Below are 54,322 nucleotides of genomic sequence, written 5' to 3'. Positions count from 1 at the left end.
ACCACGTCGATGACCGCCAGGTCGGTGACGATGCGGTGTACCACCCGTTCGCCGGTCAACGGCAGGGTGCACTGATCGACGATCTTCGGATTGCCCTGCCGGTCAGTGTGTTCCATCAACACGATGACCCGTGATGCGCCATGCACCAGGTCCATGGCGCCGCCCATGCCCTTGACCATCTTGCCGGGCACCATCCAGTTCGCCAGATCGCCGTAGCGGGACACCTCCATACCGCCCAGCACGGCGACGTCGATGTGCCCGCCGCGGATCATTCCGAACGACAGCGACGAGTCGAAATACGAGGCGCCGGGCAGCACCGTGACGGTTTCCTTGCCGGCGTTGATCAGGTTTGCATCGACCTCGTCCTCGGTCGGGTACGGCCCGGTGCCCAGGATGCCGTTCTCCGAATGCAGCGTGACCCGCACCGAGGGGTCGAGGAATCCGGGCACCAGCGTCGGCAACCCGATGCCGAGGTTGACGTATTCGCCGTCCTTCAGTTCCCCGGCCACCCGGGCGGCCATCTGCGGCCTGCTCCATCCGCGGCCGGTCTGCGAAGTGGTCATGCTGATGCCTCCCGGGTGGTGCGCTTCTCGATGCGGACGGTCTGCGGCCCGGTCTCGACGATCCGCTGGACGAACACCCCGGGCAGGTGCACCTGGTCGGGGTCGAGTTCGCCGGGCTGGACCAGTTTTTCGACCTCGGCGATGGTGATGCGCCCGGCCATCGCCGCCAGTGGGTTGAAGTTCTTGGCGGTCTTGTCGAACACCAGGTTGCCCTGGGTATCCCCGACGGCTGCGTGCACGAGCGCGAAATCGGCCTGGATCCCGGTCTCCAGCACGTACCGCTTGCCGTCGAATTCCCGTGTCTCCTTCGGCGGCGAGGCGACGGCGACGGAGCCGTCCGCGGCGTAACGCCACGGCAGACCGCCGTCGGCCACCGGGGTGCCGACACCGGCCGGCGTGTAGAAGGCCGGGATACCGGACCCGCCGGCCCGAAGCCGTTCGGCCAGCGTGCCTTGCGGGGTCAGCTCGACCTCGAGTTCACCGGCCAGGTACTGCCGGGCGAATTCCTTGTTCTCCCCCACGTATGAGGCCGTCACTCGGCTGATCCGGCCGAGGCCGAGCAGCACGCCCAAGCCCACACCGTCGACACCGCAGTTGTTGGAGTAGACCTCCAGCGCGTCGACGCCCGCTTCGGCGAGCGCATCGATCAGGGCGTCGGGGATACCGCACAGGCCGAATCCGCCGACCGCCAGCGACGCTCCGCTGGGTATGTCGGCGACCGCCTCGCGGACGTCTTTGAGTACTTTTCCGGACAACGGCGTGACAACTTTCACCTCGGGGCGTTCGCTGGACGAACGCGCGGAACTCGGTAACCAGGACACCATCAATGGACTACGGCCACAAGATTCCGTTCGCTTGACGGGACACGGGGCGGGCCCGGTGTCCACTGAGTGGACGCTAGGCTGCGGACATGACCGATCCCGGCGTCATCACCCGGGTCGCCGCGATCCTGCGTGCCGTGGGATCCGCCGGTGACGGCGTGACGACCACCGCACTGGCGCGCGCCACGGGCATCCCGCGCGCCACGGCGCATCGCATGCTCACCGCACTGGCCGAGCAGGGACTTATCGACCGGGCACCCGGCACCGGCATGTGGTTCCTCGGACCGGAGATCTACCTGCTCGGGTCGGTGGCCAGCAGCCGGTACGACGCCGCGCCCGTCGCCGATGACATCCTGCGCGCCCTGGCCCGCGACACCGGAGAGAGTGCCTTCCTCTCGGCGCGCCGGGGCGACGAGTCGGTGTGCGTGTCGGCCGCCGAGGGCAGTTTCCCGCTGCGCTCGCACGTGCTCTACCCGGGCAAGCGGTTTCCCCTGGGCGTCGCCTCCGCGGGCCTCGTCATGCTCGCGCACCTCTCCGATGCCGAGGAGCGCGAGTATCTCGACCGCACCGACCTGGAAAAGACCTGGGGCAGTGCGCATTCCCGCGCAGCCATCGAAAGGCGGATCCAGCAGACCAGGATCACCGGCTATTCGGTGAATCCCGGCCTGGTGGTGGAGGGCAGCTGGGGCATCGGTGCGGCGGTCTTCAATGCGCTCGATCAGCCGCAGTGGGCGTTGAGCCTGACCGGTGTCGCGGCCCGCCTCGCGCAGGACCGGACCGAACCGCTCGGTGAGACGCTGTTGCGTGCGGCGCATGCGCTGACTCAACGGCTCCGGCGCCGGGCCTGAGCGCTCATCGCGCGCTCCATCCGCCGTCCATGGCGTAGGACGCCCCGGTCACCATGCCCGCGTTCGGCGAGGCCAGCCAGCCCACCAGATCGGCCACCTCGGCCGGCTCCACCAGGCGTTTGATGGCGCTCTCCTTCAGCAGGACCTGTTCGAGCACCTGCTGCTCGTCGACCCCGTGGGTACGGGCCTGGTCGGCGATCTGCTTGTGCACCAACGGGGTTCGGACATATCCGGGATTGACGCAGTTGCTGGTGACGCCGTGCGGTCCACCCTCCAGCGCGGTCACCTTGGACAGTCCTTCCAGGGCGTGCTTGGCCGTCACATAGGCCACCTTGTACTCCGAAGCACGCAGCCCGTGCACCGACGACACGTTGATCACCCGGCCGAAGCGATTGGCGTACATATGCGGCAGCGCGGCGCGGATGAGCAGGAACGGCACCTCGGCCATCAGCGTGAGCAGCATGCGGAAGTCGGTCGGCGCGAAGTCGGTGATCGGCGCGATCCGCTGCACCCCGGCATTGTTCACCAGGACATCGGTCTGCAGGCGCAGCCCTTCCAGGGCGGAAACGTCCAGCAGATCCACCTGCCAGGCGGTCCCACCGATATCGCGGGCCAGCTCCGCGGCACCGTCACCGTCCCGGTCGGCGACGGTGACATGCGCACCGCGCGCCGCGAGCTCGCGGGCACAGGCCGCGCCGATACCGCTCGCACCGCCGGTGACCAGTGCGGTTCGCCCGGCCAGATCGCTCATGCGGCAACCGCTTTCGCATCGGCTCGATCCACGTCGGCCAGGTCGATGCCCTTGGTCTCCCTGGCGAAGTAGACGGCGATCAGGGTGATGACCGAGGCGCCCGCCAGATAGATCGCGATGGGCACCGACGAGCCGAACTCTTCGAGCAACGTGACGGCGATGATCGGCGCCAGTGAGCCGGCCACGATCGCGGTGACCTGGTAGCCCAGCGACACACCGGAATAGCGCATTCTGGTGGGGAACATCTCGGCCATCATCGCCGGCTGCGGGGCGTACATGAACGCGTGGAACACCAGGCCGATGACCACCGCCGACATGATCACCATGGAGTTCTTGCTGTCCATCATCGGGAAGGCGAAGAACCCCCACGTCCCGGTGGCCAGGGTGCCCACCAGGTACACCGGGCGCCTACCGACCCGGTCGGACAGCCTGCCCACCAACGGGATCGCGACGAAATGCACCGCATGGGCGACCAGCAGCCAGCGCAGGATGGATCCGGTGTCGGCGTGCGCATGCACCTTCAGATAGGTGATGGAGAAGGTGACCACCAGGTAGTACATGATGTTCTCCGCGAAGCGCAGGCCCATTGCGGTCAGCACGCCGCGCGGATAGCGCCGCAGCACCTCGATGGCGTTGAACGACGATTCCTTGAGCCGCTGCGCTTCCTGTTGTGCGGCAACGAAGATGGGCGCGTCGGTGACCTTGGTGCGGATGTAGTAGCCGATCAGCACCACCACGGCCGACAACCAGAACGCGACCCGCCACCCCCAGGACAGGAACGCCGCGTCGGGCAGCGTCGAGGTCAGCACCAGCAGCACGACGGTGGCCAGCATGTTGCCGACCGGCACCCCGGCCTGTGGCCAGCTCGCCCAGAAACCCCGGCTGCGGTCGGGGCTGTGCTCGGCCACCAGCAGCACCGCACCGCCCCACTCGCCGCCGACGGCGAAGCCCTGCACGAACCGCAACACCACCAGCAGAGCCGGTGCCCAGTAGCCGATCTGCCCGTAGGTGGGCAGACAGCCCATCAGAAAAGTCGCGGCGCCCACCAGCAGCAGCGAGAACTGCAGCAGCTTCTTGCGGCCGTACTTGTCGCCGTAGTGGCCGAACACGATGCCGCCCAGCGGCCGCGCCGCGAAGCCGACCGCATAGGTGACGAACGCCGCCAGGATCGCGTCCAGGTCACTACCGGACTGGGCGAAGAACACCTTGCTGAACACCAGCGTGGCGGCCGTGCCGTAGAGAAAGAACTCGTACCACTCCACGACGGTGCCGGCCATGGATGCGGCGACGACCCGTTTCAGACCGGACGGGGTGAAGTCATTGTGATCAGCAGCACACATAGGGCTGAGTATTCATGCACGCCCAGGCGTCCACAATGCCTAGACATGCACCTATTGTCTGCGAAAATGCAGATGTGGCTGTGCCTGGTGCCGATGATCTGCTGGTCCTGCTCGCCGTCGGCCGCACCGGCCGCTACGTCACCGCCGCCGAGCAGCTCGGCATCAACCACACCACCATCTCGCGCCGCATCGCCGCGCTGGAGCGGGCGATCGGCGCCCGCGTACTGACCCGGGTCGGCAGCAGCTGGGAGCTCACCGACCGCGGCCGCGAGGCGCTCGCCGCCGCCGAAGCCGTCGAAGCCGCGGTGCACTCTCTGAACAGGGCGCCGGGTCAGTCGCCCGCGCTGGCGGGTGTCGTCCGGATCTCGGCGACCGACGGATTCAGCGCCTACATCGCCGCCCCGGCCGCCGCGCAGGTTCAGCGCCGCCACCCGAAAGTGGCCGTCGAGATCGTCGCCGCGACCAGGCGCGCCAGCCAGTATCGCTCCAGTGTCGACATCGAGATCGTGGTCGGCGAACCCACCGTGCGCCGGGCGCTGGCGATCCGCCTCGGCGACTACCGCCTGGGCCTGTACGGCTCGCGCTCCTATCTCGCCGAACAGGGCACCCCCGCATCCGTCGACGAGGTGGCCCACCATCCGCTGGTCTATTTCATCGACTCGATGCTGCAGGTCGACGATCTCGATCTGGCCGCAAATTTCGCACCGGCCATGCGGGAATCGATCACCTCCACCAACGTCTTCGTCCACGTCGAGGCCACCCGCGCCGCGGCCGGGCTGGGCCTACTGCCCTGCTTCATGGCCGACCGCTGGCCCGACCTGATTCGCGTGCTGCCCGACGCGGTCTCCGCCCGGCTGACCTACTGGCTGGTCACCCGCGCCGAAACGCTGCGCAGGCCCGAGGTTTCGGCCGTCGTCGAGGCGATCCGCCGGCAGGTGGCCGACCTGCACGACATCCTGCTGGGTGCGCCGTGAGCGAAACGCTTGTCGCGGGCGGCCCCAGCTGATCCAGTGGTGCCATGCCCTTCCTGCGCTCCGGCGACACCCGTGCCTACTACCGGCATTGGGCCGCAACCGATCCCCGCGCCGCCGTCGTCTTCCTGCACGGTTTCGGTGAGCACACCGGCCTGTACCACCGGTACGGCTTCGCGCTGAACGCTGCCGGGATCGATCTGTGGGCGGTGGATCAGCACGGCCACGGGCTTAGCCCGGGCCCGCGCGGGAACTTCGGCACACTGGCCGACAGTTCGGCGCTCGGTGAGGCGCTGACCGCGATCGCCGAACGGGAACGTCCCGGTGTCCCCCTGATAGCCGCCGGCCACTCGTTCGGTGCGGTGGTCACCCTGTTGCGGCTGCTGGAGCAACCCGACCGCTACCGCGCGGCGGTCATCTCCGGCGCGCCACTGATCCCGGTCCCCGAATTGCTGGACACCGACTCCGAATTCGACCTCGACCCCGGCTGGCTGTCCGGCGACCCGTTCTACCTGGATGCCCTGGAGAACGATCCGCTGGCGTTCACCGACGCCGACGGCGCCCCGCTGGCCCGTGCCCTCGATCAAGCCTGGGACCGGTTCGGCACCGAGCTGCCTGCGCTGACGGTGCCCACCCTGGCGGTACACGGCACGGCGGACCCGATCGCGCCGGTCGGCGCGGTACGCAGCTACGCCGAACAAATAGCCGCGCTGAGCATCGCGGAATTCGCCGGCGCCCACCACGACGTGCTCAACGAGACGGCGCATCGAGCGGTCGCCGACACCGTGATCGACTTCGTAGGTACACATACCGCCAACTGAGCGCTCGCCGGGATGGCATCCTGTAGCGCGATGGCACTCGGGTTGAGCAAGGGCGCGCAGCGCACCTTGGTGAAGTTGTTGGCTGCGGCGGCCCTGATCGCCACCGTGCTCGGCGGATTCGCCGCGTGCCTGTTCACGCTCGGCATGCCCGGCAAGGGTGACGAAGCGCCCAAGACCGGTCCGGTGCTGAACGGCTCGTTCAAGGTGGACATCGGCCCCATCGCCACCCCGGACGGCAAGCCGGTCGCGGGAACCGCACGCACCGAGACCTGGGTGGCACGCTCCGCCTGCCACGACGGCGGCGGCTGCGTGGCCACCGTGGCGATCATCGACCCGCGCAAGCCCGACGCCCCCGCCCAGGACAACCTGGTCTTCGACTACGTCGACGGGGACTGGATGATGGTTCGCGAGGCCCCGGACAAGTGCAAGGTCGGCGACGTCGACGTCGATGCCCAGGGCTGGACCATCATGAAACTGCGATCCCTGATCGACGGTTCGTTCAACGGCGAATACACCTGGGCCACCGCACCGGCGTTGTGCGCCAACAAACGTGCCATCAGCGTGGTGCCCACCCGGGCCATGGACAACAGCACCCAGCCGCCGGATCCAGCGGCCGAGCCACCGCTGAAAAGCGCGCCCGGCGCGGCGTTACGGGGTACCTACGTCTACACCCAGACCTACACCGAGACCGGCGAGGTGTTCCCGTCCCACACCTATCAGGCGACGACCTACTGCCTGCGCACCGGGGAGCGCTGCATCTCGCTGATGACCAGCGCGGACACCCACAACCTGTTCGTGATGATCTACGGCGACGGGCACTTCACCGCCAACTTCCCGGACGGGGACGCGCACTGCACAGACGGAGTCGGCAAGGTGCGCCAATCCTCGCGGGATGACCTGCCCCTGCCGCAGGGTCCGCAGGACCCCCTGCTTGGGTTGGCCGGGAAGTCCTACCAGGACTACACCGGGGACTGCCCGGCGAAGGTCGAACTGGACGTGAAACTGGAACGTAAGGGGGACTAGGGGACGTGCGCAGACTCTCGATCGTGGCACTCGGCGGCGTGGCCGCGGCGCTGCTGGCCGCCGCTCCCGCCCTGGCCGACCCGGACAACCCGTGCGACCTCGCGGTCAACTTCCTGTGCCGGATGGTGCCGATCGCGCCGGACCTGGACCACGACATCGATCTGACGGTGCAATCCCCCGTCGCTTCGCTCGCCCCTGGAGATCAGCCGCCGGTGGACCCGGCCGCCCCACTACCGGAAACGCTGCCTCCGGCGCCGCTACAGCCAGGTGTCTGACGTGGTGGCGGTCAGGAACGCTTCCAGGTCGTCGCGCCACTGCGCCGGGGTGTTCTTGTCCGGTTCGATGCCGGTGTACTCCCCGCGGTAGAACAGCAGCGGCCGAGGTTTCATCGCCTGGGGTTCCGACATCGAGTGCACCGCACCGAACACCACGAAGTGGTCGCCGCCATCGACGACAGAGTGCACCGTGCAGTCGATGTGAGCCAGCGTGCCGTCGATCACCGGTGAGCCGAGTTCGGAAGGCCGCCAGTCGATTCCGGCGAACTTGTCGGGCGCCTTGGAACCGAACTGAGCCGACACGTGCTGCTGGTTCTCATGCAGCATGTTGACGCAGAACCGGCCACTGGCCTCGATGGCCTGCCAGGCCCGGGACTGTTTGGTCGGACAGAACAGCACCAGCGGCGGGTCGAGCGACAGGGCCGCGAACGACTGGCACGCGAAACCGATCGGCACCGAGTCGTGCAGTGTGGTGATCACGGTGACGCCGGTACAGAACTGGCCGAGCACATTACGGAATGTGCGTGCATCGATCGGCTGGGCCGGCACCGGACTACTACTTGAAGCCGACACTGAAGTCGTGACCCCACAACGAGACCGCGGTACTTTCCCGCGCCACCCAGCTGTGATCCTCGACTTCAAGTCCCTCACAACCGAATTCGATGTCGAACCCGCCGGGGGTCTTCATGTAGAAGGACAGCATCTTGTCGTTGACGTGCCTGCCGAGAGTGGCCGACATCTTGACCTTGCGCCGCAACGCGCGATCCAGACACAACCCGACGTCGTCGGCGCTGCCCACCTCCACCATCAGATGGACGATGCCGCTGGGGGTTTCACCGGGCATGAACGCCAGGCTGTGGTGCCGGGGATTCACCCCGAGGAAGCGCAGCCAAGCCGGCGGGCCGTCGGCCGGCCGGCCGACCAGTTGCGGTGGCAGCCGCATCGAATCGCGGAGGATGAAGCCCAGCACATCGCGGTAGAAGCGCAGCGTCTCGGCGTCGTCGCGGGTGGTCAGCACGACGTGGCCCAGGCCCTGCTCTTCGGTGACGAACTTGTGCCCGTAGGGGCTGACCACACGGCGGTGCTCAAGCGCGACGCCGTGGAACACCTCAAGACTGTTGCCCGACGGATCCTCGAACGCGATCATCTCGTCGACGCGGCGGTCGGCCAGTTCGGTGGCCGTCGCCTCCTTGTATGGAGTGCCACTGCCCTCCAGGCGGCTGCGGATGTCCTGCAGCTGTGCCGCATTCGCGGTCTCCCAGCCGGATACCAGCAGCCGGTCGTGCTCACCGGGCACGATCACCAGACGGGCCGGGAACTCGTCCATCCGCAGGTACAGCGCCCCCTCGGTGGAACCACTGCCCTCCACCATGCCGAGGACCTTGAGCCCGTATTCGCGCCAGGCGCCGATATCGGTGGTTTCGATGCGCAGATAACCCAACGATTTGATCGTCACGACTCACCTCCAAGAAAGTCGAGCGTCAGCTTGTTGAACTCGTCGAACTTCTCCAGCTGGGCCCAGTGCCCGCACTGGCCGAAGACGTGCAATTGCACCCGCGGGATCTGCTTGAGCGCCACCAAGGCCCCGTCGAGGGGATTCACCCGGTCTTCGCGACCCCAGATGAGCAATACCCGCTGCCGCAGCTTGTACACGTCGCGCCACATCATGCCGAGCTCGAAGTCCGCACCCGCGAAGGACTTTCCCATCGCTTTGGTGGCGGCCAGCGACTCCGGCGTACTGGCGATCCGGAAACGCTCCTCGACCAACTCGGGGGTGATCAGGCTCTGGTCGAAGACCATGATGCGCAGGAACTTCTCGATGTTCTCCCGCGTCGGGTTGCCGGCGAATCTGCCGAGCAGCTTCACGCCCTCGGTCGGGTCGGGGGCGAACAGGTTGACACTCAGCCCGCCCGGACCCATCAGGACCAGCCGGCCGGCCCGCTTGGGGTTGTCCAGGGCGAACCGCACGGCGGTGCCGCCACCGAGCGAATTACCGACCAGCGCAGCGCGTTCGATGCCCAGGTGGTCGAACAGGTTGAGCAGCGCGGTCGAGCTGTAGCGGTTGTACTGCTCATGCTCGGTGTGCTTGTCGGAGTGCCCGTACCCAGGCTGGTCGACGGCCAGCACATGGAACTTCTGGGCCAGCACCGGGATGTTCTTCGAGAAGTTCGACCAGCTGGACGCACCCGGGCCGCCCCCGTGCAGCAGCACCACCGTCTCGGCGGCCGGATCACCCGCCTCGTGGTAGTGCAGCCGCATGTCATCTCTGACCTGTGCGTACCGCGAGGTCGATTCGAACGTGAACGCTTGCTGCTGGGCGGTTTCGGCGGCGAAGGAAGTCATCAGACCGTCCGATCAGACCATCGTGTCCGCGGGCGGCAGACCGAACTCGTTGTTACCGAATATCAGGTAGGCGCGCTCGGGTTCGTTGGCGGCGTGCACCCGGCCGGCATGGGCGTCACGCCAGAACCGTTGCAGCGGAGCACTGGTCACCAGGGCGGTGGCACCGGCCGACTCGAACAACAGATCGATCGAGGCGATGGACCGGGCCGTGGCACGCACCTGGTCGCGGCGGGCGCGGGTGCGCAGTTCGAACGGAATCTCCTTGCCCGCCTGCAGAAGTGCGTACTCGTCACCGACATTGCCGATCAGCTGGCGCCACGCGGCGTCGATATCGCTGGCGGCCTCGGCGATGCGGACCTTGGCGAACGGATCGTCCTTGGATTTCTCGCCGGCGAACGCCGCGCGCACCCGCTTGCCCTGGTGTTCGACGTGGGCGGCGTACGCACCGTAGGCCATGCCCACGATCGGAGCCGAGATGGTGGTCGGATGCATGGTGCCCCACGGCATCTTGTACACCGGCGCGGTGTTGTTCTGATATCCGCCGGCGGTGCCGTCGTTCATCGCCTTGTAGGACAGGAACCGGTGCGTGGGCACGAACACGTCCTTGACGACGACGGTGTTGCTGCCGGTGCCCTTCAAGCCGACGACATGCCACACGTCGTCGATCTCGTACTCGGTGCGCGGGATCAGGAAGCTGCCGAAGTCGACGGGGCGGCCGTCCTTGATGACCGGGCCGCCCAGGAATGCCCAGGTGGCGTGTTCGGAACCGGACGACCACTGCCAGGCGCCGCTGACCAGGTAACCACCGTCGACGACGGTGCCCGCACCCATCGGCGCGTACGAAGACGACACCCGGACCGTCGGATCGTCGCCCCACACCTCGTCCTGGGCCTTCTGGTCGAACAGCGCCAGATGCCAGTTGTGCACACCGATGATCGAGCTGATCCAGCCGGTGGAACCGCATGCGCTGGCCAGTCGCCGGACCGCCTCGTAGAAGTAGGTCGGGTCGGCCTGCAGGCCACCCCACTGCTCGGGCTGCAGCAGTTTGAAGAAGCCGATCTCGTCGAGCTCGTTGACGGTCTCGTACGGCACCTGACGCTGGTCCTCGGCGGTCTGCGCGCGTTCCCGCAGCTTCGGCAGCAGATCATCGATGCCGGCGAGGACCGCCTGCACGTCACGCTGTTCAATGGACGTCACTGAATTGCCTCCCGGATCGAGATCAAGCACTGGACAAAGATTAGAACACGTTACGATTTGTGTCGAGCAGGGCATTCATTCCGCGGCTGGACCTGCGCATGTACGTTTTTGTAACATGTTCTAGTTATTGGCGAGGAGAGGGGCCACCGTGCCTGATGAGCCGTTCGACGGCGCGACCGATGAGCCGCTCGGCAGCCACGTGCTGGAACTGCAGGTGGCGCGGGTCATCGAGGAGAGCGCGGATGCGCGCTCGCTGGTCTTCGAGATACCCGAGGGCAGCACCATCCCGGCCGACCGATTGCGGTATGCGCCGGGGCAGTTCCTGACCCTGCGCGTCCCCAGCGACCGCACCGGGTCGGTGGCCCGCTGCTACTCGCTGTCCAGCTCCCCGTTCACCGGTGACCAGCTGACCGTCACCGTCAAACGCACCGCGCAGGGCTATGCGTCGAACTGGTTGTGCGATAACGCCCACGCCGGCATGCGGATGCATGTGCTGGCCCCGTCGGGCACCTTTGTCCCCAAGACCCTGGACACCGATTTCCTGCTGCTGGCGGCAGGCAGCGGTATCACCCCGATGCTGGCGATCTGCAAGTCCGCCCTGTCCGAAGGCAGCGGCCGGGTGGTGCTGGTGTACGCCAACCGGGACGAGAACTCGGTGATCTTCGGTGCCGCGCTGCGCGAATTGTCGGAGAAGTATCCCGACCGACTGACGGTGATCCACTGGCTGGAAACCGTGCAGGGCCTGCCCAGCGCTGTCACGCTGGCCGGGCTGGTGAGCCCGTATGCCGGCCATGATGCCTACATCTGCGGGCCGGGCCCGTTCATGGCCGCCGCCGAAGAAGCGCTCAAAGCGGCCGGGGCGCAGCGGATCCACATCGAGGTGTTCAAGTCGCTGGACTCCGACCCGTTCGCCGCCGTCGTGATCGAGGAAGATGACAGCGATACGGGTCCGGCCACCGCGGTGGTGACCCTGGACGGCACCACCCACGAAGTGACCTGGCCGCGCCGGGCAAAGCTGCTCGACGTGCTGCTGGACAAGGGGCTGGACGCGCCGTTCTCCTGCCGGGAAGGCCATTGCGGGGCCTGCGCGGTGCTCAAGAAGTCCGGGGACGTCGAGATGGAGATCAACGATGTGCTGGAACCGTCCGATCTGGAGGAGGGGCTGATCCTGGCGTGCCAGGCGTTGCCCGCCTCGGATTCGGTGGAAGTCACCTACGACGAATAGCGCCCGGGCTAACATTCGCCGACGAGAGGGAGAGCCGTGAAGAAGTTTCTCGGAGTGTTCGCGGCCGCATGTTCGGTCGCCGCGCTCAACAGCCCGATGGCCGCCGCCGGGGTGAACACCGCGACGACGTCGATACCCACACCGAACGGCACCGTCGAGATGCACGTCACGGCCAACTGCACCGGCGGGGACGGTCGGTGCTTCTTCAACACCCAGGCCAACCTGCTCACCCCGGACGGGCCGATCGGTCTGCCCGGCGACACGTGGGCCCGGCAGACCATCACGATTCGCAGCACCGACCGCGACGTCTATCAGAACGCCTGGTACAGCGCCCCGGCCGGGATGCCGCGCGAACTCAAAGGCGCCAACCACGACAACGTGCTGTCCAAGGGCTACAAGTCGATCACCGACTACCAGGTGTCGGTCACCTATTTCGGTGGCGGTCCGATGGAACGGTTCGCGGTGGACGGCGATTCGGTGCAGACCGACTGGCGGTCCGGCCAACCCAACCTGAAAGCCGGCTTCATCGCGTGTTCGGATATTCAGGTGGTGTTCGGCGGGGTGAACGTCACCACCCCCAGCGCCTGCGCGCAGACCACCTTCAACTGACCCGCTGCGGGGTCAGGTGCCTGGCCACCAGCAGGTGCCAGCGCCGCTGCCGGTAGCGGTAGATCCCGCGCGCGATGCACGCCACCACGGGGGTCAGCGCACCTGCGTCGATGTCGACGGAATCGCTGTAGCGGCAGGACTTTTCGGTCACCGGCTGCACTCGCAGCGTGTGATCCCACCGGCTGATCACGCCGCCGTGTTCATGGGTGGTGATGGTGCGGCTGCCATGGTCCACGCCCACCACCTCCAAGGTGTGCCGATAGGCGGGGAACACATGGAAGGCGAACAACCATCCGGTTCCGCGTTCGCCCTGGCGCAGCGGCGCGCTACGACCGGCCAGCGCCGGCAGACCGAACAGGCCCCGGCACACGTAGAGGAAGGTCACCGGATATTGCATGGCCTGCCACACCGAATCGGCATCGGTGGGCAGAATGGTCTCGACGTGTACGCGTTGCATGGTTACCATTCTCCGAATATCTTGCAGCGCAAGACTACTCGCTTTCGCCGGGGAGGTGACGGTGGCACCGAACGACCGTTTCCGGGCGCGTAAGCAGCCCCGACAGGCCCGCGGTGACCCCGGGTTGCACCGGGTGTTGTTCGAGGAGGCACCCCGCTCCCCGGCCCTGCTGGCCCGGCTGCGCGAGGCCGAGGCGCGCGCGGTGGCCGGCGCCGCCGAGCTGCTACGTGCCCATCCCGAAGTGACCGTTGCCGATCCGGTGCTCGCCGCCCGGATGACCGTCGCGACGATCGAGTCCCTCGTGCACCGGTTGATCACCCAGCCGGTCGACGCGCAGCATCTGGAGGACGAGATCGTCGCGATGCTGGCCGGCTATCTGCGGTCTACCGCGGCAGACCCAGCAGCCGCTCCCCCGCCAGCGTGAGCAGGATCTGTTCGGTGCCACCGGCGATGGACAGGCAACGGGTGTTCAGGAAGTACCGCACATCGGCGGTCTCGACGATGCCCGCCCCGTCCAGGGAATCCATGATGGTCTCCGACAGGCCCTGCCGGTACCGCACTCCGATCAGCTTGCGCACACTCGACGGCGCGCCGGGATCGCCTCCGCCGACCGCCAGCCGGGCGATCAGCTGATCCAGTAGCGCGCCCACCTGCGCGCCGATGATCAACTCGCCCAACCGATCCGCTTCGGCGCCGTCGAGTTCGCGGTCGCCGACCACCTCCAGCAGGTGCTCCATGCCCTTGTCCAGCGCACCGCCGGTGGCGATCGCGACCCGCTCATTGGCCAGCGTGGTGCGCGCCAGCGGCCATCCGCCGTCGACCGCACCGACCACCTGCTCGTCGGGCACGAACAGGTCGTCGAAGAACACCTCGTTGAACAGCGCCTCCCCGGTGATCTCCCGGAGCGGGCGGATATCGATACCCGGAGCGCTCATCTCGACCAGAAAGTAGGTGATGCCCTTGTGCTTGGGCACATCCGGGTTCGTCCTGGCCAGGCAGATGCCCCAGTTCGAACGGTGCGCGTTGGACGTCCACACCTTCTGCCCGGTGAGTTTCCAGCCGGACCTACCGTCGACCTCGGCGCGAACGGCTTTCGTCCGCAGCGCGGCCAGATCTGAACCGGCACCCGGCTCGGAGAACAGCTGGCACCAGTAGATATCGCCGGTCAGCGTGCCCGGGATGAACTTCTCGATCTGTTCGGGCGTGCCGTGCGCCAGGATCGTCGGCGCCGCCCACCATCCGATGGAGATGTCGGGCCGCGCCACCCGCGCCGCGGCGAGTTCCTGATCGATGACCAGTTGCTCTGCGGGGGTGGCGTTGCGGCCGTACGGCTTCGGCCAGTGCGGGGCGAGCAGACCGGACTCGGCCAGCGCGCGTTGCCGGTCACTTTCCGGCAATGCCGCGATATCGGCTGCGGCGGAAGCGATCTCGGCACGGAAAGATCGGGCCTGGGCCGAATCTTCCTCGATGTCCACATGCAGCTGGCGTCGCACCCCGGCCCTGGTCAGCTCGGCAGTGCGGCGCAGCCAGCGGGACCGGCCGCCCAGGAACTGGGACAGCGAATAGGCACGGCGCAGGTAGAGGTGCGCGTCGTGCTCCCAAGTGATGCCGATACCGCCGAGCACCTGGATGCAGTCGCGGCCGTTCTCCTTGGCCGCGTCGATCCCGACCGCAGCGGCCACGGCGGCCGCGATGGACAGCTGGTCGGCGTCCGGGTCGGCCGCCGCGGACGCGGCGTCACCAGCCGTGACCGCAGCCTGCTGACTGCGCAGCAGCATTTCGGCGCACATGTGCTTGACGGCCTGGAAGCTGCCGATCGGCTTACCGAACTGCTCACGCACCTTGGCGTATTCGGTCGCGGTGTCCAGCAGCCAGCGGGCCAGGCCGGCGGCCTCGGCGGCCAGCACGGAGGCCACCAGATCGCGCACCCGCCGCGCCGGCACGGCCAGCTGCTGAGCGGGTGTTGACGTCAGCGTGACCCGCGCCAGCGGGCGGGAGAAATCGGTGGCCTGCAGCGGTTCGATGCCGACCCCGTCCGCGGCCGCGTCGACCAGGATCCAGCCGTCACCGGCAGGCAGCACGAGAACCCCCGCGGCATCGGCACCGAGAACCCATTTCGCCGAACCGGATGCGGTCCCGGCCGAGAAGGTGATGCCGGATTCCAGCGCCAGGCCCGCGCTGCGCTCCCCCGCGGCCAGCCCCGCCAGCACGGCCGGGTCGTCGACCACCAGGGTGGCCAGCGCCGTCGTCGCCACCGGTCCCGGCACCAGGGCCGCGGCCGCCTCTTCGATCATGCCGAGCAGATCCTCGATGGTGCTGCCCGCACCACCGTGCTCCTCGGGGACGGCCACACCGAACGCCCCTAGTTGGGCGAAGCCGTCGTACGGGGCCCGCCAGGCATCGGGGTCACCGAGTTCCACGTTGCGCACCGCGGCGATCGAGTTCGAGCTGGCGGCCCAGCTCCGGACCAGTTCACGGGCGGCAAACTGTTCGGACGCGGCGGTCCTCGACGACAGCACGGACACCGGCAACTCCTCGCATTGGTTGAGAAGGCCACGCTTCTCACTAGAACGTGTTCTAATAGTGCCAGCGTTCGAACGTCAAGTCGACCGCCATCACAGCAGGACACGCCGCTTGTGCCGGGTGCTCGGAGGTGGGAAATTAGCTGTCGACCTGCGTATCTTTTTGGTCAGGATCGCACTACTAAGGAGCAGCCCACCCAATGTCGTCACCAGCACAGCCCGGATCGGGTTCTGACTCACCCCGTCAGGTGACGACGGTGGCCGTCCTCGCCGAATCCGAACTGGGGTCAGAAGCGCAGCGCGAACGCCGCAAGCGCATCCTCGACGCGACCCTGGCGATCGCCTCCAAGGGCGGTTACGAGGCCGTGCAGATGCGCGCCGTGGCCGAGCGCGCCGACGTCGCCGTGGGCACCCTGTACCGCTATTTCCCGTCCAAGGTGCACCTGCTGGTCTCCGCACTGGGCCGCGAGTTCGAGCGCATCGACGCCAAGACCGACCGGGCCACGCTCACCGGCGGCACGCCATACCAGCGGCTGAACATGATGGTGGGCCGGCTCAACCGGTCGATGCAGCGAAACCCCTTGCTCACCGAGGCCATGACGCGGGCGTTCGTGTTCGCCGACGCGTCCGCCGCGGGTGAGGTCGATCACGTCGGCAAGCTGATGGACTCCATGTTCGCGCGCGCCATGAGCGACGGCGAACCGACCGAGGACCAGTACCACATCGCCCGGGTCATCTCGGATGTGTGGTTGTCGAACCTGCTGGCGTGGCTCACCCGGCGGGCCTCGGCCACCGACGTCAGCAAACGTCTGGATCTGGCTGTGCGGCTGCTCATCGGCGACGGGGAACAACCTAAGGTGTGACCCGTGAGTGATCTGCAGCGTGCGCTGGCCGCGATAGCCAGCACGCCCCGACTCCTCGTCACCTCCGATTTCGACGGCACCATGGCGCCGATCGTGAACAATCCCGCCGACGCCCGCCCGCTGCCCGCCGCGGCGGAAGCGTTGGTCGCACTCTCCGAATTGCCGGACACCACCGCGGCGCTGATCTCCGGTCGCGCCCTTGCGGTGCTGCGCGAGTTGTCCGGGATGCCCGACACGGTGACCCTGGTCGGCAGTCACGGCGCGGAGTTCGACACCGGTTTCGTCCGCGAGATCGACACCGCGCTGCTCGCCACGATGGTGGCCACGCTGCGTGACATCGCCGGCACGCGCCCAGGCGTGACCGTCGAGACCAAACCAGCCAGTGTGGCGCTGCATGTGCGCAATGCCAGTGCTGAGGACGGCGAGGCGGCGCTGGCGGCGGCCCGGGCGGCCGCACAGTCCTGGCCCGCGCATGTCACCGCGGGTAAGGCGGTGCTGGAGTTCGCGGTGATCGTCACCGACAAGGGCGAGGCGGTCGACACCCTGCGCGCCCGCCACCACGCCACCGCGACGGTATTCCTCGGCGACGATGTCACCGACGAGTTCGCCTTCAAACGGTTGGGCGACACCGATATCGGCGTGAAGGTGGGGCCGGGCGACACCCTGGCCCGTTTCCGCGTGCCGGCACCGGAGGATGTCGCCGAGATACTGCGCACCCTGGTCCGGGCCCGCTCCTGATCAGGCCGGCGGTCCCGCGGTGCGGCCCCGGATCAGTTCGGTGGCCAGGATGTCGATGACCGGCAGCCCCGACCGCGGCGGATTGTGCAGCAATCGGCCGGCCCGGCGGCCCTTTTCCAGGCTGGGCTGAACCACCGTCGTCAGCCCGCGCCGCAGCGCTTCGGGCACCCCGTCGAACCCGGTCACCGTCATCTGCCCGGGCACGTAGATGCCCCTGGCACGAAGCGAATCCATCGCCGACAGCGCCAGCACGTCGGCGGTACAGACCAGCGCCGTGATGCGCGGATTGCGCGCCAGCGCGACGTCGGCGGCCAGCCCGCCCGAGGTGGGCAGGTGGTCATAACTCTCGACCACCGTCACCGACGCCGGGTCCAGCCCGGCCGCGGACATCGCGTCGAACAGGCCGTGCGCACGTTCACGCTGCACATGGAAATGTGGTGAGTTCAGCCGTTGCTGGTCTGCGACGGCGGGCACCGGATCCCGGTGCGGCCAGTCTCGGCCCAACCGCATGGTCAGCAGCCCGATCTCGCGGTGTCCAAGGCCCACAACATGTTCGGCGAGTTGCCGCATGGCCGCTCGGTCGTCGATACAGACCCGGGAACTGCCCGGCACATCCTTGGGTTGATCGACGACGACGACGGGAAGATGGCGCTGCAACACCACCGGAAGGTACGGGTCGTCATCAGAGGCCGAGTAGATGACGAAACCGTCGACGCCGGCCGACAACACCGCGGCCGTTCCGTCGACAACGCTGCGGTTGGGGCCCGCCGCGACCAGCAACAGTCCCTGCCCGGCCTCCTCGCATGATTCGGCAAGCCCGGCAACGAAATCCAGGGCCGCCGGATCACTGAACGAGAAGTCCAGCGGTTCGGTGAGCATCAATCCGACCGCACCCGCCCTACGGGTACGCAGCGACCGCGCCACCGGATCCGGTCCCGGGTAACCCATCTCCTTGGCCGCGGCCAGCACCCGCTCGCGCAGTTCGGTGGAAAGCTGGTCGGGACGGTTGTACGCATTGGAGATGGTGGTCCGCGAAACCTTGAGCTCGGCGGCCAATGAGGCCAGTGTCGCCCGTCGCCTCGGCGCCGGACTTCTGGACATGCTCTCCGAGGTTAGTGGACGTGCAGCCCGGAAGGGCCATGTGGCGGCGCGATTCGCCGATCCGTTCCGGTTCGCTGCGCGACCGCCCACACCACCAGCCAGATTCCGCTGACGATCGTGACGATGACGAAACTCGGCGGAACGTTGAACATCGCGGACAGCGCCAGTCCCGTCCACACCGAAACCACCGCCAGCAGTGTCGAGACCAGCATGGCCAGCCCGGGCCGCGCCACCAGCATGATCGCCGTGGCGGCCGGCGTGACCACCAGGGCGAACAACAGCAGGGTGCCCACCGCCTGGACCGCCATCGTCACCGCCAGCCCGAGCAGCGCCATGAACACCACCGACAGCACCCGCACCGGGACGCCCTTGGCCTCGGCGACGTCGGGATTTATGGACGCGAACAGCAATGGCCGGTAGACGAACCCGACCACCGCGGCGAGCACCAGCACCGCAACCCCGAAGGACACCAGTTGCTCATGGGTCACCGCGAGCAGATTCCCGAACAGCACGTTGGTGACGGTGCTGCTGCTCTTGGTGGCCTGCGAGCTGAAGAACAGGCCGAGCCCGGTGGCGGCCGCCAGCACCGTCCCGGTCGCCACTTCCCGCTCGTCGGCGCGTTTACCCAGCGCACCGATGACAAGGGCACCACCGATGCAGAATGCGGCCAGGCCGACGGTGACGGGCAGCCCGAGCAGCACCGCGCCCGTTGCGCCGGGAAAACCGATGTGCGCCAACGCGTGCGCCGCAAAGGCACTGTTGCGGACCACGATGAAGTAGCCGATCAGCCCGGCGGCCAGCGCCACCAGGGTGCCGCCGAGCAGCGCATTGCGCATGAAGGCCGACATCAGGATCTGCCACCAGTTGTCCTGGTAACCGATGGCCAGCACGGTGGTGTGCATCAGATGCTCCGTACGTACATGTCGCCCTGCGGGGTGTGCACCACCTGGACCGAGGTGCCGTAGAGATGGCTCAGCAGGTCCTCGTCGACCACTTCGTCGGTGGTGTCGAAATGGGCGTGGCCGTCCAGCAGATAGATCGCCCCGTCCAGCACCGCCAGCAATGGGTTCAGATCGTGGGCCACCACCAGGATCGTCACCGCGAGCTCGTCGCGGATCTTGGCCAGCAGCCGCACGATATCGCGCTGGTTGCGGACATCCAGGGCGGTCAGCGGCTCATCGAGGATGAGCAACTGGGGCCGGGCCACCAGGGCCTCGGCGATGGCGATGCGTTGACGCTGCCCGCCCGACAGCTGGGACAGCCTGCGATGCGCGAAATCCGTTGCGTCCACGGCCGCCAGCACCTGGGTGACGCGCTCCCGTTCGGCGGCGCTGGCCCGCCCGAATCCCCACCGGTTGCCGGTGAGTCCGAGCAGGACCGCGTCGCAGGCCCGGATGGCATTGCCCGCGGCCACCGCGTAGTTCTGCGGCACGTAGCCGATCAGCCCGGTGGCCGCGCCCGGTGGCCGGCCCAGCACCCGGATGGTGCCCGAGCCCACCGGGATGGTGCCGAGAACGGCATGCAGCAGGGTGGTCTTGCCCGAGCCGCTCGAGCCGATGACGGCCACGATCCCGCCGGCTGGCACATCGAACGTGCCTTCCGACCAAATCAGCTGGCCGCCGCGAACGACGCTGACGTCTTCGAAGGACAGGGCGGGGGGCTCAGGCTGGGACACCGAGCGCCTTGGCAAGGGCAGTGAGCTGGTCCACCTGCCAAGCCTCGAACGATTTGGCGCCCGGCGCCACCGTTTCGGTCACGTTCACCACCGGAACGCCGGCATTCTGCGCGGCGGTGCGGATCTGTTCGGGCACCGACCCCTCCGTCTGGGTGTTGTAGATGAGCACGTCGACACCCTTTGCATTCAACAGCTTCAGAAAGGCATCCAGGTCGGCCGGGGACGGATCGGTCTCGTTACTGGTGGCGGCGGCAAAGCCGGCGGGTGTCTTGTTCTGCAGGCCCACGGCCGCGGCCATGTCGTCGAAGACGGATTCGGTGGCGCCGTAGGTCTTGCCCGTCGCTGCCGCCTTGATCTTGGCGATCAGCTGGTCATAGGGCTGCAGCGAGGTGGTGAATGCGCTGCGCCGGCCTGTGAAGTAGTCCTTGGCCTGCGGAGCCAGCTCATCGAGCTTGGCGGTGACCGCGTCGGCGACGGCGGTCACCGCGGCGGGGCTGTACCAGGCGTGCGGATTGACGCCGTCGCCGTGATCGTGGTCATCGTGGCCGCCGTGCGGTTCATCGTGTTCGATGCCGCTGATCTCGAGCGCGTTCACCACCGGAGCATTGGGCGCCGAACTCGCGGCCAACTTGCTGGCCCATTCGTCGTAGTGGCCGCCGTTGACGACGACGAGCTGCGCACCGGTGAAGGTGGCAGCGTCCGAGGGCGACGGTTCGAAGTCGTGTGGGTCGACCGAGGATCCGGCCAGGATCGTGGTCACCTTCGCGCAGGCTCCGCCGAGGCTGTTGGCGATCTGGCCCCACTGGTCGACGCTCACCACGACGTTGACCGGGGTGGTGGGACAGTCACCGGCCGGCGTCGTCGGCGTCGACGCGGTGTCCCCGCCGGAGCAGGCGGCCAGCGCGAGTGGGGTGGTGAGCGCGAGGCAGGCGGCCAGGGCGCGGAGGGGGAACGACACGATCATGGCGATAACGATAACCGTTTGCATTAACGCGCGCACCACCGGATCATCCTTATTGGAAATCATTCTCAATAAGGAGACTTCATGCCGTCCACTGCTCCCCTGCCGGTGACCGTGCTGTCCGGCTTCCTCGGCGCCGGGAAGACCACCCTGCTCAACCACATCCTGGCCAACCGGGACGGCCGCCGGGTCGCGGTGATCGTCAACGACATGAGCGAGGTGAACATCGACGCCGCGCTCATCGCCGACCAGGGCCACCTGGACAGGACCGAGGAGAAACTCGTCGAACTCACCAACGGCTGCATCTGCTGCACGCTGCGGGAAGACCTGATCGATGCGGTGGCCGTGCTGGCCCGCCAGGGCCGGTTCGACCAGCTGGTCATCGAATCGACCGGCATCTCCGAACCCATGCCGGTGGCCGCAACGTTCGACTGGGAGTTCGAGGACGGTTTCAGCCTGGGCCGACTCGCCCGGCTGGACACCATGGTGACCGTCGTCGACGCGTCCACCTTCCTGACCGAACTGATCCGCGGCCAGGCGCTGACCGACCGGGACATGGCCCTGCCCGACGTCGACGGCGAGCGCGACGCCCGCAATATCGCCGATCTGCTGACCGACCAGGTGGAGTTCGCCGACGTCATCCTGCTCAACAAGACCGACCTGGTGAGTGCGCAGCAGCTGGGCGCGGTCGAAGCCGTGGTGCGCCGGCTCAATCCCACCGCGCGGCTGCTGCACACCGATCACGGTGTGGTCGCACTCGCCGAGGTGCTCGGCACCGGCCGCTACGACCCGGACGCGGCCGCCAAGATGCCCGGCTGGGACGAGGAGCTCGCCAACGGGCACACGCCGGAGACCGACGAGTACGGCATCGGGTCGATGACGTTTCGCGCCGACCGTCCGTTCCACCCCGACCGGTTGTCGACGTCGCTTAAGCAGATGCGAGGGCTGTTGCGCAGCAAGGGTTTCTGCTGGATCGCCAGCCGACCGTCGATCGCGGCCATCTGGTCCCAGGCCGGTCCCAATCTGGTGATCGAACCGGCTCAGTACTGGTCGTCCACCGATATCGCCCCCGGACAGGAGATCGTCTTCATCGGGGTGCGCATCGACCGCGACTGGATCGGCACGCTGCTGGAGTCGGCACTGCTCACCGATGACGAACTGGCCGGCGGCCAAGCGGCGTGGGCAACCTTTCCCGACCCGCTACCGGCCTGGGGTGTCACCCACACCCATTAGGTCACTCCCCGGTGGCCACCGGCAGCGTGCCATCGGCACTCCACTGCGACCACGAACCCGGGAACAGCGCCGCATCGATACCCGCGGCGGCCAGCGCCGCGACGAGCACCGCGGCCGTCACCCCGGAGCCGCAGTATGCCCCGACCGGCCCCGCGGGTGCGGGCAGCCGCTCGAGCGCGAAGGTGCCGTCGGCGTTCAGCAGCTCCGTGCTCGGCAGATTGCGCGCTCCCGGGATGTGCCCGGCGACCGGATCGACCGGCTCGACCTCACCGCGGAACCGTTCCGGCGCGCGTGCGTCGAGCAGCACCGGCGCGTGCGCGGCCTGTTCGGCCGTGAGGGTCGGCAGGGCACCGGCGTACAGGTCGTCATGCGCCACCGTCACATCACCCGGTTCGGCGACCGACGGCCCGTCGGCCAGCGCTCCGGGCCAGCCGGCCAGCCCACCGTCCAGGATGCGGACACCACCGATTCCGGCTGCGGTCAACACCCACCACGCCCGCGCCGAACCCGCCCGGTTCCAGTCGTCGTAGACGACCACCGGCACGCCGGCACGCACGCCCCAGCGGCGTGCCGCGGCCTGCACGGCCGCGCCGGAGGGCAGCGGATGCCGTCCCCGGCCCTCGACCGAGTGGTCGGACAATTCATCCTCCAGCGACACGTACACCGCGCCGGGTAGATGACCGCGCTCGAAGGCCGCCCGGCCGTCGGGCTCGGCCAGTTGCCAGCGCACGTCCAGAATCACCACAGGGGAACCGGATTCAAGCCATTCGGTTAGTTCTGCCGCGGATATCAGAACCGGCGCACGCGTGCTCACCCGACCAGCCTAGGCTGCGGTGGTGACCGATCACGCGTTCAGCGACACCGAACGTCAGGCCGTGTACCGGGCCATCGCGCAGCGCCGCGACATGCGCCGGTTCGTGCCGGGCAAGGAGGTGACCGCCGAGGTATTGGGGCGGCTGCTGGCCGCGGCGCACGCCGCACCGAGCGTCGGACTGATGCAGCCCTGGCGGTTCATCAGGATCACCGATCCTGCCTTGCGCGTGCAGATCCACGATCTGGTGGACGACGAGCGGGCGGAGACGGCGGCGGCATTGGGCACCCGCGGTGCGGAGTTCCTCGAACTGAAGGTCGAGGGCATCCTGGAATGCGCCGAGCTGTTCGTGGTGGCCCTCGGTGACGGCCGCCAGGCCCACGTGTTCGGCCGCCGCACCATGCCGCACATGGATCTGGCCTCGGTGTCCTGCGCCATCCAGAACCTCTGGCTCGCCGCACGCGCCGAAGGCCTCGGCATGGGCTGGGTATCGCTCTTCGATCCCGCACGGCTGGCCGGACTACTGGACATGCCCGCCGACGCCGAACCGGTGGCGATCCTCTGCCTGGGGCCCGTTCCGGACTTCCCGGAACGGCCGTCCCTGGAGATCGACAACTGGGCGTTCGGCCGGCCACTGCCCGAATTCGTCTCGGAAAACCGTTGGCCGCCGGCGGAATTACCCGCATGACGGTGACGGTGGACCTCAACGCCGATCTCGGCGAGGGTTTCGGGGTGTGGCGCCTGGGCGATGACGACGCCATGCTCGACATCGTCACCAGCGCGAATGTGGCGTGTGGTTTCCACGCCGGCGACCCGGCCGGACTGGTGCGGACCTGCCGGGCCGCCGCCGATCGTGGGGTCCGGATCGGCGCGCAGGTCAGCTACCGCGACCTCGCCGGTTTCGGGCGCCGGTTCATCGATGCCGAACCCGAGGATCTGCGGGCCGATGTGATCTACCAGATCGGCGCGCTTCAGGCCATCGCACGCAGCGCCGGATCGTCGGTGTCCTACGTCAAACCCCATGGCGCGCTGTACAACGCGATCGTCACGAACCGGGATCAGGCCGCGGCCGTGGCCGCGGCGGTGCACGCCGTCGACCCGGCATTGCCGGTTCTCGGCCTGACCGGCTCGGCATTCTTCACCGCGGCGTCCGAACTCGGGCTGCGCACGGTTGCCGAGGCGTTCGCCGACCGGGCGTACCGCGCCGACGGCCAGTTGGTGTCGCGCCGCCTGCCCAACGCGGTGCTGCACGATCCGGCTCGGATCGCCGACCGGGTGGCCTCGATGGTGCAACGCGGTCAGGTCACCGCGGTCGACGGGTCCACCATTCCGATCACCGTGGAATCGGTGTGCGTACACGGTGATTCGCCGGACGCGGTGGCGATCGCGCAGGCGGTCCGCGATCGTCTGCGCGCCGACGGCGCCGAACTGGCGACTTTCACCGGTTAGGGCAGCAGCGCCATCTCCCGGGCGTTCTTGATCGCGATCGCGACCTGACGCTGCTGTTGCGGGGTCAGTCCGGTGACCCGCCGGGACCGGATCTTGCCGCGTTCGGAGATGAAGGTGCGCAGCATCGCCACATCCTTGTAGTCCACATGGGTGACACCGAGCGCCTTGAGCCGGTTCACCTTGGGCCGTTTGAGTTCCGGCGCGGGAGCGCGCTTGCCCGTCGCCCTCCGGTCGGCCATCACCAACTCGCCTTACGGACACCGGGCAGTTCGCCACGATGCGCCAGCTCGCGCACTCGGACCCGGGACAGCCCGAACTTGCGCAGGTGCCCGCGCGGCCGGCCATCGACGGAATCGCGGTTGCGCACCCGCACCGGACTGGCGTCGCGCGGCAGCCGCTGCAGCGCGGCCTGTGCGGCGGAACGCTCCTGCGCGGTGCTGGTCGGCCGCGCGATCACGTCCTTGAGTTCGGCACGCCGTTGCGCGTAACGCGCCACCGTTGCCCGGCGGTGCTCGTTGCGCACGATCTTGGCGGTCTTGGCCATCAGCGTTCCTCCTTGAATTCGACGTGGCGGCGCACCACGGGGTCGTACTTGCGCAGCACCAGCCGGTCCGGATCATTACGCCGGTTCTTGCGGGTGATGTAGGTGTAGCCGGTACCCGCGGTGGACCGCAGCTTGACAATCGGCCGGATCTCGTTGCGGGCCATCAGATTTTCTGCCCGTCCCGGCGCAGCCGCGCGACCACGGACTCGATCCCGTCCCGGTCGATGACCTTGATCCCCTTGGCGCTGACCCGCAGCCGGATCCGGCGTCCCTCGGATGGCAGGTAGTAGGTCTTGACGGCGATATTGGGATTCCATCGCCGTCGGGTCTTGCGCTGCGAATGAGACACCCGGTTTCCGAAACCCGGTGCGCGGCCGGTGACTTGGCAGTGCGCCGACACCTGAACCTCCTCGTGTTAATGAAAATGATTTTCGACAACTCGACGTCGGCACGGTAACGTACCGAGCAGGTTAATGGCAATCATTTTCATTAATGGTCAACGGGAGGTGCGATGCGAACCCCAGTGGTGCTGGTGTCGGGGCAAGGTACGGCGGACGATGTGACCGGCACACTCATCCATTCACCCGGCACGATCAGCGTCAGCTATGCGATCGAAGGGCACATCGCCATCCGGCAGATAGCCGAGATGCGGTCCGAGCGACGGATCATCTCGGTGTGGCCGATCGAGGTGTCCGGTTGCCTGAACTGCGCCATCCGCGCCGACTTGCTCCCACTGCTGCGCCGGCTGCACCGCCGCGAAGAGGTGACGCGGATCGTGGTGCGGTTGCCGCAATGGGCCGACCCGGAGTCGCTGTGCACCGCCATCGACCAGACGCCGCTGCACATCGGTCCCGGTTATATCGACGGACCCGCCGGACGCGACGTGGTGGTCGCTGCCGTCGTCACGGGAATCGATTCCAGCAGCTGGCTGGGCCAGGCACTCGGCGATGCGGACCTCGACGACTCGCGCACGGTGGCGCAGGTGGTGGTGGGCCAGGCCGAATTCGCCGATGTGCTGGTGCTCACCCAGCCGGATGCGAACACCCTCGCGGTGCTGCGCCGGCTGGCGCCGAGGGCCCGGATCACCGTCGGGACCGACAATGTGGAACTCGCGCTGGCCAACCTCGACCCGCTGGCCCGGCGCGGCAGATCCGACGATGCACACGACCCGCTGCTGGCCGGGCAGCCCCCGTTGCAACCCGACGGTCCCGTGCACCTGCTGGAGTTCAACGCCCGCAAGCCTTTTCATCCGCTTCGGCTGCACCACGCCATCGATGAGCTGCTCGACGGCGTGGTGCGTATCCGCGGCCGGGCCTGGATCGCCAGTCAGCCCGACGCGGTGGTGTGGATCGAATCGGCCGGCGGCGGTCTGGGAGTCGGCCATTGCGGCACCTGGCTGGTGGAGATGGAACCCGGCGAACGGGCCTACGTCGACCCGGAGCGGATCGCGCTGGCCGGGTCGATCTGGGACGACCGGTTCGGGGACCGGCACATCGCGATGACCGCGCTGGTGTGCGGCGCCGATCCGGAAGCCGTCACCGGCGCGCTGACCCGGGCCCTGCTGACCGACGACGAACTGGCCCGGCCACAGGACTGGGCGCACTACCCGGACCCGTTCGGGGACTGGCATGCCGAGGCCGAAACAACCAAGGAGCGCACGAATGAAGGCTGACATCCATCCCGCCTACCACCCCGTGGTCTTCGCCGACGCCAACACCGGGGCCATGTTCCTGACCCGGTCGACCGCGACCAGCGAACGCACAGTGGACTTTCAGGGCCACACCTATCCGTTGATCGTCGTGGACGTCACCTCCGATTCGCACCCGTTCTGGACGGGATCGAGCCGTCGCATCGACACTGCGGGCCGGGTTGAGAAGTTCCACCGCCGGTACGGGGCACGCCCCGCCCCTTAGGGTGAGGGGATGCGCCTGAAACCCGGACGCCCGGACCTCGGGGACTATGCGCGGTTCTTCGATCTGCCCGCCGCGGGCCCGGCCCCGCTGACGGTCACCTGGGCCGGTGTCACCACGCTGCTCCTCGACGACGGCGCATCGGCGATCATGACCGACGGCTTCTTCAGCCGGCCGTCGCTGCTACGCGTGGGCGCGGGCCGGATCGCGCCGTCTGCACCTCGCATCGACGGCTGCCTGGCACGTCTGCGCGTACGCCGACTCGACGCGGTGCTGCCGGTGCACACGCACTTCGACCACGCGATGGACTCCGCGGCGGTGGCCGAACGCACCGGCGCGACACTGGTGGGTGGCGACTCGGTGGCTCATCTCGGGCCCGGATTGCCCGCCGACCGGATCGTCATCGCCACCGCGGGCGAGCCGATGTCGTTGGGGGCCTTCGACGTCACGCTCATCGTCGGCGACCACTGTCCGCCCGACCGGTATCCCGGCCCGATCACCGCGCCGGTGCGCCCGCCGGTGCGGGCTTCGGCCTACCGGTGCGGCGAGGCCTGGTCCACGGTGGTTCACCACCGTCCCTCGGACCGGCGGCTGCTGATCGTCGGCAGCGCCGGATTCGTTCCCGGCGCGCTGGCCGGGCAGCGCGCCGAGGTCGCGTACCTCGGCGTCGGGCAGCTGGGTCTGCAATCCGAGCGCTACCTCGTCGACTACTGGACCGAAACCGTGCGCACCGTCGGGGCCCGCCGGGTGGTGCTGGTGCACTGGGACGACTTCTTCCGCCCGCTCGACGTCCCGCTGCGCGCATTGCCCTATGCGGGCGACGATCTCGACGTGTCGATGCGGGTGCTGGCCGGACTGGCCGCCCAGGACGGGGTGGGCTTGCACCTGCCCACGCTGTGGCAGCCCACCGACCCCTGGGAACTGGCGGGACGCTGAGCGCATTGAACCACTCGCTGCTCCTGGCGGGCGCGCTGCTCGCGCTTGTCCTGGTTTTCACCATGGTGCGCCCGCATCGCTGGCCCGAAGTGGCCGTGGCCGCTCCGGCCGCGGGCCTGTTGCTGCTCACCGGTGTGGTGACCACTGACTCGGCGGCCACCGAGATCCGGGAGTTGGCGCCGGTGACCGGCTTTCTGGGTGCGGTGCTCGTGTTGGGCAAGCTCTGCGATGACGAGGGCCTGTTCCGCGCCGCCGGGACGACGATGGCGCGGCTGAGCCGCGGGGATCCACGCCGCTTGCTGGGCGGGGTGTTCGTGCTCGCGGCGGCGACCACCGCCGTGCTCAGCCTGGACGCCACGGTGGTGCTGCTGACCCCGGTGGTGCTGGCCACCGCGCGGACGCTGTCGGTGTCGCCGAGACCGCACGCCTACGCCACCGCGCACCTGTCCAACAGCGCCTCGCTGTTGCTTCCGGTGTCCAACCTGACCAACCTGCTGGCCTTCGGCGCCGCCGGCATCTCATTCGGGATGTTCGCCGCCGTCATGGTGCTGCCGTGGCTGGTGGTGATCGCCGTCGAATACCTGTTGCTGCGCTTGTTCTTCGCCCGCGAGCTCGCCCAGCCCGCACCGCCGGGCGAACCGCCGCCGCCCGCCGAGGTGCCGGTGTTCGTGCTCGTGGTGCTCGGGCTCACCCTGGTCGGATTCGCCGTCACGTCCGCGGTCGACATCGCGCCGGCGTGGGCCGCCCTGGCCGGTGCGGTGGTACTGGGCGTGCGCAGCGTGCTGCGCGGGCACAGCACGGTGGGCGCCATCGCGAAGTCCCTCGACGCTCCGTTCCTGGTGTTCGTGCTCTGCCTTGGCATCGTGGTCGACGCGGTGATGCGGCACGGCCTCGGCGATTTCATGAAAGCCCATGTCCCGCTGGGCACGTCGCTGGGTGCGCTACTGACGATCGCCGCCGTGGCCGCGGTGCTGTCCAACGTGGTCAACAATCTGCCCGCGGTGCTGGTACTGCTTCCGGTGGTCGCCACCGCCGGTCCGGTGGCCGTGCTGGCGGTGCTGATCGGCGTCAACGTGGGGCCCAATGCCACCTACCCGGGATCGCTGGCGAATCTGTTGTGGCGCAACATTCTTCGCCGCGAAGGGCTGCCGGCGGGGTTCGTCGAATTCAGTCTTGTCGGTTTGCTGACGGTGCCACTGTCCCTGGTGGCAGCGGTGCTGGCACTGTGGGCCGCGACGTCGGCGCTGGGTCTCTAACCCCGGCGCTGCCTGGCGATCTCGGCGAGCACCACACCGGCGGCCACCGAGGCGTTCAGCGACTCGGTCGGACCGGCCATCGGGATCGAGACGATGGCATCGCAGTTCTCCCGGACCAGCCGTGACAGGCCCTTACCCTCGGACCCGACCACCACGACCGTCGGCCCGGAGGCGTCCCATTCGTCGAGTTCGGTGTCACCGCGGGCATCCAGGCCGACGATCTGCAGACCGGCATCGGCCCAACTTTTCAGCGTGCGGTTGAGATTGGTGGCCCTGGCCACCGGCAGCCGGGCCGCGGCGCCGGCACTGGTCCGCCAGGCCACCGCGCTCACCGAGGCCGAACGGCGTTGCGGTATCACGACGCCGTGCCCACCGAACGCCGCCACCGAGCGCACGATGGCACCCAGGTTGCGGGGGTCGGAGATGTTGTCCAGCGCCACCAGGAGCGCGGGCAGGCTGTCCCGCTGCGCCGCCTTGAGCAGGTCATCGGGGTGGGTGTAGGCGTACGGCGGGACCTGCAGAGCGAGCCCCTGATGCAGGCCGTTGCTGGCGATGCGATCCAGGTCGTGCTTCTGCACCTCCAGAATCGAGATCCCGGAATCCGCCGCGCGCTGGACCGATTCGGTGATCCGCTCGTCGGCGTCCACCCCGAGCATCACCCACAGCGCGGTCGCGGGCACCCCGGCCCGCAGGCATTCCACCACCGGGTTGCGGCCGAGGACGACCTCCACCTCGTCGGTCTTGCGCTGCTGGCGGCCCTGGTTCTGCCGGGCCACCTTGGCGGCCTTCTTCGCTGCGGGGTGATGTGGCCGCGCGTGTGCGGGCGGGGTGGCCTTCTTCCCTTCCAGACCGCGCCTGCGTACACCGCCGGAGCCGACGGTGGGGCCCTTTTTGGTGCCCTCCTTGCGCACTGCACCTCGGCGCTGCGAATTGCCCGCCATCTATTTCACATCCCCTTCGAGCAATGACCACTGCGGTCCATCGGCGGTGTCGGTGACTTCCACACCGGCCTCCTTGAGGCGGTCCCGGATCGCGTCCGCAGCGGCCCAGTCCTTATTCTCCCTGGCCTCGGCCCGGCCGGCCAGCGCCCAGTGCACCAGCACGTCGACGGCGGCCAGTGCGGCCGATGTCTCATCGCGGGATTCCCAGCGCTCGTCGAGCGGGTCGCATCCCAGGATGCCCATCATCGCGCGCACGGATTGTGCTGCGGCCATGGCGGTTTCGTGGTCGCCCGCGTCCAGTGCCCGGTTACCCTCGGCCCGGGTGGCATGCACCTCGGCCAGCGCGATCGGCACCGAGAGATCGTCGTCGAGGGCGGCCGCGAACTTGTCGGTCCACGTGCCCGGCACCACCGCGCCGACCCGGCCGCGCACCCGGTGCAGGAACTCCTCCACCCCGGTGTAGGCCTTCGCGGCGTCGTTCAGCGCGTTCTCGGAGAACTCCAGCATCGACCGGTAGTGCGCGCTGCCCAGGTAGTAGCGTAATTCCGCAGCCCGAACTCGTTGCAGCACAGCCGGAATCGCCAGAACGTTGCCCAGCGATTTGCTCATCTTCTCGCCACCCATGGTGACCCAGCCGTTGTGCAGCCAGTACTGGGCGAAACCGTCGCCGGCCGCCTTGGCCTGGGCGATCTCGTTCTCGTGATGCGGGAACACCAGGTCCATGCCGCCGGCGTGGATGTCGAATTGCGGCCCCAGGTAGGACTCGCACATCGCCACACATTCGGTGTGCCAGCCCGGCCGGCCGCGGCCCCACGGTGTGGGCCAGGACGGCTCCCCCGGCTTGGCGGCCTTCCACAACGTGAAATCACGCTGATCGCGCTTGCCGGTGGCCGCACCCTCACCCTGATGGACATCGTCGATCCGGTGCCCGGACAGCGCGCCGTACTCGGTGTAGCTCAACACGTCGAAGTACACGTCGCCGCGCGCCGGGTAAGCGTGCCCGCGCTCGATGAGACGCTCGATCAGGTCCACCATCTGGGTGATGTGGCCGGTCGCCCTGGGCTCGGCAGACGGCGGCAACACCCCGAGCGCGTCGTACGCTGCACTGAAGGCCCGCTCGAAGGTCGCAGCCCATTCCCACCAGGGCCGGCCGGCGTCGGCGGCCTTGTTCAGGATCTTGTCGTCGATATCGGTGACGTTGCGGATGAACGCGACGTCGAAACCCTTGGCCGTCAGCCAGCGCCGCAGCACGTCGAAAGCGACACCGCTGCGCACGTGGCCGATGTGGGGCAGACCTTGAACGGTGGCGCCGCACAGGTAGATGGAGGCGTGGCCGGGCCGGAGCGGCACGAAATCACGAATGCCCCCCGCAAGGGTGTCGTATAGCCGCAGTCCGGTCACGACGTGCCAGCTTACCGGCCTATATCGGCAGAATCCCCATCGGCGACGACAAGGGCCGTCGCAATTGCCGCCAGACCTTCGCCGCGACCGGTCAGGCCGAGACCGTCGGTGGTGGTGGCGGACACCGATACCGGCGCGCCGAGCAGCTCGGAGAGCACCCGTTGCGCCTCGGCGCGGCGCGGCCCGATCTTGGGCCGGTTGCCGACCACCTGCACGACGGCGTTGCCCACCCGAAAACCGTTGGCGCGCAACAAATCGTGCACATGACGCAACATGTCGGCTCCGGTGACACCGCGCCACTGCGGCTGATCGGTGCCGAACACGCTGCCCAGGTCGCCGAGTCCGGCGGCACTGAGCAGCGCGTCGCAGAGCGCATGGGCAGCGACATCCCCGTCGGAATGCCCGGCGCAGCCGTCAGCGCCGTCGAACAGAAGGCACAGCAGCCAGCACGGCCTGCCGACCTGGATGGGATGAACGTCGGTCCCCAGACCGACGCGCGGCAACTCCACGTCTAGTAGTTGATCGACATCAACGACTAGGAAGCTGCGGCCAGCACCTCGTCGAGAATGATGTCGGCCTTCTCCTGATCGGTGTTCTCGGCCAATGCGAGCTCACCCACCAGAATCTGGCGTGCCTTGGCCAGCATCCGCTTCTCGCCGGCGGACAGCCCGCGTTCCTGGTCCCGGCGCCACAGGTCGCGAACGACCTCGGCCACCTTGTTCACGTCACCGGAAGCCAGCTTCTCCAGATTTGCCTTGTAACGGCGCGACCAGTTGGTCGGCTCCTCGGTATGCGGAGCGCGCAGCACCTGGAACACCTTGTCCAGGCCTTCCTGACCCACGACGTCACGCACGCCCACGTATTCGGCATTGTCTGCTGGGACTCGAACGGTGAGATCCCCCTGGGCGACCTTCAAGACGAGGTACTCTCGCTGTTCGCCTTTGATGGTGCGGGTTTCGATCGCATCGATCAATGCAGCACCGTGGTGTGGATAGACGACGGTGTCTCCGACCTTGAAAATCATCAGATTAGAGCCCCTTTCACTTCTCAATCTTAGCACGGGGCCTCGGCACGCGGGGATCAACTATGCAGGTCAGGGGCATAGCAGGTGAAGACTAGGGGTTGACACGGTGGCCATTACGTGCAACAGCGCAACGTTTCACCGGCCTCCCACGGAGACCCGATCGGCACTTCCCGGCCCTCCGCTACCGCCGCCAAAGCCGACCTACTACTGTGCATAGTTGAGTTGCACAGCTCAATCAAGCAAAGGCCGAGCAGGAGGCTCCCGTGGCTGCAAAAGCTTTCAAGGCATCCGTCATCGGGCTCGCCGCCTGCGCGGCCGTGGCCAGCGTCGCGCTGACGGGCTGCAGCGCCGGCCAGTCTTCCCAGACCGCGACCCAGGAAGCGGCGGTCAACGGTTCGGCCGGCACCGCTGGCTCCATCGCGCTGCGCAACGTCCATCTGCGCGCGCCGCAGACCGGTGACTACGTGCAGCCCGGCAGCGTCATCGAACTGCTGCTGGTCGCCGCGAACAACTCCCCGGATACCAACGACAAGCTGGTGTCGATCACCTCGGATGTCGGCGAGGTCAGCCTGACCGGTGACGGCACCGTTCCGGCCGGTGGCGTGCTGGTGGTCGGTGAGCCCGACGGGCAGCTCAAACCGCTCGACGCGGCCGAGCGTGCCGACGCCGTCAAGGCCGAGGTCGGTCTGACCAAGCCCATCACCAACGGGCTCACCTATCACTTCACCTTCAACTTCGAGAAGTCCGGCCAGACCACGGTCGCCGTGCCCATCTCGGCCGGTGAGACGCCGCGCCGCGACGGAGAGCCCAACGCGGGCACCGAGAAGGCCGCCGAGGGCGCCGAATCCGACACGGGCGGACACCACTGACGATCTGACGGATCTGTCGCCCACGGCGGCTACCGTTTGAGAGTGGCTTCGAAAGTACGTTCGCAATTCCGGTGTTCCGAGTGCAACCATGTCTCGACGAAATGGGTCGGCCGGTGCGCGGACTGTGGCACCTGGGGCACGGTCAACGAGGTCGCCGCGCTGAGCTCGCTGGACGGGAAGTCCCTGCGCCGCGCGGTCGTCCCGGCATCGCCTGCGGTGCCCATCACCTCCATCGATCCGGGCATCACGCGGCACCTGCCCACCGGCGTCGGCGAACTGGACCGGGTGCTGGGCGGTGGCCTGGTGCCCGGCTCGGTGACGCTGCTGGCCGGCGATCCCGGTGTCGGCAAGTCCACCCTCCTGCTCGAGGTGGCACACCGGTGGGCCCGCGCCGGCAAGCGCGCGCTCTACCTGTCCGGCGAGGAATCTGCCGGGCAGATCCGGCTGCGGGCCGAACGGACCGGGTGCACCCACGACGAGATGTACCTGGCGTCAGAATCCGACCTGCAGACCTCACTCGGCCACATCGAGGCGGTCCGGCCCAGCCTGGTGGTCGTCGATTCGGTGCAGACCATGTCCACCACCGAAGCCGAAGGGGTGACCGGCGGCGTCACTCAGGTCCGGGCGGTCACCACGGCGCTCACCTCCTATGCCAAGGCCGCCGGGCCCGACGGTCTGTCCCTGCTGCTGGTCGGGCACGTCACCAAGGACGGCGCGATCGCCGGACCGCGCTCACTGGAACACCTGGTCGATGTCGTGTTGCATTTCGAGGGCGACCGGGCGTCGGCACTCCGGATGGTGCGCGGCGTGAAGAACCGCTTCGGCGCTTCCGATGAGGTCGGTTGTTTTCTGTTGCGCGACAACGGAATCGAAGGTGTGGCCGACCCGTCCGGACTGTTCCGGGATGAGCGGCCGGCCCCGGTGCCGGGCACCGCGGTGACGGTGACGATGGACGGCAAACGACCGATGCTCGGCGAGGTACAGGCGCTGATCGGCAATGCCGCCCAGGGCACCCCGCGGCGCGCGGTCAGCGGTATCGACTCCGCCCGGGCCGCGATGATCACCGCCGTGCTGGAGAAGCGGGCCGGGCTACGGCTGGCCGGCAACGACATCTATCTGTCCACCGTCGGCGGGATGCGGCTGACGGACCCGTCCTCGGATCTGGCGGTCGCGCTGGCCATCGCCTCGGCCCAGACCAACCTGCCCGTTCCGTCCACCGTGGTCGCCATCGGCGAGGTGGGGCTGGCCGGCGATCTGCGCCGGGTCAGCGGGATGGAGCGGCGGCTGGCCGAGGCCGCCCGGCTGGGTTTCGGGCACGCCGTGGTGCCGCCCGGGGTCACCGACGTGCCGGCCGGGCTGCGCATCACCACCGCGGGCAACATCGGCGAGGCATTGCGGGTTCTGAAGTCCATCACGGACAATGGCGGCCGACAAGGCCGATAAGGAGGCACGATGGCGGTGAAGCCCAGGTCCAGCCGCACGGTGGTGCATCTGGCGCGCCCGACGCTGCGCGAGACCCTGGGGCGGCTGGCCCCCGGCACCGACCTTCGCGACGGCCTGGAGCGGATCCTGCGCGGCCGCACCGGCGCGCTGATCCTGCTCGGCTACGACGACAGCGTGGAGGCCATCTGCGACGGCGGCTTCTCCCTGGACGTCCGTTATGCGCCCACCCGGCTGCGGGAGCTGTCGAAGATGGACGGTGCGGTCGTCCTGTCCAGCGACGGCACCCGGATCCTGCGCGCCAACGTGCAACTGGTGCCGGACCCGTCCATCCCCACCGAGGAATCCGGTACCCGGCACCGCTCGGCCGAGCGCACCGCCGTGCAGACCGGTTACCCGGTGATCTCGGTCAGCCATTCGATGAGCATCGTCACCGTGTACGTCGCGGGGGAACGTCACGTCGTCCCGGACACCCCCACCATCCTGTCCCGGGCCAACCAGACCATCGCCACCCTGGAGCGCTACAAGTCCCGCCTGGACGAGGTCAACCGTCAGCTCTCGACGGCCGAGATCGAAGACTTCGTCACGCTGCGCGATGTCATGACGGTGGTGCAGCGCCTGGAGATGGTGCGCCGGATCAGCTTGGAGATCGATGCGGACGTGGTCGAGTTGGGCACCGACGGCCGCCAGTTGCAGCTGCAGCTGGAGGAGCTGGTCGGCGACAACGGCACCGCCCGTGAACTGATCGTGCGGGACTATCACGCCAACCCGGATCCGCCGAGCGCCGCCCAGGTTTCTGCCACGCTGGAGGAACTGGATGCCCTTTCGGATAACGAACTGCTCGACTTCACCGCTCTGGCAAGGGTTTTCGGTTACCCGTCGACGGTGGAAGCGCAGGATTCGGCGATGAGCTCGCGCGGGTACCGGGCGATGGCAGGCATTCCGCGGCTGCAGTTCGCCCATGTCGACCTGTTGGTGCGGTCCTTCGGCTCACTGCAGGGCGTACTGGCTGCCAGCGCCAGCGATCTGCAGTCGGTGGACGGTATCGGCTCGATGTGGGCCAGGCATATCCGCGAGGGCCTGTCCCAGCTGGCCGAGTCGACGATCGCCGACCAGCTGGCCTGACTTATCCGCCCGGTGCCGGCGCGGGGGCGGGTTCGGCCGGAGGCGCCGGTTCCGCGGGCGGGGCCGCCGGATCGGCGGGCTTGGACTCGGCCAGGATGAACGGCACCGGCGCAGACCGCAGATTGCCCAGCTGCACCAGCAGGTTGTAGGTGCCAGGGCCGATCGGCTCGCGAGGCAGCGGGCAGTTCGGCGCGGAGCCCATACCGGTCCAGGTGACCTCGGTGGTCACCTGCTCACCCGGGTTGAAGGTCTTCACCAGCGTCTCGTTGGACGGGGCGCAATCCAGGTTGGACCAGAGGCGCTTGTTGTCCAGCGAGTACACGTAGGCCGACAGCACCGCGGCACCCACGTCGCGTTTGCACGCCACCAGTCCGATGTTGGTGACGACCATGGTGAACTTCGGCTGATCGCCCATCACAAAGTCCGGGGCGCTGGTGATGCCCTTGACCGCCAGTGTCGAATCGGGGCAATCGTCGCCCTCCTTGAGAACGGGGGGCGGGGTCACCGCCGCCGTCGGGGTCGGCGTGGGGGGCGGGACCTGTTGTGCGGGGACCACCGGCGTCTTCACCCCGGGGGTTTCACCGGGCAGCGGCGGCGGTGCGGCCTGGCTGCCGGTCGCCGCGGTCTTGTCCGCGGTCGGCGTCCCTGAGCTGGTGCTGTTTGCCACCACGATCGCGATGATGCCGACGACCAGGGCCAGCACGAGGACCCCGATCCCGATCGCCGCGATACGGCGCCGCCGGTAGATCTGGCTCGGTGTGGGTCCACCATGCGGTTCTACGTCTAGCACGAACTCAACGGTAAGCCGAGGTCACCCCCCGAGGTCCGAGGCGGCCCGGCGTGTCGGTCTCAGGTTTGTTCGCCGATATCGCCCAGGTGGTCGCGCAGCACCACCCGGCCGTCGGACAGGTGATAGGTGAGCCCGACGATCGCCAGCGTGCCCGCGTTCACCCGTTCGGCGATGGCGGTCGAGCGCGCCATCAACTGGGCACCCGTCTCGGTGACGTGCCTGGCTTCGAACTCGTCCACTCTGGTGAGTCCGTCGCGGCGGCCCAGCAGGATCGACGGCATGACGCGCTCGACGATGTCGCGGATGTAGCCGCCGGGGATCGCGCCCTCGTCCAGCGCCGTCAGCGTGGCATTCACCGCGCCGCAGCTGTCGTGACCCAGCACCGCGATCAGCGGGACGTTGAGCACCACCACGGCGTACTCGATGGACCCGAGCACCGCGGAGTCGATGACGTGCCCGGCGGTGCGGACCACGAACATGTCGCCCAGGCCCTGGTCGAAGATCAGTTCGGCGGCCACTCGGCTGTCACCGCAGCCGAACACCACCGCGGTCGGCCGCTGGGCGGCGGCCAGGCTGGCGCGATGTGCGACACCTTGGCTGGGATGCTCGGGCTTACCTGCGACGAAGCGCTCGTTACCCTCTTTGAGTGCCTTCCACGCTGATATCGGGTTCGAGTTGGGCATGACCGACATTCTGCCCGAGCCCACCGAGTTCGTCGGGCCGGCCATCGACTCGGCCGCATTGATCACCTGGTTCGGCCATGCCGAGCGGGACCTGCCGTGGCGCCGTCCGGGCGTCACGGCGTGGCAGATCCTGGTCAGCGAGTTCATGCTGCAGCAGACACCGGTGTCCCGGGTCGAGCCGATCTGGCTGGACTGGATCGCGCGCTGGCCGACACCGTCGGCGACGGCCGCCGCCGGCCCGGCCGACGTACTGCGCGCCTGGGGCAAGCTGGGCTATCCGCGCCGGGCCAAGCGCCTGCACGAGTGCGCGGTGGCCATTGCCGCCGACCATGACGATGTGGTGCCCGACGATGTCGAGACCTTGCTGACGCTGCCGGGGATCGGGGCCTACACCGCACGGGCGGTCGCGTGTTTCGCCTACGGCAAGCGGGTGCCGGTGGTGGACACCAACGTGCGCAGGGTGCTGTCCCGGGCCGTGCACGGCCGCGACGAAGCTCCGGCCCGGGCCCGCGATCTCGCCGATGTGGACGCCCTCCTCCCCGAAGACGATGTTGCGGCACAACGGTTTTCGGCGGCACTGATGGAACTGGGGGCGATCGTGTGCACCGCGCGCGGACCCAAGTGCGGGTTGTGCCCGCTCACCGTGTGCCGGTGGCGCACCGCCGGCTACCCGGCCGCCGATGCCCCGGCCCGACGGGTGCAGAAGTACGCGGGCACCGATCGCCAGGTGCGCGGCAGGCTGCTGGACGTGCTGCGCGCCAGCACCCGGGCGGTCACCCGGGCCGAGTTGGATGTCGCCTGGCTGTCGGACACCGCGCAGCGCGACCGCGCCCTTGACTCACTGCTGGTAGACGGGTTGGTGGAGCAGACCGCCGCCGGGTTGTTCGCGCTGGCCGGTGAGGGCGGCGAAGGCTAGGACGCGCGCGCGAAGCTGCGCCGGTAGTCCGACGGTGTCACGCCGATGACACGGCGGAAATGGTGGCGCAGCAGGGTGGCCGTGCCGAACCCCGACCGGTCGGCGACGCGGTCGATGTCCAGATCGGTCTCCTCCAGCAGCCGGCGGGCGTAGAGCACCCGCTGATCGGTCACCCACTGCATGGGGGTGGTGCCGGTCTCCTCGACGAACCGGCGGGCGAAAGTGCGCGCCGACATGCTGGCCCGGGCCGCCAGGGTGGCCACCGTGTGCGGCTCCTTCAGGTGCGTCAGGATCCAATCCAATTGCGGGGCAAAACCTTCCGAACACCGGATCGGGATGGGCTGATCGATGTACTGACGCTGCCCGCCGTCACGCTGGGGCGGCACCACCATCCGGCGGGCGATCTTGTTGGTGACCTCACTGCCCATCTCCCGCCGGACCAGATGCAGGCAGGCGTCGATGCCCGCCGCGGTCCCGGCGCTGGTGATCAGGTTGCCGTCGTCGACGAAGAGCACGTTGCGATCCACCCGTGCGGTCGGATACATCCGGGCGAGCTCGTCGGCGTGCATCCAGTGCGTGGTGCACGGCCGGCCGTCCAGCAGGCCCGCCGCCCCGACGACGAAGGCCCCCGAGCACACGGTCAGGATGATCGAACCGGCCGCCTCGGCCGCGCGCAGCGCCTCCAGGGCCTCTTCCGGATAGCCCCCGTACTGGGTACTGACGGCGGGCACGGCCACCAAGTCCGCGCCGACGAGGGCGGAGAAGTCGTGGTCCGGGGTGATCTGGGCGCCCACCGAGGTGCGCAGGGGTTGACCGGCGACCGGCCCGCAGATCTTGAAGTCGAAGTTGGGCACCCCGTCGTCGGACCGGTCTATCCCGAAGACCTCGCAGATCACCCCGAACTCGAAAACCGCAAGGCCGTTCAGCACCATCGCCGACACGCTTTTGATCATGGCAGCATCTTATCCAACGGAGGCAGCCCTGCCACTGTTCGGCTGTATATAGCCTTCCGAATAATTACTGCCATGACCGTCGCCCTTGCAATCCTCATCCTGCTGGCTCCGTTCGCCCTGGCCATCACACTGGGTTGGGTGGCCAACCGATCACACATCCTGCGACTGCACGTCGACCAGTTCCGTGTGCCCGACTCCGCCTGGGACCGGCTGTTCGACACCGATCCCGACACCGCCCGCATCCAACACGATGTGGCCGCGATCCGCAGCCGCTTCGAACAGGCTCCCGCCTGGCCGTCCTCAGGCGTGCTGGGCGAGCGTCGTTAGGAACGACTCGACGGCCGCCCGGTATTCCTCGGGTGCGTCGTCGTGGATCAGATGGCCGGAGCCGGGCACCCGCAGGTACGCCGCGCGGTGCCCGGTGTCCCGCATCAGTTCCATCTGCCCGGGCGGTGCAACCGTGCCACCGGCCTCCAGAAGCAACACCGGCACCCGCACCGCATGCCACTGCTCCCAGTAGTCGCGGGTGCCCCACTGCGCGGCGATCTCGATCCACCGGTCGGCGTGACCGTGCAGGCGCCACCCCGATTCCGTCCGGTCGAAAGCGTCCAGAAAGTACTGCCCGGCGACCGGCCCGAACTCGTCGTAGACCTGTCGGGCCGAACCGAACTCGACCGGCAGCGCGTGCAGCCAGGGTTCCCACGCACCGGTGGTGCGGCCCCTGAAATCGGGCGCCATGTCCTCCACCACGACCGCGGTCACCAGATCGGGGCGCACCGCCGCCAGGCACCAGGAGTGCAGCCCACCCATCGAGTGCCCGATCAGCGTCGCCGGCCGGCCCAGTTCGGCCACCGCATCGGCCAGGTCCGCCACGAACCGCTCGGTGCTGACCGGGTACGGGTCCGCGACGTCGCGGCCCCGGTGCCACGGGGCGTCATAGGTGTACACCGGTCCGAAGCGGGTCAGCCACGGCAGCTGACGGGACCACGTGGTGCCGCGTCCCATCAGTCCGTGCACCAGGACCAACGGGCCACCGGCCGAATCGGCGGGACCGCCCCTGGCAGTCAGAAGTGCGCTGCGCATGCCGCCATCCTGCCGCGCGGGCATCCGGGTAATCTGAGCCCATGCCCGTCGTGAAGATCAACGCCATCGAGGTCCCGCCCGACGCAGGCCCCGAACTGGAGAAGCGGTTCGCGCACCGCGCGCACGCCGTCGACAACCAGCCCGGCTTCCTGGGCTTCCAGCTGCTGCGCCCGGTCAAGGGCGAGAACCGCTATTTCGTGGTGACGCAGTGGGAGTCCGATGAGGCATTCCAGGCCTGGGCCAGCGGGCCAGCCGTGGAAGCGCACGCCGGACAGCAGAAGAACCCGGTCGCCACCGGCGCGTCACTGCTGGAGTTCGAGGTTGTGTTGGACGTTGCGGGGACCGGCACCTCGTCCTGACGGTGCCGGGGCGGCCCGCCGGCTCGCGGCACTGATCGGCACCCTCGCCCTCGCCACCGCATCGCTCGGCGGTTGCGCGCCGAGCAGTACACCGCCCGCCAATGCGGGTGACGCGGTCATCAAGACCAACACCCCGCCGGGTGTGCGGGCCAAACAGCTGATGGACATGCTCAACTCGGACTGGCCGATCGGCCCCGTCGGGGTCAAGACGCTGGCCGTGCCCGCCCAGGTGGACGACATCGGCACCACCATGGACCAGATGTGGTACGACCGGCCCTACACGCTGGCCGGAGTCGACATCGGCGCGGGATTCGCCAACCTGCACGTGGTGACGTCCTACGGTGCCCGTCAGGACATCGAGCTGCGCACCGATGACACCAGCACCCTGGTCGACCGCATGACGGTGACCAATCAGCCTCTGGCCCTGCATAATTGGTCCGACGTGGACGCGGTGCTCGCCAAGACCGGGGCACGGTACGCCTACCAGCTGTCCAAGGTGAACGACGGCAAGTGCGTCAAGGTGGCGGGTTCCAACACCACCGAATCCCTGCCGCTGGCCTCGATTTTCAAGTTGTACGTGCTGTATGCGGTGGTCGACGCCATCAAGGCGGGCACGCTGAATTGGGACGATCGGCTGACGATCACCGCCGAGGCCAAGAAGCTCGGCTCGTCGGGTTTCGACAAACTTCCGCCGGGCTCCCAGATCTCGGTGCGCGACGCCGCCGGGAAGATGATCGCCACCAGCGACAACATGGCCACCGACCTGCTGATCGGGAAACTGGGCCCGGGGGCGGTCGAACGCGCACTGGCCAAGGCCGGGCACCACGATCCGGCAAGCATGACGCCGTTCCCGACCATGCACGAGATCTTCTCGATCGGCTGGGGCGAACCCGATCTGCGCGCGCAGTGGCAGCACGCCGATGCGAAGGTCCGGGGCGAACTGCTGCAGCAGACCAGCACCCGCCCCTACGAACCCGATCCGTTGCGCACCCACTCCCCCGCGTCGGCATACGGTGCGGAGTGGTACGGCAGCGCAGAGGACATCTGCCGCGTGCACGCCGCCCTGCAGACCGCGGCGGTCGGCGCGGGCGCACCGATCCGCGACATCCTGTCGTTCATCCCTGGTATCGATCTGGACCGCACCGAATGGCCGTATATCGGCGCCAAGGCCGGAAACCTGCCCGGCGAGCTCACCTTCAGCTGGTATGCGGTCGACCGGGCGGGCCAGCCCTGGGTGCTGAGCCTGCAAACCAATTGGCCGCGTTTCTACAGCACCCGGACGGCAGGCTGGCTGATGACCGTCATCAAGCAGATGTGGGCGCTGGCACACCAGGCCTAGGGCTGCGAACGCACCGTCCAGGCGTGCCCGCGAAAGTGCATGACGGTACGGCTCAACGGCGCGATGTCCAAGCGCCAGAACGACTTCGGCGGCGCATCCAACACGTTCAGGATCGCCGCACGGATGACCGCAGGGTGCGTGACGGCCACCACCCGGGCATGCACCGCCGTCAGGCTCTCCAACCACAGCGCCACCCGGGCGATCAGCTCGACGACCGCCTCGCCGCCGTGCGGCGCGCGGGCCGGATCGGTGAGCCACACCGCCAGATCCGCCGGATCGACGCCGCCCAGCACGTCACCACGCCACCGGCCGCAATCCAGGTCGGCCAGCGCCGGTTCGACGCCGGCGTGCAAGCCCAGATGCTCGGCGGTCTGCGCCGCTCGCTTCTCCGGGCCACGCACCGCGATGTCCACCGGACCGAGGTCGACGGCGCCGTCGGCCTGACGTCGCCCGAGGGCGTTGAGCGGCTCGTCGATGGGGAATCGCCCGGCTGCCATGGCGTCGGTCATGGCATGTGACACCAGGGTCAGCCGGACGACTTCACTCACGTGGGGAGACTGGCCCCCGGAATATCGGCGCCCGCGCGCTTACCGTCGAGCAGTCGCGACGCCAGCGCGCCGAACACCAGACCGATGGTTGCCCACATGACGACCTGCGTGCCCAGCGAGTAGAGCCGGAACTGGTAGAGATCGTCCGCGGCGAAACCGGGGAAGATGATCGTGCCCGCGGCGTCGGTGACCGGACCGGGGGTCTCGTGGATGGCGGGCAGGATGAGGAACACCACCGCCATCGAGACGACGTAGTCGGCGGCACCGATCAGGGTGGCGTTCCAGACCCCGAACCGGGGCGCCAGCCGGCGTCCGAGCAACACCGAACCGACGAACAGGGCGACCGAGAGCACGACCACCAGAAGGTAGAGCAGCGTGCGCTGTCTGATCGTCTCGTCCAGGCTGGTCGCCGGCGGGCTTGGCGGGTATTTCAGGGCCGGCACCACCCATACCGACAGCAGTGCCGCGGCCGCGATCAAGGCCGCCAGCGCCCGTGCGGACAGGTTGGCCGCACGGCCGTAGGTCAGGCAGAAGACGACGGCCAGCAGCGCGCCCATCGCCACGCTGAAGGCCAGCACGCCGAAGCCCATGCCGATACTCGACTGCACCCCGCGGGTGAACAGTTCGACACCGTGTTCATGGCCGCCGTGCGAGTGGCCCTCGATCGACTCGCGGGCGGCGCCGACGCCGTCCTCGAAGTCGATCGCGCGGCCGATCACCGGCTCGATGAAGATCTTGGCGAAGACGAAGGCGAGCACACCCGCCAGGGCGCCGGCAAGAATGCCGCGCCCGATGATCTGCTTTTCCATTGTTTGTCGGTTGCCTGATTCAGTGGCAGGGGAAACCGAGCAGGTGCCGAGCGTCGTGGACGAACTCGTGCACGTAGGTGTTGTTACCGAACACCGAGGTGGCGCCCTGGTCCATTCCGACGAAGTACAGCACCAGAAGTGCCAGGAAGGCGGTCGCCGACAGCCACACCACCGCGCGGGCGGCGGAGAGGTCGATCGCGGGTACCCGGGTCTTGGGTGCCTCTGCAGAAGTCATGTCCAGTCCTTTCGGGATCACGCGTCCCAGTTGCCGAGCTGTTGACGGATGTCGGGTCTGACTTTCACAGTGGCGCGACCGTTCTGGAGTTACACCAGATTCCTCGTCCGTCGATTACAGCATGCATGTTATGCCGACCACACCCCATCCGTGCACCGGACCCGGAGATACGTCGTAAAGACCAAGTTCTTGAACACGCAAAAAGGCACCTGGAGGTTTCGTTGCTATGTGTTGCCTGAGCAGTTGTCCAACCACATACTCTCCCCGTGACCCAACTCATACGCCGTGTTCGAACGTGTGCCATCGCATTGTTGGTCGTGCTGCCGTTCATCACCACGCCCACCGCGGCCGCCGACGGCCCCCACATCACCGGAATCGAGCACGTCAGCGACCGCTGGGACAAGGTCTCGGTGTTCTCCCCGGCGATGAACAAGGTCGTCGTCAACGACGTGTTCAAAGCGCGCTCTTCGGGGGCGCCGACCTTCTACCTGCTGCCCGGCATCGACGGCGGCGACAACCTGGATCCGGGCGGCAACTTCGCTCCCGGCGCCAAGTCGTGGTTCGGCATGACCGATATCCAGGGCTTCTTCGCCAACAAGAACGTCAATGTGGTCTCCCCGCTGGGCGGTCAGTTCAGCTGGTGGACCAACTGGGTCAACGACGGCGACAAGCAGTACCAGACCTACATGACCCAGGAACTGCCGCCGCTGATCAACAAGCAGTACAACACCAACGGCCGCAACGCCGTCGGCGGCCTGTCCAGCACCGGCGGCACCGCCGTCGACTACGCCGTACAGGCGCCCGGCCTGTTCCGCGCAGTCGCCTCCTACAGCGGCATGCTCAATCCGTCGGCCGACCCGCAGCAGGTGGGCATCACGCTGATGGGCGGCGGCCTGAGCGCGGACAACATGTGGGGTCCCGGCGGCGGACCGCTGTGGATCCAGCACGACCCGACCCGCAACGTCGGGGCATTGAAGGGCACCGCCATCTACGTGGCCGCGTCCGCCTCGGGCAACGTCGGATCGGTGGACCGGCTGCCGGAAGGCTTCGGGCCCAACTTCACCGGCGGGCTGATCGAGCGGATCGTCGCCGACAGCACCAAGGCCTTCGCCGACGCCGCGGGCGCTGCCGGCGTGCCGGTCACCTATGTCGTCCGGCCCGACGGTTCCCACACCTGGGGCCTGTTCGAATCGGAGATGCAGGAGTCCTGGAGCACGACCGTCGGCCCGGCTCTCGGCGTCCGGTAGACCGCAGACAACGACAATGGCGCCCCGCTTCCGCGGGGCGCCATTGTCGTGCTTGCGCTATTCGGCTGCCGTGGCGGCCAGGTCGGCCTCGGCCGAACCGGTCTCCTTCGGTCGGCCGGCGAAGGTGAACTTGGCGTTCTCGCCGGTCCCCTCGCCGTCCCAGCCTTCGACATCGACGGTGACGATCTGGCCCGGCCCGACCTCGTCGAACAGGATCTTCTCGCTCAAGGCGTCCTCGATCTCGCGCTGGATGGTCCGGCGCAACGGCCGGGCACCCAGCACCGGGTCGAAGCCGCGCTTGGCCAGCAGCGCCTTGGCCTGATCGGTCAGCTCCATCGACATGTCCTTGGCCTTGAGCTGCTTGCCCACCCGGCCGATCATCAGTTCCACCATCTGGACGATCTCGTCCTGGGTGAGCTGGTGGAAGACGATGATGTCGTCGATACGGTTGAGGAACTCCGGCCGGAAGTGCTTCTTCAGCTCGTCGTTGACCTTGAGCTTCATCCGCTCGTAGTTGTTCTCACCGCCACCTTGGGTGAAGCCCAGGCCGACCGCCTTGGAGATATCCGAGGTGCCCAGGTTCGAGGTGAAGATCAGCACGGTGTTCTTGAAGTCGACCGTGCGACCCTGACCGTCGGTCAGGCGGCCGTCTTCGAGGACCTGCAGCAGGGTGTTGTAGATCTCCTGGTGCGCCTTCTCGATCTCGTCGAAGAGAACCACGGAGAACGGCTTGCGGCGCACCTTCTCGGTGAGCTGGCCGCCCTCTTCGTAGCCGACGTACCCCGGAGGGGCACCGAACAGCCGCGACGCGGTGAAGCGGTCGTGGAACTCGCCCATGTCGATCTGGATGAGCGCATCGTCGTCGCCGAACAGGAATTCGGCCAGCGCCTTGGACAGCTCGGTCTTACCGACACCGGACGGGCCGGCGAAGATGAACGAGCCCGACGGGCGCTTGGGGTCCTTCAGGCCGGCGCGGGTACGCCGGATGGCCTTGGAGACCGCCTTGACGGCGTCGAACTGGCCGATGATCCGCTTGTGCAGTTCGTCTTCCATGCGCAGCAGGCGGGTGGTCTCGGCCTCGGTCAGCTTGAACACGGGGATACCGGTCCAGTTGCCGAGCACCTCTGCGATCTGCTCGTCGTCGACTTCGGCGACCACGTCGAGATCGCCCGAACGCCACTGCTTCTCTCGCTCGGCGCGCTGGGCGACGAGCTGCTTCTCCGAGTCTCGCAGCCGGGCCGCCTTCTCGAAGTCCTGCGCGTCGATCGCGGATTCCTTTTCCCGGCGGGCATCGGCGATCTTCTCGTCGAACTCGCGCAGGTCCGGCGGTGCGGTCATCCGGCGGATGCGCATCCGCGCGCCCGCCTCGTCGATGAGGTCGATCGCCTTGTCCGGCAGGAACCGGTCGTTGATGTAGCGGTCTGCCAGCGTGGCCGCCGCCACCAGGGCACCGTCGGTGATGGACACCCGGTGGTGCGCCTCGTACCTGTCGCGCAGTCCCTTGAGGATCTCGATGGTGTGCTCGACGGTCGGCTCACCGACCTGCACCGGCTGGAACCGGCGCTCCAGGGCGGCGTCCTTCTCGATGTACTTGCGGTACTCGTCGAGCGTGGTCGCACCGATGGTCTGCAGCTCGCCGCGGGCCAGTTTCGGCTTCAGGATCGAGGCCGCGTCGATGGCACCCTCGGCGGCACCCGCACCGACCAGCGTGTGCAGCTCGTCGATGAACAGGATGATGTCGCCGCGGGTGTTGATCTCCTTGAGCACCTTCTTCAGGCGTTCCTCGAAGTCACCGCGGTAGCGGCTGCCTGCGACCAGCGAACCCAGATCCAGGGTGTAGAGCTGCTTGTCCTTCAGCGTCTCGGGCACCTCGCCGTGCACGATGGCCTGCGCCAGGCCCTCCACGACGGCGGTCTTGCCGACGCCGGGCTCACCGATCAGCACCGGGTTGTTCTTGGTACGGCGGGACAGCACCTGCATGACCCGCTCGATTTCCTTCTCGCGGCCGATGACGGGGTCGAGCTTGCCCTCCATCGCGGCGGCGGTGAGGTTGCGGCCGAACTGGTCGAGCACCAGCGAGGTCGACGGGTTGCCGGACTCGCCACCACGGCCACCCGTGCCGGCCTCGGCGGCCTCCTTGCCCTGATAGCCGCTCAGCAGCTGGATGACCTGCTGGCGCACCCGCGTCAGTTCGGCGCCCAGCTTCACCAGGACCTGGGCGGCGACGCCCTCGCCCTCCCGGATCAGGCCCAGCAGGATGTGCTCGGTGCCGATGTAGTTGTGGCCGAGCTGCAGCGCCTCGCGCAGGCTCAGCTCGAGGACCTTCTTGGCGCGCGGGGTGAAGGGGATGTGACCGGACGGGGCCTGCTGGCCCTGGCCGATGATCTCCTCGACCTGGCTGCGCACGCCCTCCAGGGAGATGCCGAGCGACTCCAGCGACTTGGCGGCGACGCCTTCGCCTTCGTGAATGAGGCCCAGCAGGATGTGCTCGGTGCCGATGTAGTTGTGGTTGAGCATCCGGGCTTCTTCTTGCGCCAGGACGACGACCCTGCGGGCACGGTCGGTAAATCTCTCGAACATCGGTCTTACCTGCTCTTCCTCACATAGGGCGCGGCTTGCGCTGCGGACACACGGCGCCTGCGCTCCACTCTAATGGGCGGTGCCTACGGGCGCGTTGCCTTGGTTGCGCTTTCGGAGAACGCCGCCACACCGCTGGGCACATCGGCGCGCGACGGACAAGCTGCGAAAGCCGCCACACGCCCGGTACGGCTGCGTGTACCTGAGACAACGCCCACGGGGTACCCAAGGTTTCCCTCGCGACGCCGATTTCGGTTCGCCCGTAGCGAAAGGGCGACCCAAGGCCGCCGGCAACAACCGGTTAGGTTGCCGCGTGGAAAGCGTCGATGACTTCGGCGGGGATGCGCCCGCGGGTGGAGACATTGTGGCCGTTGCGCCGCGCCCACTCCCGGATGGCAGCGCTCTGCTCACGGTCGATCGCGGCACGACCTCGGCCCGAACCGGCCGACCGGCCGCGGCGACGGCCCCCGACCCGGCGGCCCGCCTCGACCCACTGCTTGAGGTCGTGCCGGAGCTTCGCCGCGTTCTTCGAAGAAAGGTCGATCTCGTAGCTCACCCCGTCGAGAGCGAATTCGACGGTCTCATCGGCTGCCGCCTCACCGTCGAAATCGTCAACCAACGTGACGGTTACTTTCTTCGCCATTAGCTCACACTGACCCTTCTGTGGCCGCTGTAGTTCGCATCCCGATCCCCAATGCAATATTTGCATAGGATCGGAATTCATTCAACAACGTCCTTACATAACCCTTCGCTCCGCTCGCCCAAGCGGCGACGTGATCAGTTTCCTTGTCTGCGCACAATCGGGAACAAAACGGTCTCCCGAATCGACAGTCCCGTCAATGCCATCAACAACCGGTCGATACCCATTCCGGTGCCCGTTGTGGGCGGCATCGCGTACTCCAATGCGGCGAGAAAATCCTCGTCCAGGCGCATTGCCTCGTCATCACCGGCCGCGGCCGCGCGGGCCTGGTCTTCGAACCGCGCACGCTGAATCACCGGATCGATGAGTTCGGAGTAACCCGTGGCCAATTCGAATTTCCGGATATAGAGATCCCATTTCTCGGTAACGCCGGGAATGCTGCGGTGAGCGCGGGTCAGCGGGGTCGTCTCGACTGGGAAATCGCGCACGAACGTGGGCGCCCACAGCTTGTCGCCGACTGCGTGCTCCCACAGTTCCTCGACGAGTTTTCCGTGTCCGTAGCCGCGATCGGTCGGAATCTCCAAGCCGAGCCGATCCGCAATAGACCACAGCAACTCTACGCCCGTCTCGGGCGTGATCTCCTCGCCCAGCGCCTCGGACAGCGACGGGTACATTTGCAGCGTCTGCCATTCGCCGTCGAGGTCGTAGGTGCTGCCATCCGGCAGCGGCACCGCCCTGGTGCCGATCGCCTCGTCGGCCACTTCCTGAATTATTTCCCGGGTGACCTTCGCAGAATCGTCGTAGGTGCCGTAGGCCTGATATGTCTCCAGCATCGCGAATTCCGGCGAATGGGTGGAATCGGCGCCTTCGTTTCGAAAGTTACGATTCAACTCGAAGACCTTCTCGAAACCGCCGACCAGGCATCGTTTCAGGAACAACTCCGGCGCGATCCGCAGGTACAGATCGGTATCGAGGGCATTCGAGTGCGTGACGAACGGCCGGGCCGCCGCCCCGCCGGCCAGCGTCTGCAGCATGGGCGTCTCGACCTCGAGGAAGTCCCGGCGTTCCAGCGCCGAGCGCACCGCCCGCACCACGGCGACGCGCTGGCGGGCGATGGTGCGGGCTTCCGGCCGCACGATCAGGTCGACATAGCGCTGCCGGACCCGGCTCTCCTCGCTCATCTCCTTGTGCGCCACCGGCAGCGGCCGCAATGACTTCGACACGATTTGCCAGGAATCGGCAAGCACAGACAATTCACCGCGCCGGGAACTGATCACCTGACCGTGCACGAACACGATGTCACCCAGATCGACATCGGCCTTCCACGCGTCCAGCGATTCCTGGCCGACCTCGGCAAGGCTGATCATCGCCTGGAGCTGCGTGCCGTCGCCGTCCTGCAGCGTGGCGAAGCACAACTTGCCCGAGTTGCGCGCGAACACCACCCGCGCGGCCACCCCGACGCTGTCGCCGGTCTGGGTGTCCACCGCCAGGTCCGGATAGGCCGCACGCAACTCGGCCAGCGAATGCGTGCGGGCCACCTGCACGGGGTAGGGATCGCGCCCTTCCGCCAGCAGACGCGCACGCTTGGCCTGGCGAATCCGGTACTGCTCGGGAATATCATCGGACTCGGTCGGACTCGCCGCCGCCGGAGCTGGAACATCAGAAGAACTCACGACGTGCCAGCTTAAATGAACACGTGAACCCGTCGTCGCACGCTGTGCTCGCGGCACTGAACGAGCAGCCGCTGGACTGGCGTTTCAAGGGCATCCCGACGGCGTGGCAGCACCGCACCGCGGCCCAGGTGCTGGCGGCCGGGCCGGGGCTGTTCGACGCGGGCCCCACCGGCCCGCTGTGCGTACTGCGCGACGGCGCGCTGCGCCACAACGTCGCCGCCATGGCGACGTGGTGCCGGGACCGCGGCGTACTGCTGGCGCCGCACGGCAAGACCCATATGTCGCCGCAGCTGTTCGCCCGCCAGGCCGACGCGGGTGCGTGTGCGGTCACCGTGGCCACCATCAGCCAGGCCCGGGTGTACCGCGCCTTCGGGGCGGCTGCCATCGTGCTGGCCAACGAGCTCGTCGATGCCGCCGGGCTGGCCTGGCTGGCCGCCGAACTGGACGCCGACCCGCAGTTCAGCGCGGTCTGCTGGGTGGATTCGGTGGCCGCCGTGGCGCTGATGAGCGCCGCACTGCCCGGCGCGGGCCGCAGGCTGGATGTCTGCGTCGAGGTCGGGATGGCCGGTGGCCGGACCGGCTGCCGGACCCCGGAGCAGGTGGACGAGGTGGCCCGCGCTGCGGCGGCCGCGCCGCGGCTGCGGTTGGTCGGGGTGGCCGGCTACGAGGCCGCCCGCTCCCAAGACGTGGGCCCGCAGGCGTCGGCGCAGGTGCGCGCCTACCTGGCCGGGATGCGTGCCGCGGTGAGCCGGCTGACCGGCCTGTTCGAGACCGACGACGTGATGGTCACCGCGGGTGGCAGCACCTACCCCGATGTGGTCGCCGACGAACTCGCCGGGGCGGCCCGGCGGGTGATCCTGCGCAGCGGGTGCTATCTCACCCACGACGACGGGCTGTACGCGCGCACCTCACCGCTGCGGCTGCACCCGGCACTGCAGGTGTGGGCGCCGGTGCTGTCCCGTCCCGAGCCCGGCCTCGCGCTGGTCGCGATGGGCCGCCGCGATGTCTCCTTCGATGCCGGCCTGCCGGTCCCACTGCACCTGCCGGGGGCGACCGTCACCAAACTCAACGACCAGCACGCCTACCTCGACCCGGGCGGCCACGCCATCGAGGTGGGCGACTGGCTGGCGTTCGGGGTCTCACATCCGTGCACCACGTTCGACAAATGGCAGCTGATTCCGGTGCTCGACGAGCAGGACCGGGTGGTCGACCTGATTCGGACGTTCTTCTAGTTACGGGCGCCGCGGCCGCTGGTTGTCGCGATTGCGCTCGTACACCAGCCGCAAACCGTCCAGGGTCAGGTTCGGTTCGTAGTCCCGCACCGTGTTCAGGTCGGGCAGCACCAGCGGCGCGTAGTGTCCCGTCGCGACCACCGCCACATCGCTGCCGGCGAAACCTTCGACGTCCGAACGGATCCGACTGACCAAACCGTCGACCAGTCCGGCGAATCCGAACACCGCGCCGGCCTGCATGCACTCCACGGTGTTCTTCCCGATCACCGAGCGCGGCCGGGTCAGCTCGACCCGGCGCAGTGCCGCCGAGCGGGCCGCGGCGGCGTCGGAGGACACCTGCACACCGGGGGCGATCGCGCCGCCGAGGAACTCACCCTTGGCCGACACCACATCGACACAGATCGAGGAACCGAAGTCGACCACGATGGCGGCGGAGCCGAACTTGTGGAACATCGCCAGGCAGTTGACGATCCGGTCGGCTCCAACCTCCTTGGGGTTGTCCACCAGCAGCGGGATCCCGGTGCGCACCCCCGGCTCGATCAACACATGCGGTATCGCCGGCCAGTACTGGTCGAGCATGAGCCTGATCTCGTGCAGCACCGAGGGCACCGTGGACAGCGCGGTCGCGCCCGTCAGTTGCTCGGTGGCATCGCCGATCAGCCCGTCGATGGTCAGTGCCAATTCGTCGGCGGTGATCTCCGATTCCGTCCGGATCCGCCAGGTCTGCGTCACCTTGGCATGGTCACCGGTTCCCGAGATCAGCCCGACGACGGTGTGGGTGTTGCGGACGTCGATCGCGAGCAGCATCAGCGTGGCGACATCAGGCCGGATGCGTCGGCCGGAACGTAGGCCGGATCGGAGCCCAGGTCGGTCTGCCGGTTGCCGGCATCCACGAACACGATGCGCGGCTGATACTCGCGGGCCTGCGCGTCCTCCATGGTGCCGTAGGCGATCAGGATCACCAGATCACCGGGGTGGACCAGATGTGCTGCCGCACCGTTGATCCCGATCACGCCACTGCCACGGTCGCCGGTGATCGCGTAGGTGACCAGCCGGTTGCCATTGTCGATATCGACGATGGTCACCTGCTCCCCTTCCAGCAGGTCGGCGGCGTCCATCAAGTCGGCGTCGATGGTCACCGAGCCGACATAGTGCAGGTCGGCGTGCGTCACCGTGGCGCGGTGGATCTTCGATTTGAGCATGGTCCGTAACATCAATTCCTCCAAGGCAATTCGTGCTCGTCGTACTCGACGTCGGGGCCGGGCCCCGATGGCACACCGATATCGATGGCGATGTTGTCCAGCAGTCGGGTGCCCCCGAGCCGGGCTGCGACCAGCATCCGGGCCCTACCCTGCGCCGGCGCCGGGCCCAGCCAGGTGTCGCGCACCTCGAGATAGTCCACCTGTAGCGCGGGCACCTCGTCGAGCACCGCGCGGGCGGCATCCAGCGCCGAGGCCACCCCTTCACCGGCGCCGTACATTCCGGCCAGCAGCGCCGCGGACAGCGCACCCGCCTGCTCGCGGTCACTCTCGCTCAGATAGCGGTTGCGCGACGACATGGCCAACCCGTCGGATTCCCGCACGATCGGCACCGCGACGATGCGGGTGTCCAGGTTCAGATCGTCGGCCATCTGCCGGATCAGCACCAGTTGCTGGTAATCCTTTTCGCCGAAATAGGCGCGGTCCGGCCCCACGATCTGCAGCAGCTTCAGCACAACCGTCAACATTCCGGCGAAATGTGTCGGGCGCGAAGCACCTTCGAGTTCGGCGCCGAGCGGACCGGGATGCACGCTGGTGCGCGGTCCGTCCGGGTACATCTCGGCCGCACTCGGGGTGAACACCACGTCCACCCCTTCCCCGCGCAGCGCCGTGAGGTCGTCGTCCAGGGTGCGCGGGTAGGCCTCGAGATCCTCGCCGGCCCCGAACTGCAGCGGGTTGACGAAGATCGACACCACCACCACCGCGCCGGGCACCTGCTTGGCGGCACGCACCAGGCTGAGGTGACCGTCGTGCAGTGCACCCATCGTGGGCACCAGCGTCACCCGACGGCCGGTGGCCCGCAGCGCCCTCGTCACACCGGCAACCTCGGAGCGCCGGGTGTAGACGTTGAGCTCACCAGCGGTGAAAGCCGGCGATTTGGTGGCGTTCACGTCCTGTCGTCCCGTCTGAGCACGTCGAACACATCCTCGGGTGCGTGCGCCCGCTGGGCGGTGCGCAGTGAATTTGCCCGATAGGCTTGTGCCAGTTCGGGATCGGTCTCGAGCAGGGACCGCAGATGCCCGGCCACCGCGGCCGCGTCACCCCGGGCCACCGGACCGGTGAGCGCGGCCTGGCCGCGCTGCAAGGCATTGTCCAGGGATGCGCGGGCCAGCGGCCCGACGATCCGTTCGGCCAGACCGCCGGGTGCGTCACCGACCAGCTCCTGGCCGAGCAGCTCCTGCCCGCGCAGCGCATTGCGAAGGGCCGCAACGGAGTCCAGCACGACGGTGACGAGGTGGTTGCTGGCGTGCGCCAGAGCCGCGTGGTAGAGCGTGCGCGCATCCTCACGCACCCGGAACGGCTCGCCGCCGATCTCCAGCACCAGTGCCTGCGCCACCGCGTAACCGACCTCGTCTGCGGCAGTGACACCGAAGCAGGTGTCGGCCAGCCGGGCGATGTCCTCGTCGCCGCCGGTGAACGTCATCGCCGGGTGCACCGCAAGCGGAATACAACCCTGCTCGGTCAGCGGCGCGAGCACGCCGACACCGTTGGCACCGGAGGTGTGCACGACGATGGTGCCGGGCCGCACCGCCCCGGTGACCGCCAGTCCGGCGACCAGCGCCGCCAGCTCGGAGTCGGGCACGGCGAGCAGTAACAGCTCGGCGCGGGCCGCGACGTCCTGTACCGGGACGATCGCGGTGTCGGGAAGCCGCCGCGCCGCGCGGTCCCGGGAGGCGTGCGATATCGCGCTACAGGCCACCACGACGTGGCCGGCCCGCTCCAGCGCCACACCGAGCGCGGACCCGACCCGTCCCGCCGACACCACACCGACCGTCAGCCGGGCAGGGCGCAACCCGTCGGGACGATCCCACTGCGGCTCCGATGCCGAAGGGGACTGCACCATCGCAGTGACCTCGCAAATGTCTCAGAATCGGTCGTTCCGGTCCTGCCGTGCAGGTACCGGACGGTCGCCATGAGCGTAGCTCACTCGTCGCGA

64 protein-coding genes (2 of these 64 cut by a window edge) are annotated in these 54,322 nt (G+C 68.1%); 26 read left to right on the top strand and 38 right to left on the bottom strand.

All coding sequences use genetic code 11. The features are described from left to right. Positions 1–563, bottom strand: partial view of a CoA transferase subunit B gene (locus tag ACXPWS_RS02565; RefSeq protein WP_458710935.1) — the 5' portion only. It extends 88 nt beyond the left edge of the window; 563 of the gene's 651 nt are visible here — the first part of the coding sequence; its start codon is at positions 561–563; its stop codon lies off the left edge, out of view. Continuing rightward, positions 560–1,318 carry a CoA transferase subunit A gene (locus tag ACXPWS_RS02560; protein ID WP_458713385.1) on the bottom strand — a complete coding sequence of 253 codons (759 nt, stop codon included), beginning with the start codon at positions 1,316–1,318 and terminating at the stop codon, positions 560–562. Before ACXPWS_RS02560 ends, ACXPWS_RS02565 begins: the two co-directional genes overlap by 4 nt. A gap of 155 nt (positions 1,319–1,473) precedes the next feature. Here ACXPWS_RS02560 and ACXPWS_RS02555 point away from each other — a divergent pair, with 155 nt between their 5' ends. Continuing rightward, entirely contained in the window at positions 1,474–2,232 is a 759-nt protein-coding gene (locus ACXPWS_RS02555; protein ID WP_458710934.1) for an IclR family transcriptional regulator, read from the top strand. 4 nt (positions 2,233–2,236) lie between these two features. On the opposite strand, the gene ACXPWS_RS02550 is transcribed toward ACXPWS_RS02555, so the two are convergent. Continuing rightward, positions 2,237–2,983, bottom strand: coding sequence for a 3-hydroxybutyrate dehydrogenase (locus tag ACXPWS_RS02550; protein ID WP_458710933.1), 747 nt, complete (start codon positions 2,981–2,983; stop codon positions 2,237–2,239). Beyond that, positions 2,980–4,323 (bottom strand): MFS transporter, encoded by a 1,344-nt coding sequence (locus tag ACXPWS_RS02545; protein ID WP_458710932.1) that lies wholly within the window; start codon positions 4,321–4,323, stop codon positions 2,980–2,982. The genes ACXPWS_RS02550 and ACXPWS_RS02545 overlap by 4 nt, the downstream gene beginning before the upstream one ends. A 35-nt stretch (positions 4,324–4,358) precedes the next feature. Between ACXPWS_RS02545 and ACXPWS_RS02540 the strand changes: the two genes are divergently transcribed. The 4 genes from ACXPWS_RS02540 to ACXPWS_RS02525 are packed head-to-tail and all read left to right on the top strand — an operon-like array spanning position 4,359 to position 7,413. Further along, entirely contained in the window at positions 4,359–5,297 is a 939-nt protein-coding gene (locus tag ACXPWS_RS02540) for a LysR family transcriptional regulator (protein WP_458710931.1), read from the top strand. A gap of 44 nt (positions 5,298–5,341) precedes the next feature. Beyond that, the gene (locus ACXPWS_RS02535) at positions 5,342–6,115 is read left to right on the top strand and encodes an alpha/beta fold hydrolase (RefSeq protein ID WP_458710930.1); all 774 of its coding nucleotides are present in this window, start codon (positions 5,342–5,344) and stop codon (positions 6,113–6,115) included. A gap of 30 nt (positions 6,116–6,145) precedes the next feature. Continuing rightward, a complete protein-coding gene (locus tag ACXPWS_RS02530; protein ID WP_458710929.1) occupies positions 6,146–7,138 on the top strand; it encodes a hypothetical protein in 993 nt (330 codons plus the stop codon). 5 nt (positions 7,139–7,143) lie between these two features. Beyond that, on the top strand, positions 7,144–7,413 hold the full coding sequence (locus tag ACXPWS_RS02525) for a fibronectin-binding protein (RefSeq protein WP_458710928.1): 270 nt from the start codon (positions 7,144–7,146) through the stop codon (positions 7,411–7,413). On the opposite strand, the gene hsaB is transcribed toward ACXPWS_RS02525, so the two are convergent. Genes hsaB through hsaA form a run of 4 tightly spaced genes read right to left on the bottom strand, consistent with a single transcriptional unit; the run spans position 7,396 to position 10,953 of the window. Continuing rightward, on the bottom strand, positions 7,396–7,962 hold the full coding sequence (gene hsaB / locus ACXPWS_RS02520) for a 3-hydroxy-9,10-secoandrosta-1,3,5(10)-triene-9,17-dione monooxygenase reductase subunit (RefSeq protein ID WP_458710927.1): 567 nt from the start codon (positions 7,960–7,962) through the stop codon (positions 7,396–7,398). The genes ACXPWS_RS02525 and hsaB overlap by 18 nt on opposite strands. A gap of 7 nt (positions 7,963–7,969) precedes the next feature. Then, entirely contained in the window at positions 7,970–8,869 is a 900-nt protein-coding gene (hsaC, locus tag ACXPWS_RS02515; protein ID WP_458710926.1) for an iron-dependent extradiol dioxygenase HsaC, read from the bottom strand. Then, positions 8,866–9,756, bottom strand: coding sequence for a 4,5:9,10-diseco-3-hydroxy-5,9,17-trioxoandrosta-1(10),2-diene-4-oate hydrolase (gene hsaD / locus ACXPWS_RS02510; protein ID WP_458710925.1), 891 nt, complete (start codon positions 9,754–9,756; stop codon positions 8,866–8,868). Before hsaD ends, hsaC begins: the two co-directional genes overlap by 4 nt. A gap of 12 nt (positions 9,757–9,768) precedes the next feature. Then, the gene (gene hsaA, locus ACXPWS_RS02505; RefSeq protein ID WP_458710924.1) at positions 9,769–10,953 is read right to left on the bottom strand and encodes a 3-hydroxy-9,10-secoandrosta-1,3,5(10)-triene-9,17-dione monooxygenase oxygenase subunit; all 1,185 of its coding nucleotides are present in this window, start codon (positions 10,951–10,953) and stop codon (positions 9,769–9,771) included. Positions 10,954–11,101: 148 nt separating this feature from the next. Here hsaA and ACXPWS_RS02500 point away from each other — a divergent pair, with 148 nt between their 5' ends. Both ACXPWS_RS02500 and ACXPWS_RS02495 read left to right on the top strand, forming a co-directional pair. Beyond that, a complete protein-coding gene (locus ACXPWS_RS02500) occupies positions 11,102–12,178 on the top strand; it encodes a 2Fe-2S iron-sulfur cluster-binding protein (protein ID WP_458710923.1) in 1,077 nt (358 codons plus the stop codon). A gap of 36 nt (positions 12,179–12,214) precedes the next feature. Continuing rightward, on the top strand, positions 12,215–12,787 hold the full coding sequence (locus ACXPWS_RS02495; RefSeq protein ID WP_458710922.1) for a hypothetical protein: 573 nt from the start codon (positions 12,215–12,217) through the stop codon (positions 12,785–12,787). Here the strand turns inward: ACXPWS_RS02495 and ACXPWS_RS02490 are convergent. Further along, entirely contained in the window at positions 12,780–13,244 is a 465-nt protein-coding gene (locus tag ACXPWS_RS02490; protein ID WP_458710921.1) for a hypothetical protein, read from the bottom strand. The genes ACXPWS_RS02495 and ACXPWS_RS02490 overlap by 8 nt on opposite strands. 61 nt (positions 13,245–13,305) lie before the next feature. On the opposite strand from ACXPWS_RS02490, the gene ACXPWS_RS02485 reads away from it, so the two are divergent. Next, on the top strand, positions 13,306–13,668 hold the full coding sequence (locus ACXPWS_RS02485) for a hypothetical protein (protein WP_458710920.1): 363 nt from the start codon (positions 13,306–13,308) through the stop codon (positions 13,666–13,668). Here the strand turns inward: ACXPWS_RS02485 and ACXPWS_RS02480 are convergent. After that, positions 13,628–15,769 carry an acyl-CoA dehydrogenase family protein gene (locus tag ACXPWS_RS02480; RefSeq protein ID WP_458710919.1) on the bottom strand — a complete coding sequence of 714 codons (2,142 nt, stop codon included), beginning with the start codon at positions 15,767–15,769 and terminating at the stop codon, positions 13,628–13,630. The genes ACXPWS_RS02485 and ACXPWS_RS02480 overlap by 41 nt on opposite strands. Before the next feature lie 254 nt (positions 15,770–16,023). Between ACXPWS_RS02480 and kstR the strand changes: the two genes are divergently transcribed. Together kstR and otsB are read left to right on the top strand one after the other, a co-directional pair. Next, entirely contained in the window at positions 16,024–16,629 is a 606-nt protein-coding gene (gene kstR, locus ACXPWS_RS02475; RefSeq protein ID WP_458713384.1) for a cholesterol catabolism transcriptional regulator KstR, read from the top strand. Positions 16,630–16,632: 3 nt separating this feature from the next. Beyond that, positions 16,633–17,367 (top strand): trehalose-phosphatase, encoded by a 735-nt coding sequence (gene otsB, locus ACXPWS_RS02470; RefSeq protein WP_458710918.1) that lies wholly within the window; start codon positions 16,633–16,635, stop codon positions 17,365–17,367. Here otsB and ACXPWS_RS02465 read toward each other — a convergent pair whose 3' ends face one another. The 4 genes from ACXPWS_RS02465 to ACXPWS_RS02450 are packed head-to-tail and all read right to left on the bottom strand — an operon-like array spanning position 17,368 to position 21,131. Beyond that, positions 17,368–18,468 (bottom strand): LacI family DNA-binding transcriptional regulator, encoded by a 1,101-nt coding sequence (locus ACXPWS_RS02465; RefSeq protein ID WP_458710917.1) that lies wholly within the window; start codon positions 18,466–18,468, stop codon positions 17,368–17,370. It abuts the gene before it with no gap. Between the two features lie 11 nt (positions 18,469–18,479). Beyond that, on the bottom strand, positions 18,480–19,370 hold the full coding sequence (locus ACXPWS_RS02460) for a metal ABC transporter permease (RefSeq protein WP_458710916.1): 891 nt from the start codon (positions 19,368–19,370) through the stop codon (positions 18,480–18,482). After that, on the bottom strand, positions 19,370–20,143 hold the full coding sequence (locus tag ACXPWS_RS02455) for a metal ABC transporter ATP-binding protein (RefSeq protein ID WP_458710915.1): 774 nt from the start codon (positions 20,141–20,143) through the stop codon (positions 19,370–19,372). The genes ACXPWS_RS02460 and ACXPWS_RS02455 overlap by 1 nt, the downstream gene beginning before the upstream one ends. Beyond that, on the bottom strand, positions 20,130–21,131 hold the full coding sequence (locus ACXPWS_RS02450) for a metal ABC transporter solute-binding protein, Zn/Mn family (protein ID WP_458710914.1): 1,002 nt from the start codon (positions 21,129–21,131) through the stop codon (positions 20,130–20,132). Before ACXPWS_RS02450 ends, ACXPWS_RS02455 begins: the two co-directional genes overlap by 14 nt. Positions 21,132–21,188: 57 nt before the next feature. On the opposite strand from ACXPWS_RS02450, the gene ACXPWS_RS02445 reads away from it, so the two are divergent. Next, positions 21,189–22,337, top strand: a complete 1,149-nt coding sequence (locus ACXPWS_RS02445; RefSeq protein WP_458710913.1) for a GTP-binding protein — start codon at positions 21,189–21,191, stop codon at positions 22,335–22,337. Position 22,338: 1 nt separating this feature from the next. Here the strand turns inward: ACXPWS_RS02445 and ACXPWS_RS02440 are convergent, their stop codons facing one another. Continuing rightward, a complete protein-coding gene (locus ACXPWS_RS02440) occupies positions 22,339–23,151 on the bottom strand; it encodes a sulfurtransferase (RefSeq protein ID WP_458710912.1) in 813 nt (270 codons plus the stop codon). Between the two features lie 91 nt (positions 23,152–23,242). Between ACXPWS_RS02440 and bluB the strand changes: the two genes are divergently transcribed. Then, positions 23,243–23,836 carry a 5,6-dimethylbenzimidazole synthase gene (bluB, locus tag ACXPWS_RS02435; RefSeq protein ID WP_458713383.1) on the top strand — a complete coding sequence of 198 codons (594 nt, stop codon included), beginning with the start codon at positions 23,243–23,245 and terminating at the stop codon, positions 23,834–23,836. Further along, on the top strand, positions 23,833–24,597 hold the full coding sequence (locus ACXPWS_RS02430; RefSeq protein WP_458710911.1) for a LamB/YcsF family protein: 765 nt from the start codon (positions 23,833–23,835) through the stop codon (positions 24,595–24,597). The genes bluB and ACXPWS_RS02430 overlap by 4 nt, the downstream gene beginning before the upstream one ends. On the opposite strand, the gene rpsR is transcribed toward ACXPWS_RS02430, so the two are convergent. Genes rpsR through rpmB form a run of 4 tightly spaced genes read right to left on the bottom strand, consistent with a single transcriptional unit; the run spans position 24,594 to position 25,541 of the window. Next, positions 24,594–24,836: a 30S ribosomal protein S18 gene (gene rpsR / locus ACXPWS_RS02425; RefSeq protein WP_458710910.1), complete on the bottom strand. Its 243-nt coding sequence runs from the start codon at positions 24,834–24,836 to the stop codon at positions 24,594–24,596. The two genes, ACXPWS_RS02430 and rpsR, sit on opposite strands and share 4 nt — an antisense overlap. Then, positions 24,836–25,141, bottom strand: a complete 306-nt coding sequence (rpsN, locus tag ACXPWS_RS02420) for a 30S ribosomal protein S14 (RefSeq protein ID WP_458710909.1) — start codon at positions 25,139–25,141, stop codon at positions 24,836–24,838. The genes rpsR and rpsN overlap by 1 nt, the downstream gene beginning before the upstream one ends. Next, positions 25,141–25,305: a 50S ribosomal protein L33 gene (gene rpmG / locus ACXPWS_RS02415; RefSeq protein WP_458710908.1), complete on the bottom strand. Its 165-nt coding sequence runs from the start codon at positions 25,303–25,305 to the stop codon at positions 25,141–25,143. The genes rpsN and rpmG overlap by 1 nt, the downstream gene beginning before the upstream one ends. Further along, on the bottom strand, positions 25,305–25,541 hold the full coding sequence (rpmB, locus tag ACXPWS_RS02410) for a 50S ribosomal protein L28 (protein ID WP_458710907.1): 237 nt from the start codon (positions 25,539–25,541) through the stop codon (positions 25,305–25,307). Before rpmB ends, rpmG begins: the two co-directional genes overlap by 1 nt. Before the next feature lie 111 nt (positions 25,542–25,652). Between rpmB and mrf the strand changes: the two genes are divergently transcribed. The 4 genes from mrf to ACXPWS_RS02390 are packed head-to-tail and all read left to right on the top strand — an operon-like array spanning position 25,653 to position 29,243. Then, positions 25,653–26,813 (top strand): ribosome hibernation factor-recruiting GTPase MRF, encoded by a 1,161-nt coding sequence (gene mrf / locus ACXPWS_RS02405; protein ID WP_458710906.1) that lies wholly within the window; start codon positions 25,653–25,655, stop codon positions 26,811–26,813. Then, positions 26,803–27,054 (top strand): type B 50S ribosomal protein L31, encoded by a 252-nt coding sequence (locus ACXPWS_RS02400; RefSeq protein WP_458710905.1) that lies wholly within the window; start codon positions 26,803–26,805, stop codon positions 27,052–27,054. The genes mrf and ACXPWS_RS02400 overlap by 11 nt, the downstream gene beginning before the upstream one ends. 9 nt (positions 27,055–27,063) lie before the next feature. Beyond that, positions 27,064–27,987, top strand: coding sequence for an MBL fold metallo-hydrolase (locus tag ACXPWS_RS02395; protein WP_458710904.1), 924 nt, complete (start codon positions 27,064–27,066; stop codon positions 27,985–27,987). 17 nt (positions 27,988–28,004) lie between these two features. Next, positions 28,005–29,243, top strand: a complete 1,239-nt coding sequence (locus ACXPWS_RS02390; protein ID WP_458713382.1) for an SLC13 family permease — start codon at positions 28,005–28,007, stop codon at positions 29,241–29,243. On the opposite strand, the gene rlmB is transcribed toward ACXPWS_RS02390, so the two are convergent. From rlmB to carD, 4 genes are read right to left on the bottom strand one after another with little or no spacing between them, the layout of a single operon-like run. Further along, a complete protein-coding gene (gene rlmB, locus ACXPWS_RS02385) occupies positions 29,240–30,184 on the bottom strand; it encodes a 23S rRNA (guanosine(2251)-2'-O)-methyltransferase RlmB (protein ID WP_458710903.1) in 945 nt (314 codons plus the stop codon). The two genes, ACXPWS_RS02390 and rlmB, sit on opposite strands and share 4 nt — an antisense overlap. Beyond that, complete coding sequence (gene cysS / locus ACXPWS_RS02380) at positions 30,185–31,585, bottom strand: cysteine--tRNA ligase (protein WP_458710902.1); 1,401 nt, start codon at positions 31,583–31,585, stop codon at positions 30,185–30,187. Positions 31,586–31,596: 11 nt separating this feature from the next. Further along, the gene (gene ispF, locus ACXPWS_RS02375) at positions 31,597–32,094 is read right to left on the bottom strand and encodes a 2-C-methyl-D-erythritol 2,4-cyclodiphosphate synthase (RefSeq protein WP_458710901.1); all 498 of its coding nucleotides are present in this window, start codon (positions 32,092–32,094) and stop codon (positions 31,597–31,599) included. A gap of 26 nt (positions 32,095–32,120) precedes the next feature. Continuing rightward, complete coding sequence (gene carD, locus ACXPWS_RS02370; RefSeq protein ID WP_458710900.1) at positions 32,121–32,609, bottom strand: RNA polymerase-binding transcription factor CarD; 489 nt, start codon at positions 32,607–32,609, stop codon at positions 32,121–32,123. A 263-nt stretch (positions 32,610–32,872) separates the two neighbouring features. On the opposite strand from carD, the gene ACXPWS_RS02365 reads away from it, so the two are divergent. The 3 genes from ACXPWS_RS02365 to disA are packed head-to-tail and all read left to right on the top strand — an operon-like array spanning position 32,873 to position 36,043. After that, on the top strand, positions 32,873–33,478 hold the full coding sequence (locus ACXPWS_RS02365; protein WP_458710899.1) for a hypothetical protein: 606 nt from the start codon (positions 32,873–32,875) through the stop codon (positions 33,476–33,478). Positions 33,479–33,514: 36 nt separating this feature from the next. Further along, positions 33,515–34,921 (top strand): DNA repair protein RadA, encoded by a 1,407-nt coding sequence (gene radA, locus ACXPWS_RS02360; RefSeq protein ID WP_458710898.1) that lies wholly within the window; start codon positions 33,515–33,517, stop codon positions 34,919–34,921. A 42-nt stretch (positions 34,922–34,963) separates the two neighbouring features. After that, entirely contained in the window at positions 34,964–36,043 is a 1,080-nt protein-coding gene (gene disA / locus ACXPWS_RS02355; RefSeq protein WP_458713381.1) for a DNA integrity scanning diadenylate cyclase DisA, read from the top strand. Position 36,044: 1 nt separating this feature from the next. Here the strand turns inward: disA and ACXPWS_RS02350 are convergent, their stop codons facing one another. Then, the gene (locus tag ACXPWS_RS02350) at positions 36,045–36,833 is read right to left on the bottom strand and encodes a hypothetical protein (RefSeq protein ID WP_458710897.1); all 789 of its coding nucleotides are present in this window, start codon (positions 36,831–36,833) and stop codon (positions 36,045–36,047) included. 59 nt (positions 36,834–36,892) lie between these two features. Continuing rightward, complete coding sequence (locus ACXPWS_RS02345; protein ID WP_458710896.1) at positions 36,893–37,516, bottom strand: carbonic anhydrase; 624 nt, start codon at positions 37,514–37,516, stop codon at positions 36,893–36,895. Between ACXPWS_RS02345 and ACXPWS_RS02340 the strand changes: the two genes are divergently transcribed. After that, positions 37,515–38,432, top strand: a complete 918-nt coding sequence (locus ACXPWS_RS02340; protein ID WP_458710895.1) for an HhH-GPD family protein — start codon at positions 37,515–37,517, stop codon at positions 38,430–38,432. The two genes, ACXPWS_RS02345 and ACXPWS_RS02340, sit on opposite strands and share 2 nt — an antisense overlap. Here the strand turns inward: ACXPWS_RS02340 and ACXPWS_RS02335 are convergent. Beyond that, positions 38,429–39,385 (bottom strand): GlxA family transcriptional regulator, encoded by a 957-nt coding sequence (locus tag ACXPWS_RS02335; RefSeq protein WP_458710894.1) that lies wholly within the window; start codon positions 39,383–39,385, stop codon positions 38,429–38,431. The two genes, ACXPWS_RS02340 and ACXPWS_RS02335, sit on opposite strands and share 4 nt — an antisense overlap. A 72-nt stretch (positions 39,386–39,457) precedes the next feature. On the opposite strand from ACXPWS_RS02335, the gene ACXPWS_RS02330 reads away from it, so the two are divergent. Next, positions 39,458–39,712 carry a hypothetical protein gene (locus ACXPWS_RS02330; protein WP_458710893.1) on the top strand — a complete coding sequence of 85 codons (255 nt, stop codon included), beginning with the start codon at positions 39,458–39,460 and terminating at the stop codon, positions 39,710–39,712. Here the strand turns inward: ACXPWS_RS02330 and ACXPWS_RS02325 are convergent. After that, positions 39,686–40,468, bottom strand: a complete 783-nt coding sequence (locus tag ACXPWS_RS02325) for an alpha/beta fold hydrolase (protein ID WP_458710892.1) — start codon at positions 40,466–40,468, stop codon at positions 39,686–39,688. The two genes, ACXPWS_RS02330 and ACXPWS_RS02325, sit on opposite strands and share 27 nt — an antisense overlap. Before the next feature lie 41 nt (positions 40,469–40,509). Between ACXPWS_RS02325 and mhuD the strand changes: the two genes are divergently transcribed. Then, positions 40,510–40,827 (top strand): mycobilin-forming heme oxygenase MhuD, encoded by a 318-nt coding sequence (mhuD, locus tag ACXPWS_RS02320; protein ID WP_458710891.1) that lies wholly within the window; start codon positions 40,510–40,512, stop codon positions 40,825–40,827. Then, a complete protein-coding gene (locus ACXPWS_RS02315) occupies positions 40,802–42,166 on the top strand; it encodes a serine hydrolase (protein WP_458710890.1) in 1,365 nt (454 codons plus the stop codon). Before mhuD ends, ACXPWS_RS02315 begins: the two co-directional genes overlap by 26 nt. Here the strand turns inward: ACXPWS_RS02315 and ACXPWS_RS02310 are convergent. From ACXPWS_RS02310 to ACXPWS_RS02300, 3 genes are read right to left on the bottom strand one after another with little or no spacing between them, the layout of a single operon-like run. Beyond that, the gene (locus ACXPWS_RS02310) at positions 42,163–42,714 is read right to left on the bottom strand and encodes a histidine phosphatase family protein (protein ID WP_458710889.1); all 552 of its coding nucleotides are present in this window, start codon (positions 42,712–42,714) and stop codon (positions 42,163–42,165) included. The genes ACXPWS_RS02315 and ACXPWS_RS02310 overlap by 4 nt on opposite strands. Next, positions 42,711–43,523 (bottom strand): CbtA family protein, encoded by an 813-nt coding sequence (locus tag ACXPWS_RS02305; protein WP_458710888.1) that lies wholly within the window; start codon positions 43,521–43,523, stop codon positions 42,711–42,713. Before ACXPWS_RS02305 ends, ACXPWS_RS02310 begins: the two co-directional genes overlap by 4 nt. 19 nt (positions 43,524–43,542) lie before the next feature. Then, positions 43,543–43,758 (bottom strand): CbtB domain-containing protein, encoded by a 216-nt coding sequence (locus ACXPWS_RS02300; protein WP_458710887.1) that lies wholly within the window; start codon positions 43,756–43,758, stop codon positions 43,543–43,545. A gap of 266 nt (positions 43,759–44,024) precedes the next feature. Here ACXPWS_RS02300 and ACXPWS_RS02295 point away from each other — a divergent pair, with 266 nt between their 5' ends. Beyond that, the gene (locus ACXPWS_RS02295) at positions 44,025–45,005 is read left to right on the top strand and encodes an alpha/beta hydrolase (RefSeq protein ID WP_458710886.1); all 981 of its coding nucleotides are present in this window, start codon (positions 44,025–44,027) and stop codon (positions 45,003–45,005) included. A 57-nt stretch (positions 45,006–45,062) separates the two neighbouring features. Here ACXPWS_RS02295 and clpC1 read toward each other — a convergent pair whose 3' ends face one another. From clpC1 to lysS, 3 genes are all read right to left on the bottom strand, one after another. Further along, a complete protein-coding gene (gene clpC1, locus ACXPWS_RS02290; RefSeq protein WP_458710885.1) occupies positions 45,063–47,585 on the bottom strand; it encodes an ATP-dependent protease ATP-binding subunit ClpC in 2,523 nt (840 codons plus the stop codon). A 298-nt stretch (positions 47,586–47,883) separates the two neighbouring features. Further along, positions 47,884–48,225 (bottom strand): histone-like nucleoid-structuring protein Lsr2, encoded by a 342-nt coding sequence (gene lsr2 / locus ACXPWS_RS02285; RefSeq protein WP_458710884.1) that lies wholly within the window; start codon positions 48,223–48,225, stop codon positions 47,884–47,886. A 134-nt stretch (positions 48,226–48,359) separates the two neighbouring features. Next, complete coding sequence (gene lysS, locus ACXPWS_RS02280) at positions 48,360–49,895, bottom strand: lysine--tRNA ligase (protein WP_458710883.1); 1,536 nt, start codon at positions 49,893–49,895, stop codon at positions 48,360–48,362. A 23-nt stretch (positions 49,896–49,918) separates the two neighbouring features. Here lysS and ACXPWS_RS02275 point away from each other — a divergent pair, with 23 nt between their 5' ends. Beyond that, complete coding sequence (locus tag ACXPWS_RS02275; protein ID WP_458710882.1) at positions 49,919–51,127, top strand: alanine racemase; 1,209 nt, start codon at positions 49,919–49,921, stop codon at positions 51,125–51,127. Here the strand turns inward: ACXPWS_RS02275 and ACXPWS_RS02270 are convergent, their stop codons facing one another. The 5 genes from ACXPWS_RS02270 to ACXPWS_RS02250 all read right to left on the bottom strand — a co-directional run. Next, a complete protein-coding gene (locus ACXPWS_RS02270; protein ID WP_458710881.1) occupies positions 51,128–51,934 on the bottom strand; it encodes a type III pantothenate kinase in 807 nt (268 codons plus the stop codon). It abuts the gene before it with no gap. After that, positions 51,934–52,341 carry an aspartate 1-decarboxylase gene (gene panD / locus ACXPWS_RS02265; protein ID WP_458710880.1) on the bottom strand — a complete coding sequence of 136 codons (408 nt, stop codon included), beginning with the start codon at positions 52,339–52,341 and terminating at the stop codon, positions 51,934–51,936. Before panD ends, ACXPWS_RS02270 begins: the two co-directional genes overlap by 1 nt. Next, positions 52,341–53,276 carry a pantoate--beta-alanine ligase gene (gene panC / locus ACXPWS_RS02260; RefSeq protein WP_458710879.1) on the bottom strand — a complete coding sequence of 312 codons (936 nt, stop codon included), beginning with the start codon at positions 53,274–53,276 and terminating at the stop codon, positions 52,341–52,343. Before panC ends, panD begins: the two co-directional genes overlap by 1 nt. Next, on the bottom strand, positions 53,273–54,229 hold the full coding sequence (locus tag ACXPWS_RS02255) for a Rossmann-like and DUF2520 domain-containing protein (protein WP_458710878.1): 957 nt from the start codon (positions 54,227–54,229) through the stop codon (positions 53,273–53,275). Before ACXPWS_RS02255 ends, panC begins: the two co-directional genes overlap by 4 nt. Before the next feature lie 80 nt (positions 54,230–54,309). Continuing rightward, positions 54,310–54,322, bottom strand: partial view of a DUF6779 domain-containing protein gene (locus ACXPWS_RS02250; protein ID WP_458710877.1) — the 3' end only. It continues 1,271 nt past the right edge of the window; only the last 13 of its 1,284 coding nucleotides appear in the window; the start codon falls outside the window, past its right edge; its stop codon occupies positions 54,310–54,312.

The sequence above is a fragment of the Mycobacterium sp. BMJ-28 genome (assembly GCF_054404835.1).
Note: the sequence above shows the minus strand (reverse complement) of the source record. Positions and strands in the feature narration are given on the sequence as shown.

Coding starts and splice junctions, on each gene's coding strand:
- ACXPWS_RS02555 (WP_458710934.1), top strand. CDS start 1,474: ATGACCGATCCCGGCGTCATCACCCGGGTCGCCGCGATCCTGCGTGCC.
- ACXPWS_RS02550 (WP_458710933.1), bottom strand. CDS start 2,983: ATGAGCGATCTGGCCGGGCGAACCGCACTGGTCACCGGCGGTGCGAGC.
- ACXPWS_RS02545 (WP_458710932.1), bottom strand. CDS start 4,323: ATGTGTGCTGCTGATCACAATGACTTCACCCCGTCCGGTCTGAAACGG.
- ACXPWS_RS02540 (WP_458710931.1), top strand. CDS start 4,359: ATGCCTAGACATGCACCTATTGTCTGCGAAAATGCAGATGTGGCTGTG.
- ACXPWS_RS02535 (WP_458710930.1), top strand. CDS start 5,342: ATGCCCTTCCTGCGCTCCGGCGACACCCGTGCCTACTACCGGCATTGG.
- ACXPWS_RS02530 (WP_458710929.1), top strand. CDS start 6,146: ATGGCACTCGGGTTGAGCAAGGGCGCGCAGCGCACCTTGGTGAAGTTG.
- hsaD (WP_458710925.1), bottom strand. CDS start 9,756: ATGACTTCCTTCGCCGCCGAAACCGCCCAGCAGCAAGCGTTCACGTTC.
- ACXPWS_RS02490 (WP_458710921.1), bottom strand. CDS start 13,244: ATGCAACGCGTACACGTCGAGACCATTCTGCCCACCGATGCCGATTCG.
- ACXPWS_RS02465 (WP_458710917.1), bottom strand. CDS start 18,468: ATGTCCAGAAGTCCGGCGCCGAGGCGACGGGCGACACTGGCCTCATTG.
- ACXPWS_RS02460 (WP_458710916.1), bottom strand. CDS start 19,370: ATGCACACCACCGTGCTGGCCATCGGTTACCAGGACAACTGGTGGCAG.
- ACXPWS_RS02450 (WP_458710914.1), bottom strand. CDS start 21,131: ATGCAAACGGTTATCGTTATCGCCATGATCGTGTCGTTCCCCCTCCGC.
- ACXPWS_RS02445 (WP_458710913.1), top strand. CDS start 21,189: ATGCCGTCCACTGCTCCCCTGCCGGTGACCGTGCTGTCCGGCTTCCTC.
- bluB (WP_458713383.1), top strand. CDS start 23,243: ATGCGCCGGTTCGTGCCGGGCAAGGAGGTGACCGCCGAGGTATTGGGG.
- ACXPWS_RS02430 (WP_458710911.1), top strand. CDS start 23,833: ATGACGGTGACGGTGGACCTCAACGCCGATCTCGGCGAGGGTTTCGGG.
- rpsR (WP_458710910.1), bottom strand. CDS start 24,836: ATGGCCGACCGGAGGGCGACGGGCAAGCGCGCTCCCGCGCCGGAACTC.
- rpsN (WP_458710909.1), bottom strand. CDS start 25,141: ATGGCCAAGACCGCCAAGATCGTGCGCAACGAGCACCGCCGGGCAACG.
- rpmG (WP_458710908.1), bottom strand. CDS start 25,305: ATGGCCCGCAACGAGATCCGGCCGATTGTCAAGCTGCGGTCCACCGCG.
- mrf (WP_458710906.1), top strand. CDS start 25,653: ATGCGAACCCCAGTGGTGCTGGTGTCGGGGCAAGGTACGGCGGACGAT.
- ACXPWS_RS02400 (WP_458710905.1), top strand. CDS start 26,803: ATGAAGGCTGACATCCATCCCGCCTACCACCCCGTGGTCTTCGCCGAC.
- ACXPWS_RS02395 (WP_458710904.1), top strand. CDS start 27,064: ATGCGCCTGAAACCCGGACGCCCGGACCTCGGGGACTATGCGCGGTTC.
- rlmB (WP_458710903.1), bottom strand. CDS start 30,184: ATGGCGGGCAATTCGCAGCGCCGAGGTGCAGTGCGCAAGGAGGGCACC.
- carD (WP_458710900.1), bottom strand. CDS start 32,609: ATGATTTTCAAGGTCGGAGACACCGTCGTCTATCCACACCACGGTGCT.
- ACXPWS_RS02340 (WP_458710895.1), top strand. CDS start 37,515: ATGACCGACATTCTGCCCGAGCCCACCGAGTTCGTCGGGCCGGCCATC.
- ACXPWS_RS02345 (WP_458710896.1), bottom strand. CDS start 37,516: ATGCCCAACTCGAACCCGATATCAGCGTGGAAGGCACTCAAAGAGGGT.
- ACXPWS_RS02335 (WP_458710894.1), bottom strand. CDS start 39,385: ATGATCAAAAGCGTGTCGGCGATGGTGCTGAACGGCCTTGCGGTTTTC.
- ACXPWS_RS02330 (WP_458710893.1), top strand. CDS start 39,458: ATGACCGTCGCCCTTGCAATCCTCATCCTGCTGGCTCCGTTCGCCCTG.
- ACXPWS_RS02325 (WP_458710892.1), bottom strand. CDS start 40,468: ATGCGCAGCGCACTTCTGACTGCCAGGGGCGGTCCCGCCGATTCGGCC.
- mhuD (WP_458710891.1), top strand. CDS start 40,510: ATGCCCGTCGTGAAGATCAACGCCATCGAGGTCCCGCCCGACGCAGGC.
- ACXPWS_RS02305 (WP_458710888.1), bottom strand. CDS start 43,523: ATGGAAAAGCAGATCATCGGGCGCGGCATTCTTGCCGGCGCCCTGGCG.
- ACXPWS_RS02300 (WP_458710887.1), bottom strand. CDS start 43,758: ATGACTTCTGCAGAGGCACCCAAGACCCGGGTACCCGCGATCGACCTC.
- clpC1 (WP_458710885.1), bottom strand. CDS start 47,585: ATGTTCGAGAGATTTACCGACCGTGCCCGCAGGGTCGTCGTCCTGGCG.
- lsr2 (WP_458710884.1), bottom strand. CDS start 48,225: ATGGCGAAGAAAGTAACCGTCACGTTGGTTGACGATTTCGACGGTGAG.
- ACXPWS_RS02270 (WP_458710881.1), bottom strand. CDS start 51,934: ATGCTGCTCGCGATCGACGTCCGCAACACCCACACCGTCGTCGGGCTG.
- panD (WP_458710880.1), bottom strand. CDS start 52,341: ATGTTACGGACCATGCTCAAATCGAAGATCCACCGCGCCACGGTGACG.
- ACXPWS_RS02255 (WP_458710878.1), bottom strand. CDS start 54,229: ATGGTGCAGTCCCCTTCGGCATCGGAGCCGCAGTGGGATCGTCCCGAC.